Here is a 57,671-nt window from a genome sequence, read left to right as displayed (position 1 = left end):
CTTTCGCCGGACGTCCGCGGTCTTGGCGTAGGGACCGCGTTCGGCACCTCGCTTCATGGAGTGCTCCTTCGAAAACTGCAACTGATTGCGAAATTGATGTTACGCTCGTGCTCGTTCACCATAAGGACGGATCGATGATGACCACATTCCCCGACGGCTTCCTCTGGGGAGCGTCCACCGCCCCGCACCAGACCGAGGGTAACAACACGGCCAGCGACTTCTGGGCGAGCGAAGGTCGCATGCCGGGGATGGAATTCAGCGGGGACGCCTGCGACAGCTACCACCGGTACGGCGAGGATGTCCGCCTCCTCGCGGACGCGGGATACACCGCGTACCGCTTCGGGATCGAGTGGGCGCGGATCGAACCGCGACCGGGAATGATCTCGAAGGCACAGCTCGCCCACTACCGCCGCATGATCGAGACCGTGCAGCAGGCCGGTCTCACCCCGGTCGTGACGCTTCATCACTTCACGAATCCGCAGTGGCTCGCGCAGGAGGGCGGATGGCTCGCCGATTCCGCCGTCGACCGATACCGCTCGTACGTCGAGGCCGTGACCGGCATCCTCGAGGGCGTCGACTGGATCGCCACGATCAACGAGCCCAACATGCTCGCCATGATGACCGGAATGGCACGCCTCGCCGCCGACCCCGAGGCGGCCAAGGAATGGACGAGCCCCACGATCGAGGGCGACACCGAGCGCCCGCGCCCGCAGCTGCCGCCGCCCGATCCCGAGATCGGCCGGCGCTTCATCCGGGCCCACCACGCCGCGCGCGAGATCCTGCACGAGCGCACCGACGCCAAGGTCGGATGGACGGTCGCCAACCGCGCCTACGAGGTCCTCCCCGGCGGTGAGCAGGCGGCCCGCGAACTGAGCTGGGTGTGGGAGGACCTCTACCTGGAAGCCGCACGCGGTGACGACTTCATCGGCGTGCAGTCGTACTCGACGATCCCCGTCGGCCCGGACGGTCCGGTCCCGCACACGCCACAGCCGGACGACACCCTCGTCGGCACGCCCTACCGGCCCGACGCGGTCGGGATCGCCGCCCGCCACGCGTGGGAGGTCACCGGCGGCGTGCCGATCCTCATCACCGAGAACGGCATCGCCACCAAGGACGATGAACAGCGCATCTCCTACACGCGCGGCGCGCTCGAGGCCGTCTCGAGCGCGGTCGCCGACGGCGTCGACATCCGCGGCTACCTGCACTGGAGCCTGCTCGACAACTACGAGTGGGGGCACTGGGACCCGACCTTCGGGCTCATCGCCGTGGACCGTGAGACCTTCGCCCGCACCCCCAAGCCGAGCTTCACGTGGCTCGGCGACGTCGCCCGCACCGGCGGCGCGAGCCTGAACGGAGGCGCCCGATGAAGCGCGAGACCATGCGCGCCGTTCGGCGCCCGGCAGACATCCCCCTCGACGGAACCTGGGACTTCCAGCTGCTCCCGACACCCGACGCCCAGCACTCGGACGCATGGGAGACCGCCGAGGTTCCGTCGCTGTGGACGATGTCCTCGCCGCAGGACCGGCCGTTCTACACGAACGTGCCGATGCCGTTCGACGAGATGCCCCCGACCGTCCCGGCCGACAACCCCACCGGTGTCTACCGACGCCTCGTCGCTCTCCGCCCCGAGCCGGGGACGCGGATCATCCTCCATGTCGGCGCGGCCGAGGGGCAGCTGACCGTCACCGTCAACGGCCACGCCTACGCGCCGAGTACGGACTCCCATCTCGAGGCGGATTTCGACATCACCGACGTCGCCGTGGACGGCGACAACAGCATCGAGCTCGCCGTCGCCAAGTGGTCCGAGGAGAGCTATCTCGAAGACCAGGACCAGTGGTGGCAGTCCGGCATCTCGCGGTCGGTGTGGATCTCGATCGTTCCCGAGATCCGGATCGCGGATGTCGTCGTACACGCCGATTGGGATCACGAACGCGCGATCGGATCGCTCCGGCTCGACGTGGAGACCGCGGGCCTCGCGCAGCGCCGGGACGGCGGCTACAAGGTGCGAGTCGAGGCAGCCGAGCACACCGCCGAGGCCGACATCGCCGCACGCGTCGCCGCGCCGACACTCCCCAAGCCGGCCAAGGAGCGCGACAGCCGCCCCGCGCCGATGCTCCCCGACGACGTGATGGACCTTCTCAGCATCAAGGCGGCCAGCGCGCCGATCCCGACCGAGTTCCGTGCTATCCCCAATCTCGGATCCATGGCGATGCCGACCTTCGGCATCGCCGGGACCGCGAAGGCCGAACTGGTCGACATCGATGTGCAGCCGTGGTCTCCCGAGCGCCCCGCCCTGTACGACGTGCGCGTCACGCTGGTCGACCCCGACGGCGCCGACATCGACGCCGTCTCGCTGCGGGTCGGATTCCGCACCGTCCGCATCGTCGGCAGCGACCTTCTCGTGAACGGCGCACGCGTCCTCATCCGGGGGGTGAACCGGCACGACATCGACGAGCGCACCGGACGGGTGATCAGCCGCGACCGGATGCTGAAGGAGCTGAGCCTCCTCAAGCGCTTCAACGTGAACGCGATCCGCACCGCGCACTATCCCAACGACCCGGTGTTCCTCGACCTGTGCGACGAGGTCGGCTTCCTCGTCGTGGACGAGGCTGACGTCGAAGCGCACGCCTTCGCCTCCCGGATCCCGGACGATCCCGACTACCTCCTCCCCATCGTCGAGCGCGTCCAGCGCATGGTGCTGCGCGACCGCAACCACCCGTGCGTGATCGCCTGGTCGCTCGGCAACGAGTCCGGACACGGCGCCGCCCAGGACGCCGCAGCGGCCTGGGTGCGCAGCACCGACCCGTCCCGTCCCGTCCACTACGAAGGCGCCATCGCCACCGACTGGCACGGCGGACGCAGCGCGACCGACATCGTGGCGCCGATGTACCCGTCGTTCGCCGCGCTCGAGGGCTACGCGAACGACGAGCGAACGGATCGCCCGCTGATCCTGTGCGAGTACGCCTACTCGCAGGGGAACTCCACCGGCGGACTCGCCGAGTACTGGCGCCTCTTCGAAACCCTCCCCGCTCTGCAGGGCGGTTTCATCTGGGAGTTCACCGACCACGCCCTCGACATCGAGGGCGACGGGACCTTCCGCTACGGCGGCGACTTCGACGACACCGCCCACGACGGCGCCACGATGCTCAACGGCATCGCGTTCTCGGATGCCACCCCCAAGCCCGCCATGTTCGAGATGCGCGGCATCTTCAGCCCCGTGCGGATCACGTCGGATGCCGCCGACGCGCTCGCCGGGACGATCCGCGTCTGCAGCCGGCGTCACTTCGCCGATCTCAGTGATCTCGCGTTCGAGCTCCGTGTCGAAACGCGAGACGGCGCGGTCAGCAGCACGCCGATCTCGCTGAACCTGGAACCCGGTGAGGCAACCGCGCTGACCCTCCCCGAAGAGGTCGCCTCGAGCCTCGCAGGGGACGACGCGCTCGCGCTCTCGCTGAGCGTGCGGACCGCGCGCGACGCGATCTGGGCGCCCGCGGGGACCGAGCTGAGCGTGGAACAGGTCGTGCTGCCCCGGACTCCGCGACCGCTGCGCGAGGCAGGCCAGCCTGCCGACGTCACCGACGACGGCGCGATCGCCCATCCGTTGCTCGCGGCACCGCCCGAACTGTGCCTGTGGCGCGCCATGGTCGACAACGACAACTCGTTCGCACTCGACAAGCGCTTCGTCCGATCCGGCTTCTTCTCCCTGACCCCGTCGTCCGTCGTGGTCGAGAAGACCGACGACGCCACACTCGTCACCATCCGGTACGCCACCGCATGGGACGACCAGGTCGTGCATCGGCGCCGCATCTCGGAGGTCGCCGGCGGCTACCGCATCGATGAAGAGGTCTCCCTTCCCGAGGGCACGCGCGACGGGCTCCGGGTTGGGGTCCGCTTCGAACTCGAGGGACGCTTCGACGACGCCGAGTGGGTCGGACTCGGCCCGTGGGAGAACTACCCCGACCGCCACAGCTCCGCCCTGCTGGGGCGATGGGCGAGCTCCATCGACGACCTCGCGACGCCCTACCTGATCCCTCAGGAGAACGGCACGCGCGGCGGCGTCGACCATCTCGAGATCTCGGGACCGGCGGGCGTCGTCACGGTGACGTCGGCGCAGCCGCTGCACGTCAGCGCTTCGCGACACACCCTCGACGAACTCGAGGACGCGACCCACTGGTGGCAGCTCCCTGACAGCTCGCGCACGATCGTCCATCTCGACATCGCCCATCGCGGTGTGGGGACGGCGCTGCTCGGGCCCGACACCCAGCGGGTGCATCGTCTCGCGGGCGATCACTACGCCTGGAGCTGGGAGCTCACTCTCACACCTCGCACGTCATGACGCAGGATCGTGACGCCGTGCGGGGGATGGGGGGAGCATCGCCCGAGCGGACCGACGTGATCCTCGCCGAGACCGTCGCCGTGGACGCACTGTCGCCGTCAGCCCCCGGGTCTCCGCAGACGGACCCCGCCGAGCGACGGGTGCCGCGACGCACCGTGGCGCTGATCTTCGTCGGCGCGTTCGGCGCCGGTCTCGCGCTCGTGGTTCCGATGGCGTACTCGATGGCGCTGCGACTGGCGGACCTGGCGCCCGGACAGGAGAGCGTTCTCGGCTACATCCTCGGCATCGGCGCGGTCTGCTCACTGGTCGCCGCTCCTCTGACCGGTATCATCAGCGATCGCACCCGATCCCGATGGGGACGGCGGCGACCGTTCACCGTGCTCGGGGTCGCAATCGGGCTGGCCGCCGTGCCGGTGCTCGCGTTCGCCCCGAACATCCCCGTCCTCACGGCAGGCTGGCTGCTCACCTCCATCGGGTGGGGCACCGCGGGCGGATCGATCGGCAACCTGCTCGCCGACACACTCCCCGAGCGCCAGCGGGGCCAGGTCTCGGGCCTGGTGAATCTGGCGGGCCAGGTGGCACCGGTGCTCGGCATCCTGCTCGCGGGTCTCGTGACCGGAAGCTCACTGCTGCTGTTCCTCGTCCCCGCACTGCTCGGTGCGCTGATGGTGCTCGCCTTCGCGCTGTTCGTCCACGAGGGCGACTCGCGGCACCTGCGCTTCGCGGATGCGCTGACCGTCGCGAGGTTCGTGCGGAGCCTCGCCTTCGACCCCCGCCGGCACCCCGCCTTCGCATGGGCTTGGGTGGGGAGGTTCCTGTTCTTCTTCGGACTGTCGCTCACGATCGCCTACGGCACGTACTTCTACTCCCAGCGGCTCGGCGTCCCGGTCGAGGACGTCGCCACCGTCATGGCCGCGATCTCGGCGGTGGGCATCGCCGCAGCGTCCGTCGGCGCGCTGGGGGCGGGATGGATCTCCGACCGATGGGGGTCGCGCCGCATGTGGACCGCGACCGCCGCAGCCCTGTTCGCGGTCGGATGCATCGTCTCGGCCCTCTCGTGGACGCTCCCCGGGCTGATCGCCGGCGCAATGATCTCCAACGTCGGCATCGCCGCGTTCGGGTCCGTCGGCCAGGCGCTGGCCCTCGATGTGATGCCGCATCGAGAGACGCAGGCGGGACGCTTCTCGGCGATCATCGGGTTCTCGCAGAGGATCCCGAGCGCCGTAGCGCCCCTGGCCGCCCCGCTCGTGATGAGCCTGGCTCCGGTCGCAGGGGCCCGGTACACCGTCCTGTACCTCGCTTCCGGTGCCCTTGCGGTACTCGGAGGCATCGTCACGGCCACCATGGTGAGGTTCCGTGGGTGAATCTGGCAACCGATTGACAAATGTTGCCCGAGAAGGTTGGATGAGGAGTATGCAAGCGACGCAAGGACGCGATTCCGAACGACTGCTGCCTGCGGACGCGGCGACGCGGGACGTGGCGAAGGAGTTGTACGCGCGCGTCGCGGATGCCCCGATCATCTCGCCCCACGGTCATGTTCCCGCACGGATGCTGCTCGACGATGCGCCCTTCGAGAACGCGGCCGAGCTGTTCGTGACGAAGAACCACTACGTCACCCGGATGCTGCATGCCGCGGGCGTCGACCTCGCGGAGCTCTCGGGCGCCGACCCCCGCCGCACGTGGGGACTGCTCGCGGCGAACTGGCATCGGTTCGCCGGAACCGCGTCGGGCTACTGGCTCGAGACCGAACTCGCCGACGTGCTCGGCATCCGGTTGCCCATCAACGCCGGGACGGCGCATGAGATCTACGACCTCGTGGGCGAGCGCCTCGCCGATCCGGCGTTCCTGCCGCAGGCTCTGTTCCGCCGTTTCGATATTCGTGTCCTGGCGACGACGGACGATCCGCTCGACGACCTCGGGGATCACGATGCGCTGGCTCGTCTGGACCTCGGCGGCCGCGTGCTGCCCACGTTCCGCCCCGACGCATACCTCGACCCCGACGCGGTCGGATTCGGCGACTCCGTGTCCGCGCTCCTCGCCGCCACCAGCGAGCCCGCGACGTTCGCCGGCTATCTCTCGGGCCTCGAGGCGAGGCGCGAGCACTTCATCCGCCACGGCGCCGTGTCTGCCGACCACGGAGTGGAGGAGCCGTTCGCGATCGAGCTCGCGCCCCACGAGGCGGGGGCTCTGTTCCAGAAGGTCCTCGCTGGGACGGCGGACGCCGGGCAGCGGCGCGCCTTCCGCGGCCACATGCTGCTGCAGATGGCGCGCATGAGCGTCGACGACGGTCTCGTGATGACCGTGCACGCCGGTGTCCACCGCAACCACAGCAGCGCCACATACGAGCGCTTCGGGGCCGATACCGGGCACGACATTCCGCTGCCGACCACCTTCACGCGGGGGATGAGGCCGCTGCTGGAGCGGTTCGGTCTCGCGAAGGACTTCCACCTCGTGCTGTTCACCGTGGACGAGACCACGTTCTCCCGTGAGCTCGCACCGCTCGCGGGGTTCTACCCGAGTGTCTACGTCGGCGCGCCCTGGTGGTTCCTCGACGCCCCCGACGCGATCGGGCGCTTCCGCTCGGCCGTCACCGAGACGGCGGGCTTCTACCGCACGTCCGGCTTCATCGACGATACGCGCGCGTTTCTCTCGATTCCCGCGCGCCATGATGCGGCCCGGCGTGCGGATGCCGCCTATCTCGCGCGTCTGGTCACCGAAGGACGCATCGCGCTGGCGACTGCCGAACGCATCGCCGACGACCTCGTCGACGCGATCCCGCGGGAGGTGTTCAAGCTGTGACGAACCCCTACTCTCCCGTACCTCTGCACCGTGAGCCCGGAGCCGCGGTACCGCCCGTCCGCATCGTCCACCTCGGCCTCGGCGCGTTCCACCGCTCGCACCAGGCCTGGTATACCGCGCACGCCACGGATGCCGCGGAGTGGGGCATCGCCGCCTTCACCGGACGGAGCACGGAGATCGCCGCGCAGCTCACCGACCAGGACGGGCAGTACACCCTCGTGGTCCGAGGACCCGAAGGCGACTCGTTCGAGGTCGTCGACAGCGTAGTCCGCGCGATCCCCGGCACCGACGTCGCCGCGTTCGTCGAGCTGGCGGCATCCGAGCCCGTCGCCATCCTGACCCTCACGATCACCGAGGGCGGCTACCGACTCGGTGCCGATGGTCGACTCGACCTCACGGATCCGGATGTCGCAGCCGACGTCGCGCTGCTTCGCCGCCTCTTCGATGCACAGGCAGCTCTGCCCGGCGTCGAGTATCCGCGCACCGCCTTCGGGCGGGTGCTGCTTGCGCTCGAACAGCGCCGTCGCATAAGCACCCCGGCGCTCGCGATCGTGCCGTGCGACAACATCCCCGACAACGGGCACGTCGTCCGCGAGGCGCTCGGCGCGCTGGCGACCGCCACCAGCAGCACGCTGGCTGCGTGGCTCGACTCCGGCATCTCGGTGGTGTCGACGTCGGTCGATCGCATCACGCCGCGCGGGACGCCGGAGGACGCGCAACTCGTCCTCGACGCGACGGGTGTCGCGGACCGTGCACCGGTGGTGACCGAACCGTTCTCGGACTGGGTGCTCGCCGGAGACTTCCCCTCCGGCCGGCCCGCATGGGAGACCGCCGGCGCCCGCTTCGTCGACGACATCGCGCCGTGGGGGGCGCGGAAGCTGTGGATGCTGAACGGCGCTCACACTCTGCTCGCCGCCTCCGGCCCGCTGCGGGGGCATGCGCTTGTCAGCGAGGCCATCGACGATCCCGTCTGCCGCGATCTGGTCACCGCCCTCTGGGAGGAGGACGCGCGGCACCTCACAGGCGTCGAGGTCGACGACTACGCGGCCGATCTCCTCGCACGGTTCCGCAACCCACGGATCGAGCATCGCCTGGCCCAGATCGCCCTCGATGCGACCACGAAGATGCGCGTGCGCATCGTCCCGGTGGCGCGCCTCGAACGAGCGGCGGGACGCTCCGCGGCCGGCTGCGCGGCGGCCGTGGCGGCGTGGATACTCGCCGGCCACGATGCCGTCGAGACCCCCGGCGCCGCAGCGGAGAGCCGCACCGCGCGACAGGTCGCCGACCTCGACCCCGTTCTCGGGGGCGACGCGGCCTTCTGCGCGCGCGTCGATGCCGCCGTTGCCGACCTCACGACAAAGGCCCTCCTCACGGAGAGCGAAACCGCGTAGCCGCATCGCGCCGACGCGTTCGAACAGGAGACTCCATGCTCAAGCCTCAGACGACCCCGACCCGCGAGTTCGTGAACCTCGACGGTGTGTGGCGCTTCGCCACCGACCCCATGGTGGGCGATGCCCCGTGGGCGGCGACGCTGCCGGGATCGCTCGAGGTCGCGGTGCCTGCGAGCTTCAACGACCAGTTCGTCGATCCTGCCATCCGGGGCCACGTCGGCCTCGTCTGGTACCAGCGGAACGTGCGGGTCCCGCGCGGCTGGAAGGACGAGCGGATCGTTCTGCGGCTCGACGCCGCCACCCACGCCGGCGCGGTCTACGTCGACGACACCCTCGTCGCCGAGCACGTCGGCGGATACACCCCCTTCGAAGCGGACGTCACAGACGTCGTCACGGCAGGCGGGGAGTTCCGCCTCACGGTGGGCGTCGACAACTGCCTTACGAACATCACGATCCCGCCCGGAACGGTGACCACGGGTCCCGACGGTCGGCAGAAGCAGAGCTACCTCCACGACTTCTACAACTACGCCGGTCTTGCGCGGTCGGTGTGGCTCTACAGCACCCCGTCTCGCTTCATCGAGGACGTCACCGTGACGACGGGTCGCGAGGGGGCGAACGGCACGGTCGACTACCGGGTGGAGGCATCCGGAACCGTGCGCGTGATCCTCCGCGATGCAGACGGTGGACAGGTCACCGCCGGCGACGGCGCGAACGGCCGGCTCGTGGTTCCGGACGCCACCCTCTGGCAGCCCGGGGCCGCGTATCTGTACGAGCTCGAGGTGCAGATCGTCGAGGACGGCGCCGTCGCCGACACGTACACGCTGCCGGTCGGCATCCGCACCGTCGAGGTCACCGCCACCGAGTTCCTCATCAACGGCGAGCCGTTCTACTTCACCGGGTTCGGCAAGCACGAGGACACCGCCGTGCGCGGCAAGGGCCACGACAACGCGTACCTCGTGCACGACTTCGAGCTGATGAACTGGATCGGCGCGAACTCGTTCCGCACGTCGCACTACCCGTACGCGGAGGAGGTGCTCGAGTACGCCGACCGTCACGGCATCGTCGTGATCGACGAGACCGCCGCGGTCGGACTGAACCTCGGTGTGATGGGCGGTCTCACCGGAGCACCGGCGACGCCGACCTTCTCGCCCGAAGGCTGCAACGACCAGACGCGGGATGCGCACGCGCAGCACCTGCGCGAGCTCATCGCCCGCGACAAGAATCATCCGAGCGTCGTCATGTGGTGCATTGCGAATGAGCCTGCGAGCAACGAGGATGGCGCCCGCGAGTACTTCGAACCGCTCATCGAACTGACACGAGAGCTCGATCCGACCCGGCCCGTGACGATCGCCGAGGTGATGTTCGCGACATCGGAGAACGACAAGGTCGCAGACCTCCTCGACGTGATCTGTCTGAACAGGTACTACGGCTGGTACGTCGCCACCGGCGACCTCGAGACCGCCGCGCAGTACCTCGAGATGGACCTTCGGGCCTGGGCGGACACACACGGCAAGCCGATCCTGATGACCGAATACGGTGCCGACACGATGCCGGGGCAGCACTCCGTATGGGACGTCCCATGGACCGAGGAGTACCAGCGGGACTACCTGGCGATGCACCATCGCATCTTCGATCGGATCCCTTCCTTCGTAGGCGAACAGGTCTGGAACTTCGCCGACTTCGAGACGTCGCTCGGCATCCACCGCGTCGGCGGCAACAAGAAGGGCGTATTCACCCGCGACCGCAGGCCCAAGGCCGCGGCATTCGCACTGCGTGAACGCTGGCGAGGCATCGGGAACAGCAAACCCGGAGCCGAGGACTGAGAGGACATCATGATCATCGACAAGGCAGAGGTCATCGTCACCAGCCCCGACCGGAACTTCGTCACCCTCAAGCTCACGACCGACGACGGCCTGACCGGCCTCGGCGACGCGACGCTGAACGGCCGTGAACTCGCGGTCGTCTCCTACCTTCAGGACCACGTCGTCCCCCTGCTCATCGGCAGCGACGCGAGCCGGATCGAGGACACCTGGCAGTTCCTCTACCGGAGCGCCTATTGGCGCCGGGGGCCGGTCACGATGGCCTCGATCGCCGCGGTCGACATGGCCCTGTGGGACATCAAGGGCAAGGCGGCCGGGATGCCCGTCTACCAGCTCCTCGGCGGGGCGTCACGCAACGGGCTCATGGCGTACGGGCACGCGTCGGGCAAGGAACTGCCCGAGCTGTTCGACTCCATCCGCGCGCACCAGGAACAGGGGTACAAGGCGATCCGCGTGCAGACGGGCGTGCCGACGCTCAAGGCCATCTACGGCATCGCGGCCCAGGGCGCCGACGTCGGCGACGCGTCGGTGCGGTACGACCACGAGCCGGCGCGGCGCGGCGCGAAGCCCGTGGAGGAGGATTGGGACACCCGGGCGTACCTGAACCACCTGCCTGGGGTGTTCGAAGCGGTGCGGAACGAGTTCGGTCCGGACGTCCCGCTCCTGCATGACGGGCACCACCGGATGACGCCGATCCAGGCGGCTCGGCTCGGCAAGGACCTCGAGCCGTACGACCTGTTCTGGCTCGAGGACTGCACCCCTGCGGAGAACCAGGAGGCGTTGCGACTCGTGCGCCAGCACACAACGACGCCGCTCGCCATCGGCGAGATCTTCAACACGGTGTGGGACTTCAAGGACCTCATCCGCGACCAGCAGATCGACTACGTCCGCGGCGCCGTCACGCACATGGGCGGCATCTCGCCGCTGAAGAAGACCCTCGAGTACGCCGCGATGTACCAGATCAAGTCGGGCATGCACGGCCCGACCGACATCAGCCCGGTCGGCATGGCTGCCGCGATGCACCTGGGCCTGTCGATCCACAACTTCGGCATCCAGGAGTACATGAAGCACGGCGCGCGGACCGACCAGGTCTTCGAGCAGTCCTACACGTGGACCGATGGCTACCTGCACCCCGGCGAGCGGCCCGGTCTCGGCGTCGAGCTGAACCTCGACGAGGCCGGGAAGTACCCGTATGAGCAGGCGTACCTGCCGTACAACCGTCTCCTCGACGGAACGGTGCACGATTGGTGACACGATGATCCATCCCGACGGCCGCGCTTCGGCGGCCGCTCCCGCCGTTGTCGTGATGGGTGTCTCGGCAGCCGGCAAATCGACGATCGCCGAAGCCATCTCACGCCGATTGGACGTGCCATGGATCGATGCCGACGATCTCCACCCCTCGGCGAATCGACAGAAGATGATGTCCGGGGTTCCCTTGGGCGACGATGACCGCCGTCCTTGGCTGGACACGGTCGGCGAGAAGCTCGCCGCGGGGGAAGCCGCGGAGGGGATCGTCGTGGCATGTTCCGCGCTCCGGCGGAACTATCGCGATCGACTTCGAGTGGCCTGCCCTACCGCGGTGTTCGTCCACCTGCACGGATCCCGTGAGCTTCTCGCTCATCGCGCTTCGGCACGTGTCGAGCACTTCATGCCCGCATCATTGTTGGATTCGCAGCTTGCTACTCTCGAACCGCTAGATGGAGAAGAACGGGGAGTGACCCTGGACGTGTCAGACGCTCCTGCGGTCATCGCCCAGCGAGCAGCTGAGTGGGTGACTTCGAATGGTTGACGGACGAGCCGAGGAACCGAACTCGGGGTCCGACGAGATTCCGATCGAGATCGCGGACCGAATCCGCGGCCGCGGGGGAAACGCCACGATCTACGACATCGCAGAACTCGCGAAGGTCAACCCATCTACCGTGTCTCGCGCGCTGTCCAAACCCGGCCGCATCAGCGCGAAGACCGAGGCTCGTATTCGCGACGCTGCGGCGCAACTGAACTTCCGCATCAATCCCATCGCGCGTGCCTTGTACACCGGCCGCAGTCGCACGTTCGCGCTCGTCGTGGCAGATATCACCAACCCGGTCGTGTTCGGCATCGTGCGTGGCGCCGAGCAGGAGGCGGCCGCGGCCGGCTACACATTGGTGATCGCCGAATCGCAGGAGTCTGGTGAGACGGAAGCCGAGACCGTGGAGCGGCTGATGCCCACCGTCGATGGCATCGTTCTCGCGACGACGCGCCTCGGCGACGAGTCCATCCGGTCGATCGCGGCGCGACGCCCGGTTGTGCTGGTCAACCGGGCCGTAGCGGGTATCGACAGCATCCTTCCCGACGTGGATCGTGGGGTGAAGGACCTGATGGACCATCTCTACGGCCTCGGTCACCGATCCGTCGTCTACCTCGCTGGTCCCGAGACCTCTTGGGTGAGCGCACGTCGGTGGGAGAAGCTGCTCGAGACGTCGGAGTCGCTGGGAGTCGCGCTCGTCGAGATCGGCCCGAATCCGCCGACGATCCAAGGCGGCAGGGACGCGCTGCGACGTGTGCTCGCGGCTCGTCCGACTGCCGTGATCGCGTTCAACGACCTGATCGCGATCGGCCTGATGCGGGGCGCGGCCGCACGCGGCGTGGGGATTCCCGACGAACTGAGTGTCGCCGGCTTCGACGACATCTTCGGGAGCGAGCTGATCACGCCCTCTCTGACCACGGTGCGCTCCGAACTCGAGACCGCTGGCAGGCGTTCCGTCCGGAGCCTGCTTGCACGGATGGAGGGCGAGGAACCTGTCGCGGACCCAGCCCTCCTTTCGACGAAGCTGATCGTCCGCGAGTCGACCGGGCCACGTCGCGAGGCTTGACCGGATGCCGACGGTTGTATGCCGTCGCGGGCTCTGGATACGCGTTGGCCGCGCAGTACGAACGGGCGGCTGCCCGAACGAGAGTCCGCCCACGCTGGGGCCGGATACGCCGCGTCCGCCCGGCAACGATCGCTAGGGCAGCAGGAGGATCTTGCCCACCGTCGAACGGGACTCGAGTGCGTCATGGGCTCGGGCGGCATCCTCTAGGCGGTAGCGTGCGCCGACATGCAGCCGAAGCGAGCCGTCGGCTGCTGATCCCATCACCTCGGAGCCGCGCGCGACGAGGTCCGCGCGCGATCCGGCGTAGTGGGCGAGCGTCGGCCGGGTCAGGTACAGCGACTTCGCGGCGAGCCGTTGCACGTCGAGTGGGGGGACCGGGCCGCTGGTCGAGCCGTACGCGACGAGTGTTCCGCGTGGCGCCAAGGCCGCCAGGCTCTCCTCGAACGTGGCCGCGCCGATCCCGTCGTAGACCACGGAAGCGCCGCGACCCGCCGTGAGCTCGAACACCGCGCTTCCGAAGTCGCCGTACCCCGCCGTCATGTGCGCCCCCGCCTCCTGTGCGAGCTGGGCCTTCTGGCTGGTCGAGGTCGTGGCGACGACCGTCCCGCCCCGCTGGACGACCAGCTGGGTGAGCAGGCGGCCGACGCCGCCGGCCGCGGCGTGGACGACGGCCACGTCTCCCGGGGCGATCGCGAGAGCGCTCGTTGCGAGGTAGTGGGCGGTCACGCCCTGCAGCAGGATGCCCGCGGCGATGTCGAGACCGAGTGCCCGTGGCACGTGGAGGGTCCGTTCCGCGGGGACCACGGCGACCTCGGAGTAGGCGCCGATGGCCCCCATCCACGCGACGCGATCTCCCGTCGTGAATTCGGCGACATCGGGACCGACCGCCCGTACGATGCCGGCTCCCTCGTTCCCGGCGACGAACGGGGGGTGGGGGCGGAACGCCCCCACCCCCTGGCGCTGGTAGACGTCCATGTAGTTCACGCCGATCGCGACGACGTCCACGACGAGCTCGCCCGGGCCGGCGCTGGGCTCGGGGCGCTCGACGACGCGAAGCACATCGGACGCCCCGAACGCGGCCACCTCTACCGATCGCATGCGATGCCCGTCACCGCACGCCGCGGACCCGGAAGACGACCAGACCGCCGACGACGACGATGACCGCCGCGACGGGGAAGAGCGGTGCGAACGATCCGGTCACGATGACGATCACGCCGGCGAGTGCCGGTGCAAGGATCTGCGGCGCGATCGCAGCGACGTTCGTGACCCCGAGGTCCTGTGCGAACGAGTTCGACCGCGGCAGTACCTGCGTGACGAGCGCCGTGTCGACGGCCTCGAACGTGCCGAAGGCGAGCGCGACGACGACCATCATGGTCAGGTAGCCCTCCACCGTGGGCGCTGCGAGCGGGATGAGCAGGCCCAGGGCCATGACGATGCTCGCCACCGTCACGAACACCTTGCGCCGGCCGAGTCGGTCGGACAGCAGTCCGGCGGGGACGGCGGTCAGGCTGATGCACACCGCTGCGATCGCGGCGGCGATGCCGACGTAGTCGACGGCGGCATCTCCGGCACCGATGTAGTCGCTGAGGATGTAGAGCGCGTAGCCCTGGATGATGAAGAAGCCCGTGTAGACGAGCGTCCGGCTGCCGACCGCCCACCAGAAGTCGGGGTGCGTCCGCGGGTTCACGAAGAAGGTGCGCCACCAACGGGCGGAGTCCGAGGCGGGCGTCGGGGCGGACTCGCGATTGTCCGAATCCCTCGCGATGAACAGCCGGGTGGCGGTGAACGCCAACGGCAGGACGCTGAGCACCATGTAGGCGACGACGAGGTCGTCGGCGAGGACGGAGCCGAGGATGGTTCCGCCGACCGAGCCGAGCATGATCCCGAGTCCGAGCCCCGCGCTGAACCGGCCGCGTCGGTTCTCGGGAACCCGGTCGGGGAGGATCGCCGCGAGCGGGCCCTGCGAGGCGCTCAGCACGAACTCCGATGCGACGTAGAGCACGCCGAGCACTGCGAGCGACTCGATGAAGCCCATCGAGAACAGGATCGGGGCCACCACGATCGTTCCTCCGAGCACGTACGGGGTCCGGCTGCCCCAGCGGGTGCGCGTGCGGTCCGAGAGCATGCCCGCGAGCGGTTGGGCGAGGAGCGCCGCGATGGCGCCGAGGAACGTGAAGATGCTGAGGACGGCGACCTTGTCGTCACCGGCCAGGTCCTCGATCTGCAGCGCCAGCAGCACTCCGGGAACGGCGCCGTAGACGAGTGAGATGCCGAACTGCGAGCTCCAGATCGAGAACAGCAGGGAACCGGACGCGGCGACCTGCCTCGTCACGGGCATGGTCTCGGGTGTCGACACGGTCACACCTCCCGCTGGGGATCGAGGGCGCACGGCGGAGCCGGGTCGTGGGGGCGGGGGGCCTGGGATGGCATCGCAACTCCTTTGTCGCTGGGAATTCGGATATTCCGTAGCCATTACTAGCACATTGCGGATACAGTGTGGCCGTAAGCCTCATCGCGAACGGTGATCGGGGCGGAGTGACTTCAGAGGTGTGTTCCATGGTGAGAGACGACGAGGTCGAGGTGCTGATCGTCGGTGCCGGCGCGACCGGGCTGACGCTGGCGTGCGACCTGCAGCGGCGAGGCGTGAGCCATCGGCTGATCGACGCGGCGCCGCACGGGTTCGAGGGGTCGCGCGCGAAGGGTGTCCAGCCGCGCTCGGCCGAGGTCTTCGACGATCTCGGCGTGCTCGCCCGCCTCGAGTCGCGGTCGACGCTCTACCCGCCGCTCGGCATCCACCTCGGCCCGGTGACCCTCAAGCGGACGATGATCGCGCTGCACGACGCGACGCCGGACGTACCCCACGCGAACACGCTGCTCGCGCCCCAGTACGCGACCGACCAGAGCCTGCGCGAGCGCCTCGAGGAACTCGGCGGCTCGGTGGAGTACGCCACCCGCCTGGGGGCGTTCGAGCAGGACGCCGACGGGGTCGTCGCGAGCCTCGAGTCCGGCGCGGGGACCGAGACGGTCCGCGCGCGGTACCTCGTCGGCGCGGACGGCGGTGGCAGCACGGTTCGGCGGGGACTCGGTATCGCGTTCGAGGGGACGACCGACGAGAGCGACCGGATGATCGTCGCCGACGTCACCGTGTCGGGGCTCGGTCGGGATCGCTGGCATATCTGGCCCCGCTCCAAGGGGCGCTTCGTCGCGCTGTGCCCGCTGCCCGGAGACACCTTCCAGCTGATGCTGAAGCTCCGACCGAATGACCCCGCCGACCTCGACACCGCGGCCGTCGATCGCATGGTCCGCGACGTCGTCGGCGGATCGAAGGTCCGCGTCCACGACATCCACTGGTCGTCGGTCTGGCGGCCGAACATCCGGCTCGCCGAGCGCTATCGGCGCGGCCGCATGTTCCTCGCCGGAGACGCGGCACACGTGCATCCGCCGACCGGTGCACAGGGCCTCAACACCGGCGTCCAGGATGCCTACAACCTCGGCTGGAAGCTCGGCCAGGTGCTCGCGGGCGCCCCGGATGCGCTCCTCGACACGTACGAGTCGGAGCGGCAGCCCGTCGCAGCGCGAGTGCTCGGCCTCGCGTCAGGGCTGTACGCGCACCTCGGGGACCGCCCGCTGGCGGCGACCAAGCGCGGTGACGAGGAGCGGCAGCTCTCCCTGTCGTACCGCGGCGGTCCGCTCGCCCCCGGCGACCTCGACGCTCCCGGCCTGCAGCCCGGCGACCGGGCGCCCGACTCGCCCGTCGTCCTCGATGACGGTGCTCGAACGACGCTCTTCGACGAGTTCCGCGGCCCGTCGTTCTCGCTGGTCGCCATCGGGGACCGCGCGGCGGAGGCCTGCCGCGACCTCTCCTGGACGTCCGCCGGTGCGCCCGTGCGAATGATCGCCCTCGACGGCTCGTCCAACGAGCCGTTCCGCCGAATCACCGGGATCCCCGGCGACGGCGCGGTGCTCGTGCGGCCCGACGGCTACGTCGCCGCCATCGCACGCGACTCGCTCGACGACGTGCGCGACTGGCCGGCTCTCCCGGTCTTCCCGTCCTCCTGACCGATCCCGAGCCCGAACCACCCCCAACACGAAGGCGTGTCACACCATGGTCGATGTCGAATCCATGCCCGCAGCCCGCGACGACGTTCGCATCCTGACGTTCGAACCCCCCGCGGCCCGCGCCGACCCCCGCACCGAGACGCTCACGCCGGAGTCCCAGGCGGCGCTGCGCCAGTTCTCCGAAGACCGCCTGATCGGCTACGGCGTGGACCGCAGCGATGCGATCGAACTGACGGCGCGGGTCCTGGCGGGGGAGGGCTGGCTGGACGCGGCGACCCGGCTCGCCGAGCGCTGCCTCGCCACCCTCGACGCCGAGGCCGGCACGCAGACCCGGATCACCGCCCTCCGCCGGGCATCGGCGCTGCTGCGGATGAGCCAGGTGATGATGCTCGAGGACGGCCAGGCGCGGACCGCGATCTACGCCCGTGCGGGCGACCTCTACCTCCGCGCCGCCGAAATCGCCCGCGATCGCATCCGGGTCACCCTCGACACGCCGGAAGGCGCCGTCGTCGGATGGCAGGTGCCCGCGACAGGCCCGCGCGTCGGCGCCGCGATCGTCATCGGCGGGGTCGAGGGGTATGCCATGGACTTCGACTGCATCGGCGACGCCCTCGCCGCCCGCGGCATCGAGACCCTCCTGCTCGACGGGCCGGGACAGGGCGAGAGCCGGTTCACGCACGGTGTCTACCTCACCCCGACCTGGCGCGACGCGTACACCGCGGCGCTCGACCACCTCGCGACCTCGGTGCCCGGCCTCCCGATCGGACTCGTCGGCAACAGCATGGGCGGCAGCTTCGCGATGGCTGTGGCCAACGAGGACCCACGTGTCCGGGCGTGCGTCGACAACGGCGGCATCCCTGCACCCTGGATGGTGCCCCCGAGCATCGGCACGTTCTTCACGAAGATGGCCGCCTTCTGCGACGTCGACGACCCGGACCAGGCGACCGCCGTCTGGTCGACGGTGACCCCTCTGGCACCGGGCGGCAACGCCGACTACGACCTCCTCGTGATCCAGGGCGGCGCCGACCCGATGGTGTCGTCCGAGATGGCGCAGGCGGTCTTCGCCCACGCGCCCACCAAGTCGAAGCAGATGGTGCTCTTCTCCGACGGCATCCACTGCATCTACAACCACAGGACGGACCGCGACGACCTCATCGCGGACTGGGTGCACGCCCGCCTCGCGGCGGACTCGCACTCCGACTTCGATTCCGACTCCGAGTGAAGGGAACCGCGATGCAGATCACGGACGCGCAGATCCACCTCTGGACCGGAGCAGGCGCGCCGCCGTACCACCACCGCGCGCCGTACACGATCGAGCGCGCCCTGCGCGAGATGGACGGGGCCGGTATCGACCGCGCCGTGAACTGCCCGGCGATCTGGGACCCCGACGCAAACGACTACGCGGTCGAGGCGGCGCAGGCCCACCCAGACCGGTTCGCCACCATGGGATGGTTCCCCCTCGACGCCAGCGCCGGCCCGCACCGCGTCGACGAGTGGATGTCGAAGCCGGGAATGCTCGGCCTGCGCTTCGTCCTCTACGCACCGGAGGCAGGAGGCATCCTCCGATCCGGCGCGCTGGACTGGCTCTGGACCCGAGCCGACGAACTCGAGCTCCCGGTCGCGTTGATGGTCATGCCCGACCACCTCTCGCTCATCGGCGACATCGCCCCCCGCTTCCCGAGAATGCGGCTCCTGCTCGATCACCTCGCGATCGGCCCGTTCGACACGCTGCCCGGGGCGGCGTCCCACCTCGACGCGCTGGTCGCCCTGGCCGCGTACCCGAACGTCGCCGTGAAGGCGAGCGGCATCACAGGTGCCGCGACCGACGGCTACCCGTTCGCCAGCGCCCACGAGGTGCTTCGACGCACGTTCGACGCCTTCGGCCCCGACCGCATGTTCTGGGGGACCGACATCACCCGCCAAACCGCGACCTGGGGGGAGTGCGTCTCGATGTTCACCGACCACCTCCCGTGGCTCACCGGCGCGGACCTCGAGCGGGTGATGGGCGCCGGGATCTCGGACTGGATCGGCTGGCACTGACCGGTCGCACCCGGGTCATGGGGGCCGGGCGGTAGCGTAGGGACCACAGCGTCCACCCCGCGAGACACCCCTGGCACCCATGACCCTCACCGAGAAGCGCAAGCCCGGCCGGCCCCGGATCCCCCGGGAACGCATCGTCGACGCCGCCCTGCAGATCGTTGACGAACAGGGGGCCGACGCGCTCACCCTTCGTGCCGTCGCCGAGCGGATCTCGTCGAGCACCGCGACGCTGTACCGGCACGTGAGCGGCCGGTCCGAACTGATCGGCCTCGTGATCGACCGCATGCTGGGGGAGGTCGAACTTCCCGCCGTCGAGGACGACGACGAGCAGCCGTGGGAGGTCGTCTGCCACCGCACCGCGACCGCGATCTTCACCACCATCGCGCAGCACCGGAGCGTCGCGACCCTGCTGATCGAACGGTTCCCCACCGGCCCGCACGCCATCGCACTGCGCGAGCGCATCGCGCGAGCCCTGCTGCGCGGTGGCCTGCCCCCGGAGGTCGCGGCCGCCGCGGTCGCGACCCTGGGCCGCTACATCCTCGGCTTCGCGATGCAGTCCGTCGCGGACGACGGTGCGCAGCGGCCATCGTTCACCGTCGACCCGATGGCGTACCCGCACCTCGTCGAGCTCGCACCGCTCCTGCCGAAGCCGCTCGCCGAGGAGTTCGAGTTCGGCCTCACCCACCTGCTGAGCGGCCTGGCGCACGACCAGCGCGCCTGACCGCGGCGGCCGCCGGGCGAGTGGCGAATACAGGGTCCGCAGCCTGACGCACTCGGCGACGCCTTTCCTGCTCGGTCGCCACGTCCGCCACGACATTGGGCCGCTTGAACTTCATCAGCTCTGCGAGCTCGCGTGGGTTCGGAACTGGCGCCGGATGGCCGTGGTGCTCCTAACGGTGGGCCTGGGGTCCGGACGATGGGAGGTGTGTGACGGGCGGGAACGCGCGGGCGACGAGCGCGCGTAGCGACTCGAGGTCGCCGGATGCGAAGCCCTGCGCGCGCGCCTGCACGAGCACGTTGCCGATCGCGGTCGCCTCGACCGGACCCGCCAGCACCGGGATCCCGGCGCGGTCGGCCGTCCGCTGGCAGAGCAATTCATTGAGCGCGCCGCCCCCGACGACGTGGATCGTCGCGACGTCGACGCCCGACAGGACGGAGGCGGTCCGCACGGCGTCCGCGAAGGCCTCCGCGAGGCTCTCGACGATGGAGCGGGCGAACTCGGCGCGGTTCCGCGGCACGGGCACGTCGTGCTCGACGCACCACTCGGCGATGCGTCCGGGCAGGTCCCCGGGAGCGAGGAATCGCGGGTCGTTCGCGTCGAACACCGCGACCTCGCCGGTGACCGATGCCGCGGCCGCAAGCAGCCCAGGAAGCTCGACGCGCTCGCCGTCGCGCTCCCACCATCGCACCGACTCCGACAGCAGCCAGAGTCCCATGACGTTGTGCAGGAACCGCACGCGCCCGTCGACGCCGCCCTCGTTCGTGAAGTTCGCCTCGCGCGCGGCATCCGTCGTCACGGGGTGCTCGAGCTCGACGCCGACGAGCCCCCACGTGCCGCACGAGATGTAGGCCGCCGACTCGGCCCGCATCGGCACCGCGACGACCGCCGACGCGGTGTCGTGCGATCCCACGGCGACCACCTCGATGCCCGCAGGCGCACCCAGGTCCGCCGCGACGTCGGCGCGGAGCGCTCCGAGCGGGGTCCCCGGGTCGACGAGGGGTGCGAAGACGGATGCCGGGAGCCCGAGCTGCGCGATGAGCTCGTCGTCCCACTCACCCGTCGCGACCTCCACGAGCCCGGTCGTGGAGGCGTTCGTGCGCTCGGCGACGCGGGTGCCCGTGAGCTGCAACCCGATGAGGTCGGGCACGAGCAGGAGCGAGTCGGCGAGGTCGAGCCATCCGCCCGCCCGTTCTGCGGCGAGCTGGTACACGGTGTTGAACGGCAGGAACTGCAGGCCGTTCCTCCGGTACAGCTCGGCGAACGGCACGGTCGCGTGCACGGACTCGACCGCGGCGTCGTTCCGGGCGTCGCGGTAGTGGAACGGCTCGCCGAGCAGGCGCCCGCCGCGGAGCAGGCCGTAGTCGACCGCCCACGAGTCGACCCCGATCGAGGCGACCGAGGGCTCGCGACGGAACGCGTCTGCGAGGCCGAGCGTGAGGTCGCGGAACAGGCCGGTGAGGTCCCAGTGCAGGCCCGACGCCATGCGCACCGGGCCGTTCGGGAACCGGGCGACATGGTCGAGCTCGAGCCGCCCGGCGGACTGGTCGACGTGCCCGACGATGACCCTGCCGCTCGTCGCGCCGAGGTCGACCGCGGCGACCGCGCCCCCACGCTCGCTCATCGGAGGAAGGCCGCGGCGACGCCGGAGTCGACCGGGATGTGCAGGCCCGTGGTGCGGCTGAGCTCCGGGCCGGTCAGGACGTAGACGGCGTCCGCGACGTTCTCGGGGACGACCTCGCGCTTGAGGATCGTGCGCTGCGCGTAGAACTTCCCGAGGTCCTTCTCCTCCACGCCGTAGGTCGCGGCGCGGTTCGCGCCCCAGCCCGCGGCGAAGATCCCCGAGCCCCGCACGACGCCGTCGGGGTTGATGCCGTTGACGCGCACGCCGTGCTCGCCGAGCTCGACCGCGAGCAGTCGCACCTGGTGGGCCTGGTCGGCCTTGGTCGCCGAGTACGCGATGTTGTTCGGGCCGGCGAACACCGAGTTCTTCGAGGAGATGTAGATGACGTCGCCGCCCATCTGCTGTTCGACGAGCGCCTTCGCGGCGGCCTTCGACACGAGGAAGGAGCCCTTGGCCATGACGTCGTGCTGCAGGTCCCAGTCCTGCTCGGTGGTCTCGAGCAGCGGCTTGGAGAGCGACAGGCCCGCGTTGTTGACGACGAGGTCGATGCCGCCGAACGCGAGCACGGTCGCATCGATCGCGGCCTGCACGCCCTCGGCGTCGGCGACGTTCGCGGCGACGCCGATCGCGACGTCGGTGCCGCCGAGCTCGGCCGCGGCGGCCTGCGCCTTCTCGAGGTCGAGGTCGGCGACGACGACGCACGCGCCCTCTGCCGCGAGCCGGGTCGCGATGGCCTTGCCGATGCCCGAGGCGGCGCCGGTCACGAAGGCGATGCGGCCCTGGTGGGTCTTGGGCTTCGGCATCCGCTGGAGCTTCGCCTCCTCCAGCGCCCAGTACTCGATGCGGAACTTCTCGGCGTCGGAGATCGGGGTGTAGGTCGAGAGCGCCTCGGCGCCGCGCATGACGTTGATCGCGTTGACGTAGAACTCGCCGGCGACCCGAGCGGTCTGCTTGTTCGCGCCGTAGCTGAACATGCCGACGCCGGGAACGAGCACGATGAGCGGGTCGGCGCCGCGGATGGCGGGGGAGTCCTCGGTCGCGTGCGCGTCGTAGTACGCCCGGTAGTCGTCGCGGTACTGAGCGTGCAGCTCCCGCAGGCGGGCGAGCTGCTCGTCGACGCTCGCCGTGGCGGGCAGGTCGAGGATCATCGGCTTGACCTTGGTGCGCAGGAAGTGGTCGGGGCAGCTCGTGCCGAGCGCCGCGAGCTCGGGCGCGCGCTCGGAGGCGAGGAAGTCGAGCACGACGTCGGAGTCGGTGTAGTGGCCGACCATCGGCTTGTCCGTCGAGGCGAGGCCGCGGATGGTGGGCGCGAGCGCCGCAGCGCGGGCGTGCCGCTCGGCCTCGGGCAGCGCCTCGAATCCGGCCCGCACGCCGCCGAACGGCGCTTCCGCACCGTGCTCGGAGATGTAGGCCGCGGCGGTGTCGATGATCCACAGCGAGTTCCGCTCGGACTCCTCCGACGTGTCGCCCCACGCCGTGATGCCGTGGCCTCCGAGGATGCAGCCGACCGCCTGCGGGTTCTGCGCCTTGATCTCGGCGATGTCGAGGCCCAGCTGGAAGCCGGGGCGACGCCACGGCACCCAGACGACCTTGTCGCCGAAGATCTTCGCCGTGAGCGCCTCGCCGTCGGCCGCGGTCGCGATCGCGATGCCCGAGTCGGGGTGCAGGTGGTCGACGTGCGCGGCGTCGACGAGGCCGTGCATGGCGGTGTCGATCGACGGCGCGGCGCCGCCCTTGCCGTGCAGGCAGTAGTCGAACGCGGCGACCATCTCGTCCTCGCGGTCGACGCCCGGGTAGGTGTCCACGAGCGCACGCATCCGGTCCAGGCGCAGGACCGCGAGCCCCCGCTCCTTCAGCGTGCCGAGGTCGCCGCCCGAGCCCTTCACCCAGAGCAGCTCGACGGGCTCGCCCGTGACCGGGTCGGTCTCGGTGCCCTTGGCGGACGTGTTGCCGCCGGCGTAGTTCGTGTTCTTGGGGTCGGCGCCGAGGCGGTTCGACCGCGCGATGAGGTCGGCAGCAGCCGGGTTCGTCATGAGGGGATTCCTTCGATGGGATGCGGTGGTCGGGGGTGGTCGGGGGCGACGGTCGCGGCCGCCGTTCGCGCGCGCGTCGTGGCCAGGTCGTCGATCCAGCCCACGGCACGGTCGACGGTGGCGGATGCCGCGGGCTCGTCGGGCCGGTTCAGGTGCCCGTGCTCGGTGCCGGGCTCCGTGACGAGCATGACGGGCACGCCCGCCGCGACGAGCGTGGCCGCGAAGGCCTCGCCCGAGACGCGGAGCTCGTCCGCCTCGCCGTTGACCATCAGCACGGGCGGGAAGCCCGCGACGTCGTCCGGCGCGGCTCGCCCCGGCACGGCGGGGAGCGGCGCGTCGTCGGCGGGCCCGCCGAGGTAGTCCTCGTACATGGCGCGCACGCGTGCGGGCCCGAAGCGGTCGGCGGCGGGGTTCTCGTCGAGCATCGCCCGCAGCGCGGCATCCGGTGCCGGCTGCACGGCGAGGAGCGTCGGGTAGGCGAGGAAGACGCCGGCCGGGACCGGTGCGGCGCCGTCGAGCGCCCGGAGCACGGCGCCCGCCGTGAGGTTGCCACCGGCGCTCGCGCCGCCGGCCACGATGCGCGCGGCGTCGATGCCGAGGTGCGCGGCGTGGGCGGAGGTCCAGCGCCACGCGGCGAGCACGTCGTCGGACGGGTCGGGGTAGCGGCATCCGCCGCCCGCGAGCCGGTAGTCGATCGAGACGACCGTGACACCGCGTGCGGCGAACGCGCGCGCGACCCAGTCGGCCTCGGGCATGTCGAGGTCGCCGGCGACGAATCCACCGCCGTGCGCCCAGACGAGGGCGGGCGTCGTGCCGGCGCCCGCGGCGTCTGCGGGGTAGACGCGAACGAGTCCGTCCGCGGAATCGTACGGCGTGGTCATGATCGCGTCGTCCTCTCGGGTGCGCTGGTGGTCGGGGGTAATTCGCGGATGCAGGGGGGGCCGGGGGCATCACCCGGCATCCGCGACCGTCTCGGGGGCGGGGTCAGGCGCCCCAGCCGGCCTGGACGCCGCCGACGCGCTCCTCGGCGATCTTCGCGAGGTAGCCGGACTCGGCGAACGCGGCCATCGGGTCGGCCGCCAGGCCGCGCGACTCGCGCCACTCCGCGAGGGCGGGCCGCACGTCGGTGTAGAACGCGTCCATGAAGATGCGGTTCGCCTCGAGCACGTCGCCGGAGACCTGCGCGGCGCGCAGCGCGTCGGTGTCGACGAGCAGTGCGCGGGCGGTCATCTCCTGGACGTTCAGCACCGAGCGGATCTGGCCGGGGATCTTGTCCTCGACGTTGTGGCACTGGTCGAGCATGAAGGCCACATCCGGGTGGTTGAGGCCGCCGCCGCGGGCGACCTCGTAGACGATGCGGAACAGCTGGAACGGGTCGGCCGCGCCGACGATGAGGTCGTCGTCGGCGTAGAAGCGGCTGTTGAAGTCGAACGATCCGAGCTTCCCGAGGCGCAGCAGTTGCATGACGATGAACTCGATGTTCGTGCCGGGGGCGTGGTGGCCGGTGTCGAGGCAGACCATGGCCTTGTCGCCGAGCGCGGCGACCTGGGCGTAGCTGGTGCCCCAGTCCGGGACATCCGTGTGGTAGAACGCGGGCTCGAAGAACTTGTACTCGAGGACGAGGCGGTGTTCGTCGCCGAGCCGCTCGTAGATGGTCGCGAGCGACTCGTGCAGACGGTCCTGGCGGCCGCGCAGGTCTGCCTGGCCCGGGTAGTTCGAGCCCTCGGCGAGCCAGACCTTGAGGTCGCGGCTGCCGGTCGCGTGCATGATGTCGATGCACTCGAAGTGGTGGTCGATCGCCTTCCGCCGGACGGCGGGGTCCTCGTGGGTGAGGGCACCGAACTTGTAGTCGTCGTCCTGGAAGGTGTTCGAGTTGATCGTGCCGAGCGAGACGCCGAGGCCCTCGGCGTGCGCGCGGAGGTCGTCGTAGTCGTCGACCTTGTCCCACGGGATGTGCAGGGCCACGGTCGGCGCGAGCTTCGTGTACGCGTTGACCTGCGCGGCATCCGCGATCTTCTCGTAGGGGTCGCGGGGCGTGCCCGGCGTGCCGAACACCTTGAAGCGGGTGCCCGAGTTGCCGAATGCCCAGCTCGGCAGCTCGATCGCCTGGAGCTCCAGCTGGTCGAGGACGGTCTGCGGAATGGTGCTCACGATTCGCTGCTTTCTGTGCGGGTGGTGACGGATGCCGCGTCGCGGTCGAGCGCGGCGAGCTGGTCTTCGAGGTGGAACACCTCGGGAAGTCGGGGGGCGCCCTGGTGGGGGCGGCCGCCGTCGAGCGCGACGAAGAACTCGGCCATCTCGGCCTCCCACGGCGCGGTGCGCGGGTCGTCCGCGAGGGCCGCCTGGGCCGCGTCGTGGTCATCGACCTCGTAGTAGCCGACGAGGAGGCCGTCCTCGCGGAGGACGAGCGAGTAGTTGCGTCGGCCGGATGCCTCGATGACCCGGAGCATGTCGGGCCAGACCGCGGCGTGGCGTTCTCGGTACCCGTCGAGGCGAGCGGGGTCGACCTGCAGCTGGAAGCAGGCCCCCTGCGTGGTGCCAGTGCTCATCGTCGAGCTCCCCTCCTCCTGAATCGTTTCAACGATAGGACTTCGGCTCCGTTCGTGCAAGTGGCCCGGCCATGCATCCATGACCGGCTGCGGGGCTCGTAGACTCCGAGGCGGAGAGGAGTCCGATGGCAGTCAGTGTGCGCGAGGTTGCCTCCGCGGCGTCCGTGTCGGTCGGCACGGTCTCGAACGTACTGAACCGTCCCGACGTGGTCGCGCCGGATACACTGGCGCGCGTGCTCGCTGCGATTGACGAGCTCGGGTTTGTCCGCAACGACGCCGCCCGTCAGCTTCGAGCGGGACGCAGCCGGTCGATCGGGCTCATCCTCCTCGATGTCCGAAACCCGTTCTTCACCGAAGTCGCACGCGGTGCCGAGGACCGAGCGGCCGAGGACGGCATGACGGTGCTTCTCGGGAACAGCGACGACAACCCCGACCGGGAACGGGCTTACCTCGATCTGTTCCTTGAGCAGCGCGTACACGGCGTGCTCATCTCGCCGCGCGGCGACGATCTGCGCTGGCTCCAGCGCCTCCGCGTGCGAGGGATGCCCGTTGTGCTCGTCGACCGCGAGGCGCGCGACCAGAGCCTTGCTTCAGTCGCCGTCGACGATGTCATGGGCGGGGAGGCGGCGGTTCGCCACCTGCTCGGGGTCGGGCGGCGTCGAATCGCGTTCGTCGGCGGACCCTTGACTCGTCGGCAGGTTGTCGATCGACTGGACGGCGCGCGTCGCGCGATCGCGGAGGCGCCAGACGCGATACTCGAGGTGATCGAAACGAACGGCACGACCGTGCTGGAGGGTCGTGCGGCCGGCGAGGTCATCCGTGAGAGGACTCCGCGGCACCGGCCCGACGCAGTATTCTGCGCGAATGACCTGCTGGCTCTCGGGATATTGCAGGCGCTCGTCATGACGGGCCAAGTGCGAGTGCCCGACGACATCGCCGTCATCGGCTACGACGACATTGACTTCGCCCGCAGCGCCGTCGTCCCGCTGAGCTCGGTCAGGCAACCGGCGCGTCTCATGGGCTACACAGCGGTGGATCTGCTCATGAACGCCGGTCTGGGTGGGAACGAGTCCGGTCCCGACCGTGTGAGATTCGAGCCCGAACTTGTCGTCCGGGATTCGACCGCACCGTGACGGACAGCTCGGCCGGCGAGATGAGTATCGCCCGCTATCCGAGCCATGGATGCTGGGGAGGGCCCTGCTCTCTCCGGCGCGACCCGCGGACTCCTCGACCGGGACTTCCGCACCGACCCGAGTACCGTACGCACCGACCCCGGGATCCACGCGCCCAAGCTCACCGCCCGCGGACCTCGCGGAACGCCCTCGCAGGGACCAGAAACCTGCCGGCAACTCGGTGCGGAGACCAGATTCAGCCCGTATGACTCCGTAGCAGCACGTACACTGGAGCCCATGAGATCCGCGGGAATCCGCGGAATTCCGCCCCTTGCGGGCTGGCCTCGAAGCGCCGAGATCGACTTCAGTTGATCTTGGTTCGAGTCCAGGTACCCCAGCAGACTTCCGATCGTCCGGGCGATCGCCGTCGCGCACGGTGGCACGGCGTACATCCAGACCGGACGGGCCTCGGGGACGAGCGCGGTCATGCGGCTTCCGGCCGGGGAGCAGCCGCGCGCGCGAACCGCCCGATGAAACCGGCGGCGGCGCTCGGGTGCGCCGTCGGCGTGGGCGGAGTCCGCCACGTGCTCGGCGCATGCACGACGACCCGCCGCGGCATCCAACGGTTCTGCAACAGGTCGCCACGCCCCGGGCGAGGCCGCTTTACATCGTGCGTCGGCTGAGGTTCGATGGAATGCGACGTCGTCGCGGATCGGTACCCTGACCCGATCCGGTGCGGGGGGCGGCGCAGGAAGGGTGTTCGATGCGGTACGGCGATACGCACGAGCGCGCGGTGACCCGACCGCGGTCGTTCGGCGGCGCACTCGGAGCTCTCCTCGGCATCGTGGCGGTGAGCTCGGCGGCGGCGGTCCTCGTCGCGGCCGCCGTGACTCCGGCGCTCGCGACGGCCGGGGTGGCGGCGACGGGGACGATCTCCCTCTTCGAGAACCTGCCCAGCTACCTCAAGATCGGCGAGCTGTCGCTGAAGAGCAACATCTACGCGACGGGCAAGGACGGCAAGCCGTTCCTGCTGGCCTCGTTCTACGACCAGAACCGCGTCGAGGTCGGCTGGGACTCCGTGGGGCAGTACGTGAAGGACGCGGCGATCGCGGGGGAGGACCCGCGGTACTACGACCATAACGGCGTCGACCTGCAGGGCACCGTCCGCGCGGCCGTGACGACCGCGACCGGCCGCGAGACGCAGGGCGGCTCGTCGATCGCGCAGCAGTACGTCAAGAACGTGCGCGTGCAGGAATGCGAGCGGATGGCGGTCGACGAGACCGAGCGCGAGGGCTGCTACGACGCGGTCACCGAGACCACGATCGACCGGAAGCTCAAGGAGATGCGGCTCGCGATCGGCGTCGAGAAGCGGTACTCCAAGAGCGAGATCCTGCTCGGCTACCTCAACATCGCCGGCTTCGGCGGCACCGTCTACGGCATCGAGGCCGCGGCGAACTACTACTACGGCACGAGCGCGAAGAACCTGACCCTCGCGCAGGCCGCGTCGCTCATCGCGATCGTGAACAACCCCGCCAAGTTCCGTCTCGACCAGCCGGAGAGCGAGTCGAACGGCAAGGCCAACGGCTATGCAGCCAACCACTCCCGGCGCGACTACATCCTGCGCAGCATGCGCGACGAGGGCAAGATCACCTGGGACGAGTACGTCGAGGCGATCACCAAGCCGGTCAAGCCCAAGATCACCGAGCCGAGCACCGGCTGCCAGACCGCGGGCGGCAGCGCCTGGTTCTGCGACTACGTCAAGCACATCCTGCAGAACGACCCCGCCTTCGGCGAGGAGGAGGAGTCGCGCCTGCTGAACTTCCGCCGCGGCGGCTACGAGGTCTACACGACGCTCGATCCCGATCTCCAGGCGGCCGCCGAGCAGGCGGTCACGAGCCAGGTGCCGGCGACCTACCCGGGATGGGACCTCGGCGGCGTGATCAGCTCGGTCGAGGTCGGCACGGGGCGCGTGCTCGCGATGGCGCAGAGCCGCCAGTACAGCCAGGATCCGGAGGTCCTGAAGCGCGGCGCGCAGTACACGAGCATCAACTACAACACCGACTTCGAGTACGGCGGCTCGCGCGGATTCCAGCCGGGATCGTCGTACAAGGTCTTCACGCTGGCCGAGTGGCTGAAGGAGGGCCACGGCCTCGGCGACCGGGTCGACTCGCGGCCCAAGAGCAACTGGGGCGTGTTCCAGGACAGCTGCCTCGGTCCGCACTTCGCCGGGGACTGGAACCCGCGCAACGACGCGAACGAGTCGGGCGCGAACTACAGCGCGCTCGAGTCGACGATCGGGTCGATCAACACGGGCTTCATCGGCATGGCCAAGGAACTCGACCTGTGCGAGATCCGCAAGACCGCCGAGGCCTTCGACGTGCACCGCGCCGACGGCAACCCCCTCGTGCAGGGCCCGTCGTCCGTGATCGGCACGAACGAGGTCGCGCCGCTGTCGATGGCCGTCGCCTTCGCGGGGATCGCCAACAACGGGAAGACCTGCACCCCGGTCGCCATCGACCGCATCCTCGACCGCGACGGCACGGAGATCGACCCTCCGGAGTCGACGTGCACGCAGTCCGTGCCCGAACCCGTCGCGGCGGCGATGCACACGGCCATGGGCCAGGTCATGTCGAGCGGAACCGGCCAGCAGTCCAACAACAACACGGTCCCCAAGGTGCCGCTCATCGGCAAGACGGGAACCACGGACGGCTCGAAGGACACGTGGATGGTGGGCGCGAGCTCGAAGGTCGCCACGGCGGCCGCCGTGGTGAGCGTGAACGGCGATGCGAACCAGCGCGGCATCTACTTCGAGAGCGGCCGTGCGGCCGAGGCGCGGCACCGGATGTGGCCGGTGGTGATGTCGGTGGCGGCCGCGAAGTTCGGCGGCGATCCGTTCACCACCACGGGCCTCGGCCCGGTGGCCGGCCCGGGCTCGTTCCCCGACGGACGCGTCGTGCGCCCGCCCGACCCGCCGAAGGACGAGAAGGACTCCTCCGGCCCGGGCGGCGGCGATACGACGCCGGGCGGTGACGGCGGTGGTCCGGGCAACAGCGGCAACGGCGGCGGAAACGGCAACGGCAACGGCGGCGGGAACGGCGGCGACGCCGCGACCGACTGACCCCCGTCCGCCCGGCCGAGCGGCCGACCGCTCGCGGCGCGCGGCTACACGTCGAGTGAGTCGCCCGGCTCGAGCGGCAGGTAGGTTCCGCCGACCTGCTCCGTCGCCCAGGCGAGTCGGACGTTCGAGAGGTCCTTCCCGGCGCGGGAGAGCACCATCTCGTGGGTCGGGAACGCGCGTCGTGGCCGGACGGCCATGAGGTAGTCCATCGACTCGGCGATCTTCATCCACGGCGCACCCGCCGGCGCCGCGAGGACGTCCACCTCGACGCCCTCGGGCACCGCGAACGAGTCGCCCGCGTAGTACAGCGCGTCGTTCACGAGCACGCCGACGTTGTCGATGACCGGGATCGACGGGTGGATGACGGCGTGCGTGCCGCCGAAGAAGCGGAGGCGGAACGGGCCGATCTCCTCGGTGTCGCCGGCTCCGACCTCCTGGACCTCGATGCCGGCCTCGGCGGCCGCGGCGACGACGCCGGCCGGCCCGAGGACGCGGACGCCGGGGCTGCGGTCCGCGATGCGTCCGAGCTGCTCGGGGGTCCAGTGGTCGTCGTGGAGGTGCGTGATCACGACTCCGACGGCGCCCGAAGCCTCGGTGATGGGCGTGGTGAACTTGCCGGGATCGATGAACAGGCGGTTCCCGGAGTGCTCCACGACCAGGGCGGCGTGCTCGAGCTTGGTGATGCGCATGGTCCGAGCCAACACGGCCGGCGCGGTGCGCGCAACGGGCTTGCCCTGCCATGATCGCTGCATGCCGCCTCCCCGTCGCCTCCTGCTCGCGGTGAACCCCAACGCGGCCTTCGGCCGCAATCCCGGCGTCGGCGCCGCTGCCGCTCGGCGACTCGAGGCCGAGGGCTACGAGGTCACGGCGATCCGCGCCGAGAACTACGAACTGCTGCGCCGGGACGTGCAGCACGCCGTCGAGCGCGGCACGGATGGGCTCGTCGTCGTCGGCGGGGACGGCATGGTCTCGCTCGGCGTGAACCTGCTGGCCGGGACCGAGATCCCCATGGGCCTGGTGGCTGCCGGCACCGGCAACGACCTCGCCCGTGCCCTCGGCCTCCCGCATGACGACCCCGAGGCCGGCGTCGAGGCGCTGATCGAAGCGCTGCGGCGTCCGCCCCAGGTCATCGACCTCGGGCTCGTGCACCACGGAGGGCTCCGGACCTGGTTCGCCTGCGTCCTCTCCGCAGGGTTCGATGCGGTCGTCAACGAGCGGGCGAACCGGATGACGCGACCGCGCGGGCCGAGTCGCTACACGCTCGCGCTGCTGCGGGAACTGGCGACCTTCCGTCCGAGGCGGTACACGATCACGATCGACGGTGTGCGTCGCGAGCAGCCGGCGATGCTGGTGTCGGTCGCGAACACCGCGTCGCTCGGTGGGGGCATGCGGATCGTCCCGCATGCCGACCTGGCCGACGGCGTCCTGGACGTGTTCATCGTGCACCCGCTCTCGCGCCTGGGACTCCTCGGCGTGTTCCCTCGAGTGTTCGCGGGCGAGCACGTCGACCACCCTGCGGTCGAGTTCGTGCGCGCCCGGCGCGTGCGGCTCGAGGCCGACGGCATCGTCGCGTACGCCGACGGGGAGCGCGTCGGCCCGCTCCCGATCGACGTCGAGATCACGCCCGGGGCCGTCTCCGTCTTCGCGTGACGCGACCGGGAACCGGGGCCGGGGGCCTCGATTTGGAAAGCGCCGAAGTCGTATGCCATACTCGAACACGTCGCAGCGAGGCCCCATCGTTTAGCGGCCTAGGACGCCGCCCTCTCACGGCGGTAGCGCGGGTTCAAATCCCGCTGGGGTCACCAATGACAGGCGAACGCCCCCGCATCACGCGGGGGCGTTCGTCGTTTCCCGACCCAGTCGCTAGACTCGTCCGAGCGAAGGGGAGTATCCCGGCGGGGCCGAGCGGTCCCGTTGCCACGATCGTCAGTACGAGCGCCGTCGATGCCGCTCCGGGCGTGGCGGCGCATCCGATGCGCGGGAGAGACTTTCGGTCCTGACCGCACCCCCTCGAAAGGCCCTGGCGTGACCGCACTGCCCCTCTGGTTCGAGGTCGGCTCACTCGTCGTCCTCACCCTCATCCTCGTCGCGGACCTGCTCCTGGTCATCAAGCGGCCGCACGTCCCGTCGTTCCGGGAGTCGACGCTGTGGGTGGTGTTCTACGTCGCGCTCGCGCTCGTGTTCGCGGGGCTGATGTTCGTGATCGGCGATGCCGAGCACGGCGCCCAGTTCCTCGCGGGCTGGCTCACCGAGTACAGCCTCTCGATCGACAACCTGTTCGTGTTCGTCATCATCATGGCCAGGTTCGCAGTGCCCCGGCAGTACCAGCAGGAGGTGCTGATGGTGGGCATCATCCTCGCCCTCATCCTCCGAGGCGTCTTCATCCTGCTCGGCGCGCAGCTCATCGCGAACTTCAGCTGGATCTTCTACATCTTCGGCGCGTTCCTTCTCTACACGGCCGCCCAGCAGGCCTTCGGGAACCACGAGGAGGAGGGCGGCGACTCGGCGCTCATCCGGGGGCTCCGCCGGCGGCTCCCGATCACGAACGACTACGACGGGATCCGGCTGCGCACGATGATCGATGGGCGGCGCTTCTTCACGCCGATGCTCATCGTCTTCGTCGCGATCGGCACGACCGACCTCATCTTCGCGCTCGACTCGATCCCCGCGATCTTCGGCATCACGCAGAGTCCGTTCATCGTGTTCACCGCGAACGTGTTCGCACTCATGGGCCTGCGGCAGCTCTACTTCCTGCTCGGCGGCCTGCTGGAACGGCTCGAGTACCTCAAGTACGGGATCGCGTTCATCCTCGCCTTCATCGGCGTGAAGCTCGTCCTGCACGCCATGCACGAGAACGAGCTGCCGTTCGTCAACGGCGGCGAGCACATCGAGTGGGCGCCGGACATCTCGACCTGGACCTCCCTCGCCGTCATCGTCGGGGCGATGGTCGTGGCGACCGTCGCGAGCCTGGTCAAGGCCAACGTCGACGCACGCCGACGCGGCCACACGCTGGGCGAGGAGATCCCGCACTTCACGGAGGACGCCGACCGCGAGGCCGACGAGTCGCGCAGCCGGGGCTGAGATCGTCCACAGATGCCCGATGGCGGGGCCCGGAGGTCTCGGCGCTTGGTAGCGTGGATCTCCGCGCCCTCCGGTGCGCGATCCTGCCCTGCCCAGAGAGGACCCGAAGACCGTGACGACTGACGGCAGCGAGGTCGTGCCCACCGAGGCCGGTTCGGCGCGGATCGAGCACAGCGCGCGCACCCACGTCGGAAACGTCCGCACGGTCAACGAGGATTCGCTGCTCGCGCAGCCCCCGGTCTACCTCGTGGCCGACGGCATGGGCGGGCATGCGCGCGGCGATGCCGCGAGTCGGGCCGTCGTCGAAACGTTCCGCCGGCACCTCGACCCGGACGTCCCGTCCACCCCCGAGCGCGTCCTCGACGCGATCCACACGTCGAACGATGCGGTGCGCGGCCTGTCCGACGAGGGCGACGAGGGCACGGCCGTGGCCGGCACCACGATCGCCGGACTTGCGCTGGTCGATGCGGGCGACGGTCGCGGGGTGCACTGGATGGTCTTCAACGTCGGCGACTCCCGGGTCTACGCCTGGGACGGCAGCCGGCTCCATCAGGTGACGACGGACCATTCCGCCGTGCAGGAACTGGTCGACGCCGGCGTCATCGGTGCGGACGAGGCCGAACGGCACCCGGATCGGAACGTGATCACCCGTGCGATGGGCGCCGATGCGCACGTCGAGCCCGACGTCTGGCTCATCCCGGCCTCCGGCCGGCAGGTCTTCCTCGTCTGCTCCGACGGGCTGTCGAAGGAACTCGACGACGCCGAGATCGCCGGGATCCTCGCCGCGCATCCGGCGCACGACGCCGGGCTCGCGGGCGACCTGGTCGACGCGGCCCTCGCCGGCGAGGCGCGCGACAACGTCACCGCCATCGTCGTCGAGTCCGAGCTCCCCGGCGCCGACGGCGATGCGGGTGGGTCCGCGAACGGTGCGGCGGGGAGCGGCGGTGCGGGTGCCGTCGACTGATCCGGGCCGGCGACGTCGTCGACGGGCGGTGCGATGATGCAGCCGGGCGACGCGGAGCCGCCGATCCTGCCAGGCAGCACCCACCTCGGCCTCCTCGGCTCCGGTGGGTCGTCCGACGTGCACCTGTACCAGCAGGAGCTGCCGTCGCGTCTGATCGCGGTCAAGGTGCTCCGCCGCGGCGTCGGATCCGATCGCGGCGACGACGCCCCGGCCGGCGCCGACCAGGCGGCGCGGGCCCGGTTCGCCGCCGAGGCGAACCACATGGCACGGCTCTCGGCGCACCCGTTCGTGGTGACCGTGCTGCAGGCCGGCGAGACCGCCGACGGCCGACCGTACCTCGCCATGGAGCACTGCCCGGGTCCGAGCCTGTCCGAGCGGTGCCGGGATCGCCCGTTCGGCATCGAGGAGGCGCTGCGCACCGGCGTCCGGCTCGCCGACGCCCTCGCGACCGCTCACGCGGCCGGCATCCTGCACCGCGACCTCAAGCCGGCCAACGTGCTCACGAACGTGTACGGCTGGCCCGTGCTGACCGACTTCGGCCTCTCGACCGGTCCCGATGCGGCGGCCGGCGGCGCGCCCAGGACCCTCCGGTTCGGGCGTCTCGACGACGAGCCGGACGCCGCGACCGGATGGGACGACGACGACGTGGGCGTGAGCGTGCCCTGGTCGCCCCCGGAGGCGTTCCGGTCGGAGCCGAGCGCCATGGATGCGCGCAGCGACGTCTTCTCGCTCGCGGCGACGCTGCACACGCTGCTCGCCGGACGGAGCCCGTTCGAGGTGCCCGGCGAACCGAACGGCCCGAGTGACCTGGTCGGCCGCATCCGGGCGGGCCTGATCACTCCCATCGACCGCGACGACCTCCCTGCGGGCCTTCCGGACGTGCTCGCCAGGGCCATGGCGATCCGCCCGGACGACCGGTACCGGAGCGCGGAGGACTTCGGGCGCGCCCTGCAGCGCGTGCAGGCCGAGTGCGGGTTCGAGGTCACGACGCTCGACGTGGCCGCGCCGGAGAGGAACGCCGTGTCGGCGGGGCCGGACGCGACGGACGTCTCCGGAGCGGTGGCGGCGGCGCAACCCGCCGGACCCGCCGCCGAGGACGACGAGACCCCCGATCCCACCACGAACGCGCCGCACGACACCGCGGCTCCGCCACCCGCCTCGCCGGACGACGGCACGAGGCCGCCGGCCGCGGTGCCGCCGGCCGACGCCAGGCCGGCGGTGCCCCGGCGGACGGGCGTCGAGGGTGTCGAGCGCGTCGTGCCGGTGCGCCCTCCTCGGGCGCGTGCGGGCCTGGTCGCCGCGCTCTCGATCGGCGCGGCGGTCCTGCTCATCGTCGCGGCCGCGGCTGCGGCGATCCTCCACAGCGGCGCCCTCGCCGCCCCGGTGCTCGCCTGGTCCTCGCCCGGTGCGAGCTCGGGTGACATCGTCTCGGTCGTGCCCGCCCCGCGGGTGCAGCCCGGCACGATCTCCAACGGCCGGGTCGTGTTCGAGGTCGACCACGACGACGCCCGGGTCGGTGACCGCTACCGATGGCACCTGGTCGACGATCCGGGTCCCAGCACCTTCGCCGACGGGCCGGACATCCTCGTCGATCGCATCCCGGCCGGGCGGAGCGTCTGCATCGAGGTGCGCGTCGATCGGGACGGCCGCACGTCCGATCCGGTCACGGCGTGCGCCACGGAGGTGCGCTGATCTGCGCCGCACCGATCGGTGCGGCGCTGGGCGCGCGCTAGGGTGTCGGCATGACCGACCCGGACGACGCCGACCGTTCGCGGAACCCGTCGTCGGGTTCCGACTCGCCCGCGGCCGGGTGGCGGTTGCGCACGGCCGACGGGGTCGCCTTCACGGTCGCCGGACGCGTCGTCGCGGGCCGCGACCCCAGGCCGCCGACCTGGCTCCCCGACGTCGTCCCCGTCCCGGTCGCCGACCCGTCGCGGTCGATGTCGAAGACCCACGCCCTGCTCGACGCGTCGGAGGGGCGCCTGCTCGCCACCGACCTCGATTCGACGAACGGCGTCCGCGTGTGGCCCGACGGGGCCGATCCGCTCGACCTCGAGCCCGGCGTGCCGACCGAGGTCCCGCCCGACGCGGTCGTCCTCCTCGGCGACGTCGCATTCCTCGCCGAGCGCCTCGGCGACCCGGCCTGAGGCGGGCCCGAGGGCACGCGTCATCCGCGCTGGGGGTCCGGAGCGGGATGGTAGCCTTGCCACGTGCTCAGCGGCCGGCGCCTTCTTCTCCGCCGCGACGGGGCCTCGTTCTGACGGCCTTCCCCGTCGCGGAGTCCGTCGTCGGCCGCCATACCCGTCTCGAGGAAGAAACGCATCAATGACCGCGGAAGCGACCGAGCAGCACCCGAACCCGCCCGCCCACCCGCGCACCCTGGCCGAGAAGGTCTGGGAGGCGCACCTGGTCAAGCAGGGTGACGGGGGAACCCCCGACCTCATCTACATCGACCTGCACCTCGTGCACGAGGTCACGAGCCCGCAGGCCTTCGACGGCCTCCGGTTGGCGGGTCGCCCGGTCCGGCGTCCCGACCTGACGATCGCGACCGAGGACCACAACACCCCGACCCTCGACATCGACAAGCCGATCGCCGACCCGACCAGTCGCACCCAGATCGAGACGCTGCGTCGCAACGCCGAGGAGTTCGGCATCCGCATCCACTCGCTGGGCGACAAGGAACAGGGCATCGTCCACGTCGTGGGCCCGCAGCTCGGGCTCACCCAGCCCGGCATCACCGTGGTCTGCGGCGACAGCCACACCTCCACGCACGGCGCCTTCGGCGCGATGGCCTTCGGCATCGGCACGAGCGAGGTCGAGCACGTGCTGGCCACGCAGACGCTTCCGCTGAAGCCGTTCAAGACCATGGCGATCACCGTCGAGGGCGAACTGCGCCCCGGCGTCACCGCCAAGGACATCATCCTCGCCGTGATCGCGAAGATCGGCACGGGCGGCGGCCAGGGCTACGTGCTCGAGTACCGCGGCAGCGCCATCCGCTCGCTCTCCATGGACGGCCGCATGACGATCTGCAACATGTCGATCGAGGCGGGCGCCCGTGCGGGCATGGTCGCGCCCGACGAGACGACGTTCGCCTACCTCCGGGGTCGCGCGCACGCACCCGTGGGCGAGGACTGGGATGCGGCCGTCGAGTACTGGAAGACGCTCCCGACCGACGAGGGCGCCGCGTTCGACGCCGAGGTCGTCATCGACGCCGACGAGCTCGAGCCGTTCGTCACCTGGGGGACCAACCCGGGCCAGGGTGTCTCGCTCAGCGAGTCGGTGCCCGACCCGGCGTCGATCGAGGACCAGCACGAGCGCGCCGCCGCCGAGCGGGCGCTCGAGTACATGGACCTCGAGCCGGGAACGCCGATGAAGGAGATCCCGGTCGACGCGGTCTTCATGGGCTCGTGCACGAACAGCCGCATCGAGGACCTCCGGGCGTTCGCCTCGATCATCGAGGGCCGCACCAAGGCCGACCACGTCCGCGTCATGGTCGTCCCGGGCTCGGCCCGCGTCCGCCTCGAGGCCGAGGCCGAGGGACTCGACAAGGTGTTCGAGGCGTTCGGTGCCGAGTGGCGCTTCGCGGGCTGCTCGATGTGCCTCGGCATGAACCCCGACCAGCTGGCTCCGGGGGAGCGCTGCGCGTCGACCTCGAACCGCAACTTCGAGGGCCGGCAGGGGAAGGGCGGACGCACGCACCTCGTCTCGCCGCTCGTGGCGGCGGCGACCGCGGTGCGCGGGACCCTCTCGAGCCCGTGGGACCTCGATCGGGACGATGCGACCGAACCGGTCGGCGCGGGCGCGAAGGGCGGCGAGTGAGCATGGAGAAGTTCAGCACCCACGAGGGCGTCGCGGTCCCGCTGCGACGCTCCAACGTCGACACCGACCAGATCATCCCCGCGGTCTTCCTCAAGCGCGTGACCAAGACCGGCTTCCACGACGCGCTCTTCCACGCCTGGCGCCAGGACCCGGAGTTCGTCCTCAACCACCCCGCGCACGAGGGGGCGTCGGTGCTCATCGCCGGTCCCGACTTCGGCACGGGCTCGAGCCGCGAGCACGCCGTGTGGGCGCTGCGCGACTACGGGTTCAAGGTCGTGATCTCGAGCCGGTTCGGCGACATCTTCCGCGGGAACGCGGGCAAGCAGGGCCTTCTCACCGCGCTCGTCGCCTACGAGGACATCGAGCGGCTGTGGGAGGCGATCGAGGCGACGCCGGGAATAGCGGCGAGCGTCGATCTGGTTGAGCGTACGGTGAGCGTCGGCTCGCTCACAGTCGCCTTCGATATCGATGACTACACTCGGTGGAGGCTGCTCGAAGGGCTCGACGACATCGGCCTCACCCTCCGGGACGAGCAGGCCATCTCCGAGTTCGAGACGACTCGGGCCGCATGGCGGCCGACGACGCTTCCGATCCGGGAGCAGGCAGAGACAGGGAACTGAGTGAACACACTCGTGGATGACGCGAAGCAGCACGGCACGGCGGTCGGCCTCGAGGTCGACCGGATCACGATCGACGGCGGCAAGCCGTTGCGTGGTCGCATCGAGCTCAAGGGCGCCAAGAACCTCGTCACGAAGGCGATGGTCGCGGCGATCCTCGGCGACACGCCCAGCGTGCTGAAGGACGTGCCCAACATCAGCGACGTGCGCATCGTGCGCGGCCTGCTCGAGGTACACGGCGTCAGCGTCACCGCGGGCGAGCAGCCCGACGAGCTGGTGCTCGACCCGTCTGCGGTCGAGTCCGCCCATATGGCCGACATCGACGCCCACGCGGGCTCCAGCCGCATCCCGATCCTGTTCTGCGGGCCGCTGCTGCACCGCTTGGGCGAGGCGTTCATCCCCGACCTCGGCGGATGCCGGATCGGCGACCGTCCGATCGACTACCACCTCGAGGTGCTGCGCAACTTCGGCGCCATCATCGAGAAGCTCCCGAGCGGCATCCGGATGTCGGCGCCGACGGGCCTGAAGGGCGCGAAGGTCTCGCTGCCCTACCCGAGCGTCGGCGCGACCGAGCAGGTGCTGCTCACCGCCGTGCTGGCCGAGGGGATCACCGAGCTCTCGGGCGCGGCGATCGAGCCCGAGATCATGGACCTCATCAACATCCTGCAGAAGATGGGTGCCATCATCTCGGTCGACACCGACCGCGTGATCCGCATCGAGGGCGTCGACCAGCTCCACGGCTACTCGCACCGGGCCCTCTTCGACCGCAACGAGGCCGCGAGCTGGGCTGCGGCCGCACTGGCGACGAACGGCGACATCTTCGTCGGCGGAGCCCGGCAGCCCGAGATGCTCACGTTCCTCAACGTCTTCCGCAAGGTCGGCGGCGCGTTCGAGATCCAGGACGACGGCATCCGGTTCTACCACCCGGGTGGAGACCTGAAGCCCGTCATCATCGAGACCGACGTGCACCCGGGCTTCATGACGGACTGGCAGCAGCCGCTGGTGGTCGCGCTGACCAAGGCCAAGGGCGTCTCGATCGTGCACGAGACCGTGTACGAGCAGCGGTTCGGCTTCGTCGACGCGCTGGTCGAGATGGGCGCGTCCATCGAGGTGCACAAGGAGTGCCTCGGCGGTCGCCCGTGCCGATTCGGCCAGCGCAACTTCAAGCACTCCGCGGTCATCTCCGGCCCCACGCAGCTGCGCGGCGCCGACATCGAGGTGCCCGACCTGCGCGGCGGGTTCAGCCACCTGATCGCGGCCCTGACCGCGGAGGGTCGCTCGACCGTCTCCAACGTCGGCATCATCGCGCGAGGCTACGAGAACTTCATCACCAAGCTGGAGCTGCTCGGAGCGGACTTCACGCTCGAAGGATAATGGGTCAGTGCCCCGACGTGACCCATCCACCGTGCCCGACGTGAAGCCCGGTGCCGAGAAGCGCCGCCCGTCCTTCTTCTGGCTGCTCGCCGTCCTGATCCTCCCGCTGTGGAGCCTGGGCGTGAAGTACCGCTTCCACCACCCGGAGCGGATGCCGCAGGCCGGCGCCTTCGTGATGTCCCCGAACCACTACAGCGAGATCGACCCCCTGGTCATGGGCGTCGCCTCATGGCACCTGGGCCGGCTCCCGCGGTTCATGGCGAAGGCGTCGCTGTTCAAGAACCCCGTGCTCGGGTGGTTCCTGCGCACGTCCGGCCAGATCCCGGTCGAACGTGCCGGCAGCCGCAGCCACGCGGCGATGCGGGCGGCCGAGGAGCTGGTCGAGAAGGGCCGGATGGTGATCGTCTACCCCGAGGGTTCGCTGACCCGCGACCCCGACCTGTGGCCCATGCGCGGCAAGACCGGCGCCGTGCGCCTCGCGCTCGAGCACGACATCCCGCTCATCCCCGCCGCGCATTGGGGCACCCAGGCGATCATGCCGCGGTACGGCAAGAAGGTCAGCTTCTTCCCGCGGAAGACCGTCGACGTCGTCATCGGCGAGCCGCTCGACCTGTCCGCGTACCACGGTCGGCCGCTCGACCCCGCGACGCTGAGCGCCGCGACGAACGACCTCATGAACGCCATCGCCGGGCTGGTCGGCGAGCTCCGGGGCGAGCAGCCTCCCGCCGAGCGGTGGGACCCGACCGCGCACGGCCAGAAGGAGACGGGGCGCCTCGATGGCTAGGGCGTCGGCACGACGCGCGCCTGGAAAGCGCGTCGCCGTGCTCGGTGCCGGCAGCTGGGGCACGACGTTCGCGAAGATCCTCGCGGATGGCGGGGCCGACGTGGTGCTGTGGGCGCGTCGCCCGGAGCTCGCGAGGGAGATCCAGGAGGGCAAGCGCAACAGCGACTACCTCCCGGGCGTCAACCTGCCGCTCGCCCTTCGCGCGACGAGCCGCCTCGACCTCGCCCTCGCGGGCGCCGAGCAGGTGTTCGTGTGCGTGCCGAGCCAGACGCTCCGCGACAACCTGATCGCCGCCGAGCCCCACCTGCACGCGCAGGCCACGATCGTGTCGCTCATGAAGGGCGTCGAGAAGTCCACCGGGCACCGCATGAGCGAGGTCATCGCCGAGGTGCTGCCGGTCGCCGAGTCGAACATCGCGGTGATCTCGGGCCCGAACCTCGCGCTCGAGATCGCCCGGGAGCAGCCGACCGCGGCCGTCGTGTCGTCGACGAGCCTCGAGACGGCCCAGGCCGTCGCCTCCGTCTCGCGCAACCGGTACTTCCACTCGTTCGTCAACACCGACGTGATCGGCACCGAGTTCGGCGGCGTGCTGAAGAACCTCATCGCCGTCGCGATCGGCATCGTCGACGGCGCGGGCTACGGCGAGAACACCAAGGCGTCGATCATCACCCGCGGCCTCGTCGAGATGACGGACTTCGCCGTCGCCTACGGGGCGCACCGCGACACGCTCTCCGGTCTCGCGGGGCTCGGCGACCTCATCGCGACGTGCCAGTCGCCGCTCTCGCGCAACAACACCGCGGGGCGCCTGCTCGGCCAGGGCTACAAGCTCCCCGAGGTGGTCGACCAGATGCAGCAGACCACCGAGGGCCTCGCGTCCGTCGGGCCGATCCTCGAGCTCGCGCGCGCCAAGGGCGTCGACATGCCCATCGTCGAGCAGGTCCGCCAGGTGCTGGCCGGCACGCTCGCCCCGAAGGACATCGCGCCACACCTCACGACCGATGACGAGCCCCAGGGCGAAAGGACGATGGATGGACAAGCTCAGGGTGGTTCTGCTCTTCGGCGGGCGTTCAAGCGAGCATTCGATCAGCTGCGCAACAGCGGGGGGAGTGCTGCGGGCGATCGACCGTGACCGGTTCGACGTGGTCCCGGTCGGGATCACCCGGGAGGGCGCGTTCGTCCTCGAGGCCGACGACCCGCAGCGCTTCGCGCTCGACCCGGAGCACCTCCCCGAGGTCCACGACAACGGCACCCGCGTGCAGTGGCCGGACTCGTCGGCGTCGCGCGAGCTGAAGGTGGTCACGGCGAGCGGCGAGACGTCCTCGCTGGGCGACGTCGACGTCGTCTTCCCGATCCTGCACGGCCGGTTCGGCGAGGACGGCACCGTCCAGGGGCTCTTCGAGCTCATCGGCCTGCCGTACGTCGGCAACGGCGTGCTGGCCTCGGCCATGGGCATGGACAAGCACGTCACGAAGACCGTCCTCGAGGGTGCCGGGATCGCCGTCGCGCCGTGGGTGACGCTCACGCGGGCGGAGTGGGATCGTGACCGCGAGCTGTGGGATCGGCGGGTTCGCAGCCTCGGACTGCCGGCCTTCGTCAAGCCGGCCCGCGGCGGTTCGTCGGTGGGCGTGAGCCGCGTCGCCGACTGGAGCGAGCTCGGCGAGGCCCTCGAGGTCGCGTTCGCCGAGGACCGCACGGTGCTCGTCGAGTCGGCGGTCGCCGGACGCGAGATCGAGTGCGGCGTGCTCGAGTCGCGCGACGGCGGACCGGCGCGCGTGAGTGTCGCCGGCGAGATCGTGCTGCACGACCGCGACTTCTACGACTTCGACGGCAAGTACCTCGATGCCCCCGGGGTCGAGCTCGTGTGCCCCGCCGAGCTCGGCGACGGCGAGAGCGCGGAGCTCGAGCGCGTGGCCCAGCGCGCGTTCGCGGCGCTCGGGGGCGAGGGCCTCGCCCGCGTTGACGTCTTCTTCGACGGCGGCGGATTCGTCGTCAACGAGGTGAACACCCTCCCCGGCTTCACGCCGATCTCGATGTTCCCCACGTGCTGGATGAACTCCGGCCTCAGCTACCCCGACCTGATCTCGGAGCTGATCGACCTCGGGGTCGCGCGCGGCGCCCGCTGAGCGCGTGCGTCGGCGCCCGGCCCTCGGCGACAGGGCCGGCGCCGACGCTCAGCCGTCCTCGGTGAGCCCGCCCGGGTCCTCCAGGTCGGTGCACCCGCCGTCGGCGGGGATCGCGGCGACCGCGCCGGAGAGGTCGGCGACGGCCGTGCTGCCCGCGACGGCGTCGTTGTCGACGAGGACCTCGACCGCCGGGGTGCGCCCGTACGTGATGAACCGGTAGCGAGGCGCATCGGACTCGTCGATGATCCAGTCGACGTCGTCCACGCTCACGCAGCGCAACGTCGTCGGCCCGGGCGGCTCGACGCCGCAGCGCAGGAGCACGGCGGCGGGTGAGCCCCAGGCCCCGGTCCCCTGAGCGGTCGTCTCGCGGCGCTCGAGCCCCGCGACCTCGTCGGGCAGCCGCACCACCACGGAGGCGCAGTCGGCATCGGCCGCGTCGGGCGCCGGGTCGAACGGGACGGCCTGGCTGCAGGCGGTGAGCAGCGACGAAGAGGCGGCGACGGCGAGGGTCGCGGCGGCGAGGCGGATGCGGGGGACCGGCGCGCGACCGGGGCGGGAAGCGGACATCGCCGATCAGGCTACCGTGGGAGCCATGGAGCAGCCTGCCCGGGACGGGTCCCCGACGATCTCCGAGCTCGGCGAGGCGGCGGTGCTCGGGCGCATCCTGCCGAGGCTCGATCCGGGCGAGGCGGCGCTCCTCGGTGCGGGCGACGACGCCGCGGTGGTCGCGGCGCCGGACGGCCGATACGTCGTGACCACCGACCTCATGGTGCACGGTCCCGACTTCCGGCTCGCGTGGTCGCGACCGCACGACCTCGGCTGGAAGGCCGCGGCGACCAACCTGACCGACGTGGCGGCGATGGGGGCCCGGCCGACCGCGCTCGTCGTGTCGATCGCCGCGCCGCCCGCGAGCCCGGTCTCCCTCCTGGAGGGCATCGCCGACGGCCTGCGTGACGCGCTCTCGGTACTCGCACCCGGTGCCGGCGTCGTCGGCGGGGACCTCTCGGCGTCTCCCGTGCTCACGATCGCGGTGACCGCGTTCGGCGACCTCGAGGGACGCACGCCGGTGCTGCGCTCGGGTGCGCGCCCGGGCGACGTGCTCGCGCACGCGGGCGCCAGGGGCGACGCCGCCCGCGGCCTCGCCCTGCTCTTCGCACGCGCGCGCGACGCGGAGGGCGCGCCCGATGCGGCGCTGGCGGAGCACGTGCGTTCACGGCATCCCGACCTCGTCGGCGCGCAGCTCGCACCCCGGCCGCCGGTGTCGGCGGGCGTCCTCGCGGCCGACGCCGGCGCGACGGCGATGCTCGACGTGAGCGACGGGCTCGCGCGCGATGCGCGCCGGCTCGCCGACGCGAGCGCGGTCGGGCTCGACTTCGCGGCCGCGGCGCTCGGCACGGACCCGATCACGGCCCTGGCCGGCGCCGAGGACCACGGGCTGCTCGCGACCTTCCCACCGGGAACGGTCCCGCCCGCGCCGTTCGAGGTGATCGGCACCGTCGGCGGTGCCGCGGGCCGGCTCACGCTCGACGGCGCGCCCGTCGACACCAGCGGATGGGACCCCTACTCGGGCTGGGACGGCGGGGCGGGCTGATCGGACGGCTCGTCGGCGGACGCCCACCACAGCGTGGTCTCGCCGTAGTCGCGGCGACGGTCGGGCCCGATGCCGTCGGGCCATCCCGGCTCCGGTGAGCGGCTGCTGCGCTCGACGACGACGATCGCTCCCGGAGCCAGGAGCGGCGCGAGCGCGGCGAGGTCGCGGGCGAGCTCGGGCTCGCCCAGGTCGTACGGGGGATCGACGAACGCGAGGTCCACGCCCGGCGACGCCGTCTCGAGGTAGGACGCGACGCTCCGCGCCTCCACGCGCACCCGCGGAGCGGCCCCGCCGCGCGCCGCGCGCGCGAGCGCGGCGGCGTTCCGCCGGCACACCTCGGCCGCGGGGCGCGCCTTCTCGACGAGCACGACCTCGCCGGCCCCCCGGCTGGCGGCCTCGAGCCCGAGCGCGCCCGAGCCGGCGTAGAGGTCGACCACCGAAGCCCCGTCGACCGCGTCGCGGGCTTCCAGCGAGGAGAAGATCGCCTCGCGCACCCGGTCGCTCGTCGGGCGCGTCCCGGAGCGCGGGACGGCGAGCGTGAGCGAGCCGGCGAAGCCGGCGATGATGCGCGTCATGTCTCGGGAGCATAACGGCCACCCCGCGCACGCTGCCATGATGGGAGGGTGGATGACTCGACCGACGCCCTGCACGCCGATCCGTCCCGCCACGGGGGGCACGAGCAGCAGGCCATCGACCGTATGTGGGACTTCGCCGACCCGGCCGTGAGCGAGGAGCGCTTCCGCGCCGCCGCGGCCGACGAGACGCTGAGCGTGCACGGGCGGGCCGTGATGGCCACCCAGCTCGCCCGCGCGATCGGCCTGCAGGGCCGCGAGGAGGACGCGGTCGCGGTGCTCGACGATCTCGAGGGCGAGGCGCGCGAGGAGAGCGAGGAGTCCGAGGAGGAGGCGGCCGAGCTGCGCGCGCGCATCGCGCTCGAGCGCGGGCGCATCGCCGCCGCGGCGGAGCGACGCGACGAGGCGGTGCCCGAGTTCACGCGCGCGGTCCGCGAGGCCGCGGTCGCCGGTTCGACCTTCCTCGTCCTCGACGCGCTGCACATGCTCGCGCTGAACGACACGGGCCACGAGGAGGAGTGGGCGGCCGAGGGCTTCGACATCCTCGACGGCGTGCGAGACGCGCGACTGAAACGCTGGGGCGTCGCGCTGCACAACAACCTGGGCTGGACCAAGCACGACGGCGGCGACGCGCAGGCGGCGCTCCACCACTTCCGGAAGGCCGTCGACGCCGCCGACCAGTACGGCACGCCGGGCCAGCAGCACGTCGCGCGGTGGTCCGTCGGACGGGCCCTGCGGACCCTGGGGCGCACGGACGAGGCCCTCGAGATCCAGCGCGAGCTCGCCCTCGCCCGTCCGGACGACCCGTACGTGCGCGCGGAGATCGACGCGCTCGCACCGCCGGCGACGGAGGCGGAGCCTACGATCGAGGGATGACCGCCGAACGCGCCGTCGAGGGCGCGGTGACCCTCGACAGCCGGCTCTCCGGCGTGCTCGGGGGCCGGACGGCGCAGGCGCTGCAGCGGGCGTTCGGCTACGCCACGGTCGGCGACCTGCTCGCCCACTACCCGCGCCGCTACGCGGCCCGGGGCGAGCTGACCGCGCTGGCCTCGCTGCCCCTCGAGGAGAACGTCACGATCGTCGCCGAGGTGCTCGAGGTGCGCGAACGCAGCATGCGCTCGCGCCGCGGGTCCATCCTCGAGGCGAAGATCTCCGACGGCACGGGCGTGCTGACCCTGACCTTCTTCAACCAGGCCTGGCGTTCGCGCGAGCTGAAGCCCGGGGCGCGCGGGATGTTCGCGGGCAAGGTCTCCGACTACCGCGGCGCCCGCCAGCTCGCGCACCCCGACTACCAGCTCTTCGACGACGACGCCCAGGTCGCTGGCGCCGATGCGGAGGCGGTTCGATGGGCGACCGCGCCGATCCCCATCTACCCGGCCACGGGAAGCCTGTCGAGCTGGCAGTTGCAGACCGCGATCGGCGTCGTGCTCGACGGCCTCGGGCCGGTCGACGACCCGCTGCCGGATCCGCTCCGGCGAGACCGAGGACTGCTCGCGCACCGCGACGCGCTCGAGCGCGTGCATCGGCCCGAGCACGAGGAGGACTGGCGAGGCGCGCGCCGCACGCTGCGGTTCACCGAGGCGCTCGTGCTGCAGACCGCGCTGCTGGAGCGCCGCGCGGCAGCCCGGTCGCATGAGGCGGTGCGTCGCGAGCCGCAGCCCGGCGGTCTGCTCGAGCGCTTCGAGGCGTCCCTGCCGTTCACGCTCACCGATGACCAGCGCGAGGTGGGCGGCGAGATCCTCGCCGACCTCGCCGCACCCGTTCCCATGAACCGGCTCGTGCAGGGCGAGGTCGGGTCGGGCAAGACCGTGGTCGCGCTGCGCGCGATGCTCGCCGTCGCCGAGTCCGGCGGCCAGGCGGCACTGCTGGCGCCGACCGAGGTGCTCGCCGCCCAGCACCTGCGCTCGATCGCCAGGATGCTCGGCCCCGAGCTCGCGGCGGAGCTCGTGCCCACCCTCGTCACCGGCCAGCTCGGCGCGGCGGAACGCCGCAGGGCGGCGCTGCGCGTGGCGGCCGGCCAGTCGCGGATCGTCGTCGGCACCCACGCGCTCCTCGGCGACGCCACCATGTTCGCCGACCTCGGGCTCGTGGTCGTCGACGAGCAGCACCGGTTCGGCGTGGAGCAGCGCGAGGCGCTGCGGCTCAAGGGCCGGCACCCGCACGTCCTCGTGCTCACCGCGACGCCGATCCCGAGGACGGTCGCGATGACCGTGTTCGGCGACCTCGACGTCAGCACCATCCGAGCGCTCCCCGCCGGCCGCGCCGGCATCGAGACCCACCTCGTGCCGCTCGCCGAGCGGCCGGGGTGGCGGCCTCGCGTCTGGGAGCGGCTCGCCGAGGAGCTCGCACAGGGCCGGCAGGGCTTCGTGGTCTGCCCGGCGATCGATCCGAAGGCCGCGGAGGAGGACGCCGATCCGGTCGACGGCGACGCGCCGCCGGGCGCGCCGCCCACGGCATCCGTCGCGTCGGTGCTCGCCGAGCTCCGGGCGCTCTCGGCGCTGGCGGGTGCCCGGATCGCGCCCCTGCACGGGCGCATGGGGTCGGACGAGAAAGACGACGCGATGCGCCGTTTCGCGGCTGGCGACCTCGACGTCCTCGTCGCGACCACTGTCATCGAGGTGGGCGTCGACGTGCCGAACGCGAGCACGATGGTCGTGGTCGACGCCGACCGATTCGGGGTGTCGCAGCTGCACCAGCTGCGGGGCCGAGTGGGTCGGGGGAGCGTGCCCGGCCTGTGCCTGCTCGTCACGCACGCCGAGGCCGGGAGCGTGGCGCGGGAGCGGCTCGAGGCCGTCGCCGCCACCGTCGACGGGTTCGAGCTGGCCAGGGTCGACCTCGAGCTGCGACGCGAGGGCGACGTGCTGGGCGCGTCGCAGTCCGGCGGTCGGTCCTCGTTGAAGCTGCTGCGGGTCGCACGCGACGGCGACCTGATCGCCGAGGCGCGCGAGACGGCATCCGAGCTCCTGGCGGAGGATCCCGACCTCGGAGGGCATCCCGCCCTCGCCGCGGAGGTGCGTCGTCGTCTGGACGACGAGGCGAGCGAGTTCCTGAGCAGGGGCTGAGACTCCCCAGGCGCCCCGCCGGAGCGCTCCCGGCGCATTACGCTGGGCCGTATGCAGCGGATCGCCGTCGTCCCCGGATCGTTCGACCCCGTCACGCGCGGCCACCTCGACGTGATCGAGCGGGCGGCGGGGCTCTACGACCAGCTGCACGTGGTCGTGGTCCACAATCCCGACAAGTCCGCGCTGCTGCCCATCGCGCAGCGCGTGGCGCTGATCGAGCAGTCCATCCTCGACGCGGGCATCTCCGGCGACATCGTCGTCGCGTCGTGGAGCATGGGCCTGCTCGTCGACTACTGCACGGACGTCGGCGCCTCGGTGCTCGTCAAGGGCATCCGCTCGCAGGTCGACGTCGGCTACGAGACGCCGATGGCGATCGTGAACCGCCACCTCGCCGGCGTCGAGACGGTCTTCCTGCTGCCCGACCCGGCCAACGCGCACGTCTCCAGCTCGCTCGTGCGCCAGGTCTCCGCCCTTGGCGGGGACGTGGCGCCGTACGTGCCCAGGGCCGTCGCCGAGTACCTGCAGGGGGCGATGCGGCCATGAGCGACGACGCCGCGACGACCACGGCCGAGGCCATGGGGATCGAGGAGGTCGGCGCGCGCGCCGCCGACATCGTCCGCAACGTCGAGGCCGTCATCAGCGGGAAGCGCGAGGCCGTGACCGCGTCGCTGACCGTGCTCCTCGCCGAGGGCCACCTGCTCATCGAGGACGTCCCCGGCGTCGGCAAGACCATGCTGGCCAAGGCGCTGGCGCGGTCGGTCGACGGCACCGTCAGCCGCATCCAGTTCACGCCCGACCTCCTGCCGAGCGACGTCACCGGGGTGTCGGTGTTCGACCAGGTCTCGCGCCGTTTCGAGTTCAAGCCCGGTCCGGTGTTCGCCAACCTCGTGATCGGCGACGAGATCAACCGGGCGAGCCCCAAGACCCAGTCGGCGCTGCTGGAGTGCATGGAGGAGCGCCAGGTCACCGCCGACGGGACGACCTACCGGCTCGAGCAGCCCTTCACCGTCGTCGCGACGCAGAACCCGGTCGAGATGGAGGGCACCTACCCGCTGCCCGAGGCCCAGCGCGACCGCTTCATGGCACGCATCTCGATGGGCTACCCGGCGACCGCGGACGAGCTCGCGATGCTGGCCCACCGCGAGACGGCGAGCCCGATGGACTCCCTCGAGCCCGTCGTGTCGCTCGCCGAGCTCCGCGCGATGATCGTCGCCGTCCAGCACGTGTACACCTCCGAACCGGTCAAGCAGTACGCCGTCGAGCTGGCCCGGGCGACCCGCGAGGACCGCCAGCTGCGGCTCGGCGCGAGCCCTCGGGCGACGCTGCAGCTCACGCGTGCGGCCAAGGCGCACGCGGCGATGCACGGACGCGACTTCGTCCTCCCGGACGACGTCGACGCGCTCGCCGTGCCGGTGCTCGCGCACCGGCTCGTCCCGACCAGCCGGGCCGTCGGCGGCCACGACCACGACGGCGGTCCCCTCATCGACCAGATCGTCCGGCGCATCGTCGCCGAGACCCCGGTTCCGGTCGGGAGCTCGAGGCGGGAGTGACCCGGATGTCGCGGAGCCGTCGACCGCGCCGTGCGGCGCGTCCGCGTCTGACCACGCGCGGCATCGCGCTCCTGGCGATGGGCGGCGTCCTGTTCGCCGTCGCGCTCTGGTTCGAGCTCCGCGACATCCTGCTGCTGGCCGCGGTGGGCCTCGCGATGCCGCTCGTGGCGCTCGGCTACCTCGCCGTCCGGCCGCCGGTCCTCGTCGTGCGCCGCACGTTCGAGCCCCCGGTCATCGGCGCGGGCCACTCGGCGACCGTGCGGCTCCGGGTCCGCAACCGCAGCCGTCGTCCGTTCGACGGCGCGCACTGGCGCGACCTCGCCGAGGCGCCGCTGCGCACGCCGCCCGAGGCGATCCTTCCGGACATCGGTCGCAACGAGGTCCTGATGCGCGAGGGCGACGACGAGGTCGGCCTGGAGTACCGAATCCGGACGCCGCGCCGAGGGGTGTTCGAGGTGGGGCCGCTGCGGGTCTCGGTCATCGACCCCTTCGGCCTGACCCGGATGGACCGGGTGGCCGGCACCGCGCGCGAGCTCGTCGTGACCCCGCGGGTCACGCCGCTCGAGCCCGCGGTGGGCCTGGTCGCCAGTGTCGACGGCGCGGTCCGGGCGCTGCAGCGGCGGACCCACCCGAACAGCGACGAGCTGATCGCGCGGGAGTACCGGTACGGCGATCCGCTCCGTCGCATCCACTGGGCGGCGACCGCGCGTCGTGGTGAGCTGATGGTGCGCGAGGAGGAGCAGCGCGGCGACCCCGAGGTGCGCGTCCTGCTCGACACGGTGCTCGGGGGCCGGGCGCACGTTCCCGGCGCCGGTCACGGCCGCGACGCGGGCGAGGCGGTCGATCCGGCGTTCGAATTCGGCGTCGAGATGGCGGCCTCCATCGGGGTGCACCTGCTCGCCCGCGGGTTCCGCGTGCGCATCGACCCGATCGAGGACCCGGGAGCCGAGGTCCGGCCCGTCAGCCCGGAAGCCGGTGGCTACCGGTCGGCCGGCGGCGACGTGGCGCTCCTGGAGGACCTCGCGCGCCTCGACTCGCCGGGCCGCGTGCGCGGCGGCGACGCCGGCGCACCGTGGATGCCGGCCACGACGGCGGCCGCCGCCCGCCGCGACGCGCGGATGCCGGCGGTGGCCGTGATCGTCGACCCGTCGGGGCCGGCGACCGAGGGGCTCGTGGCCCTGCGCACCTCGGTCGAGCCCGCGATCGCGTTCGCCGCGGAGACGGTCTCGCCGGCCGTCGTCCACCGGCTCGAGGAGGCCGACTGGCGCGTCGTCCGCGTCCGCCGGCCCGCGGACCTGCCCGCCGCGTGGCAGGATGCGTGGCGGTCCGCTCGCGAGTCGGCGAGGGCGGGAGGCGACGGTGGGGCCTGACCGCTATCCGCTCTCGCGGCCGCAGTCCATCGCGCTGTCCGCGACGAGCCTGCTGCTGGTGCTCGTCGCGACCACCGCGCTCGGGCCGCTCATCGCGGGAAGCGGCTGGTGGTGGGCGGGTGCCATCGTCGCCACGGCCGTGATCGGAAGCGGCGCGGCCCTGCGCGCCGTCCGCACGCCGCCCTCGCTCGTGCCGCCGCTCGAGCTCGTCGCCCTGCTGCTCGCGCTCACGCTGCTGTTCGGCGGCGCGACGCGCATCGCGCTGGTCATCCCGAGCCTCGACACCTTCGCCGTCTTCGGCGAGCTCGCCGCCGGCGCGCAGCGCACGATCGAGCAGCAGTCGGTGCCCGCCATCCCGGTGCCGGCGCTCGTCTTCGCCATCGCCGTCGGAGTGGGGCTGGTGGCGGCCGTGCTCGACTTCCTCGTGCAGACGGCACGCGTGCCCGCGCTCGCCGCGGTCCCCGTGCTGGTGCCCGTGCTCGTGCCCGGCCTGTTCATCGAGGAGGGCGCGGACGCCCCGGTCATCGTCTTCACGGCCCTGACGTACCTGCTGCTGCTGCGCGTCGACGTCCGCGTCCGGCGCGCCGCGGAGCTGCTCCAGGAGGACGACCGCGACGAGGCGCCGATCGTGACGGCTCCCAAGCGAGCGCCGTTCGTGTCCACCATGGGCGCGTCGATCGGGCTCGCCGCCGTGGGCGTCGTCGCGGCGTCGGTCATCACGGTGGCGACCCCGAGCATCTCCACCAGCTTCCTCGTCGGGACCGGCGGGCCCGGGATGCTCTTCGCCCGAGGCGTGAGCCCGTACGTCGACCTCGGACGCGACCTCCGCCGCCCCGATCCGACCCCCGCCTTCAGCTACGTGTCGCCCGACGGGGCGCGCCCCTACTTCACGCTCCTGACCGTCGAGCGGCTCGAGGGCCAGGTCTGGGCGGGGACCGACCGGGCGGTCGACGGCGAGAACGTGCTCGAGTCGCTGCCGGCACCCGACGGGCTGGCCGACTCGGTCCTCGTCGAGCCGAAGCCGATCGCGGTGCAGGTCGACCAGGTGCGCACCGCGTGGCTGCCCCTGCCCTACCCGTCGCAGGAGGTCGACGGCGTGAGCGGATCGTGGTTCTGGGACGAGGGCACGCTGAACGTGCGCAGCGTCGACTCGACGACGCTCGGCCAGCGATACCGCCTGGTCCACCTCGACATCCGCCCGGACGTCTCGAGCCTGCGAGCGGCGCCGGGACCTCGTCCCGGCTCGGTCGCCGACGTCACGCGGGAGCTCCCGGAGGACCTGCCCGCGATCATCGGCGAGACGACCGCGGAGGTGACGGGCGCCGCCCCCAGCGCCTACGACGCCGCGGTCGCCATCCAGCAGTTCCTGCGCTCCTCGGAGTTCGAGTACTCCGAGAGCGCTCCCGTGGTGGACGGATACGACGGCGCCGGCTTCGACACCATCGCGGCGTTCCTCGAGCAGCGGCAGGGCTACTGCGTGCACTTCGCGTCGACGATGGCCGTGATGGCCCGCGAGGCGGGGATCCCGTCGCGTATCTCGATCGGCTACACCGCCGGAACGGCCGGCGACGGCCGGATCGACGGCGAGGTCGTCGTCGAGGTCGACTCGCACGACCTGCACGCGTGGCCGGAACTCTACTTCGAGGGCGTCGGCTGGGTGCCGTTCGAACCGACCCCGGGACGGGGCACCGTGCCGGGGTACTCGCGGCCGAACGCGGGCGACGCCACGCCCGGCTTCATCCCGACGGGACCCGCCGCGACGCCCGGCGCGACCGGGCGTCCCGACGGCGATCCGGATGCCGCACTCGGCCCGGGCGGCGGCGGCCGCGCGACGGCCGCGCAGCAGTGGCTGCAGGTCTCGCTCGTGGGCTTCGCCGTGGCCGGGATCCTGCTGCTGCCCGCGGGGATGCGTGCGGCAGCGCGGGCGGGGCGCGGCAGCCGTGTCCGGGCCGGCGACCATCCGGCCGAGGCCGCGTGGCGCGAGGTGCTCGCGACGGCGCTCGACCTCGGGATCCCGGTCGACGGCCGCCGGACCGTCCGCGCGACGGCGGCGGCGCTCGGCGAGCGACCCGCGTTCGCCCGGGACGACGGGGGAGCGCCGCCCGGGCACGCCCCGACCGCGGCCGATGGGATGCCGGGCGCCCGGGCGTCCCTCGAACGCGTGCGCGACGCCGTGGAGCGCGAGCGGTACGGGCGGCTGCGCGGCGCTGCCGCGCCGGGCCCCGCCGACGCAGCCGGACGCGAGGCGGAGTCCGCGCGTCGCACCGCGCTCGGCGCGGACCTCGCGCGCGTCGCGGACGCACTCCGAGCCGATGCCCCGCCCGTCCGCCGTGCCGCCGCCGTGCTCCTTCCGTCGTCGCTGCGCCCGTCGATGCGCGCGACGCTCGGGCGCAGCACGGCTTCCGGCGCGTAGACTGCTCGACCGTGGCCGATCACCAGTCCCCGTTCCGCGTCAGCGTGCGCGACCTCGTCAACCGCCCCGGCGAGATGCGCGAGCAGCGAATCGACGCCCCGTCCGGCGAGCCGCTCGGCGAGGGCCTCGTCACCGTCGGGGCCGGTTCGGAGCTCGCCGTCGACCTCCGTCTGGAGTCGGTGCACGAGGGCGTCCTCGTCACCGCCGACGTCGACGCGACGGCGGAGGGCGAGTGCGGTCGATGCCTGATCGAGATCGCCCTGCCGGTCCGAGTCGAGTTCCAAGAGCTTTTCGCGTATCATTCTGGGGAAGCTTTCGAGTATGAGGTTCAAGACGACCACGTGGATCTTGAACCGCTCATCAGAGATGCGGTAGTGCTGGCACTGCCCTTCCAGCCGGTGTGCCGGCCGGACTGCCCTGGTCTCGACCCAGAGACCGGGCTGCGTCTGGCCGATCATCCGGAGCTCGCCAACTCCGAGCCGCAGACCGACACGCGTTGGGCTGCGCTCGCCGGGTTCCAGGCTTCCGATGACGACGGTCCGGGTGACGCACCCGAGGCCGACCACCAGAGAGATTGAGAGAGAGTCATGGCTGTTCCCAAGCGGAAGAAGTCACGCGCCAACACCCACGCGCGCCGTTCGCAGTGGAAGGCCGAGGCCCCCACGCTCGTCAAGACCGTCGAGAACGGCAAGGTCACCTACAGCCTCCCGCACCGCGCGCGCGTGGTCGAGGACTCGGCGGGCACCCCGCTGTTCCTCGAGTACAAGGGCCGCAAGGTCGCCGACGTCTAAGTCGGCCCGTGACGACGAACGACCGGTCGTGAGGCGCATCGCGCAGACGGACACCGGGGCCGACGAGCTCGCCGCGCTCCAGCGCACGCTGGGCGTCGAGCTCGACCCCGAGCTCCTGCTGCTGGCCCTCACGCACCGGTCGTTCGCGTATGAGAACGGCGGCATCCCGACCAACGAGCGCCTCGAGTTCCTCGGCGACTCCATCCTCGGCCAGGCCGTCACGGTGAAGCTCTTCACCGACCATCCCGAGCTCGACGAGGGCGAGCTGGCGAAGCGACGTGCGAGCCTCGTCTCGAGTGCCGCGCTCGCCGAGGTGGCGCGCGCGATCGCGCTCGGGCCCTACATCCGCCTCGGCCGGGGCGAGACCATGACCGGTGGCGCCGAGAAGCCGTCGATCCTCGCGGACACCGTCGAGGCGATCATCGGCGCCGTCTACCTCTCGCGGGGCGGCGAGGTCGCGACCGACCTGGTCCTCCGACTCGTGACCCCGCTCATGAAGGACCCCGACCGGTTCGGGGCCGCGATGGACCCGAAGACGAGCCTCCAGGAGGTCGCGGCCCGTCGGGGAGCACCCGCCCCCGCCTACTCGGTGAGCGAGAGCGGTCCGGACCACAACAAGCACTTCGTCGCGACGGTCGTCGTCGGCGACCTCGTCGAGGCCTCCGGAGAGGGATCGAGCAAGAAGCAGGCCGAGATGGCGGCCGCGCTCGAGGCCTGGACCGTCCTGAGCGACCGCTGACGTGCCCGAGCTGCCCGAGGTCGAGGTCGTCCGCGCGGGACTCGCACCCGCGGTCACCGGCGCCCGCGTGTCGGGCGTCGAGGTGCTCGACGGGCGTTCGCTGAAGCGCCACGAGGCGGCATCCGGCGACTTCGCGGCGCTGCTCGCGGGCGAGCGCATCGAGGCCGCGGTCCGCCGGGGCAAGTTCCTCTGGATGCCGCTGGCCGGTGGGGCCGCCCTGGTCGGCCACCTCGGCATGAGCGGCCAGCTCCTGCTGCGCACGCCCGACCATCCCGGCGACGACCGCCATGCGCGCATCCGCCTGCACCTCGACCACCCCGAGCACGGCGAGCTGCGCGTCGACTTCGTCGACCAGCGCATCTTCGGCTCCATGGCGGTCGACCGCATGGTCCCGACGCCCGACGGCGAGCCGGCCGGGTTCTCGGCCGGCGTCACCGGGCCCTGGCAGCGCTCCATCCCGTCGCAGGTCGCCCACATCGCGCGCGACCCGCTCGACCCGGCGTTCTCCGACGACGCGTTCGTCGCCGCGCTCGCGCGTCGCGACGCCGCCATCAAGCGGGTGCTGCTCGACCAGGGCGTCGTGTCCGGCATCGGCAACATCTACGCGGACGAGGCCCTGTGGGCGGTGCGCATGCACGGCGAGCAGCCGGCCTCGAGCCTCAGCCGCCGACGCGCTCGCGACCTGCTGCAGGCCGTGCGCGACGTGCTCGGGAAGGCGCTCGCCGAGGGCGGGACGAGCTTCGACGCCCAGTACGTGAACGTGAACGGGGCGTCGGGCTACTTCGCGCACTCCCTGAACGCGTACGGGCGCACGGGCCGCCCGTGCCCGCGGTGCGGCACGCCGATCGTGCGCGAGGCGTTCATGAACCGCTCGTCGCACCGCTGCCCGCGCTGTCAGCGCCTGCGGGCGGCCCGCGGGGCGGTCGCGCGCGACGGCGCGCCACCGTTCGTTCCGATCAGTCGCGCTGCCACGTCGCCTGGATCGAGTGCGGACGGAACCCGAGGTCGCGGTTGATCGCGAGCATCGGCCCGTTCTCGTCGGCGTTCCAGGTGTAGACCTCGCGGCGTTCCGGGGCGGCGTCGGCCAGCGCGACGAGGTTGGCCAGCTTCATGCGCATGCCGAGCCCGTGCCCCCGATGCGGCCCGAGGACGAGCGTGTCGTCCTGGTAGGCCGCGCGCTTGCCGGGCGCGAGCGTGAGGATCGTGAAGCCGGCCACGTCGCCGTCGGCGGTGATCGCGGCGACCGTGAGGTGGGTGCGCCCGGCGTCGACGGCGAGCGCCTCCTCCTCGACGATGCGCGCGGCGTCCCAGTGCTCGTCCGGGAAGTCGACGGCGCCGCTCGGTGCCTCCGCCACCATCCGGGAGCGGGCCGCCGCGAACGCGTCGAGGTGCTCGACCGGCGTATGGTCGCGCCACCGCTCGAGCCGGTAGCCGTCGGTGCGCGCGGCCCGCTCGGCCATCCCCCGGAAGCGGGCGCCGGCATCCGCGACCGGCAGGACGCTCGCCACGAGCAGTTGCCCGAGGCGGTAGCCGCGCGACTGCGCGAAGCGGACCGACGGCGCGTCCGCGGGGAGGGAGGCGGCGCCCTGCGGCGCATGCAGGCGTTCGCCCGTCCGGTCGTCCGTGCGGTGCTCCGAGATCAGGATCGTCGACGTCCGGCCGGCGTCCCGGGCGGAGGCCTCGATGGCGTCGAGCACGCGCCCGCCGAGTCCCTGCCGGCGGGCGGCGGGCTCGACGCCGACCATCGTGATCATCGGGGCCCCGTCGTCGTCCTCGCGCTCCCACCACGCCGAGGTCGCGGCGACGAGGCGCTCGCCGTCGAAGATCCCGAATCGTCGCCGCTCGAGGTAGGGGTTGCCGCCGAGCACCGCGAGCTCCGCCGCCGAGTAGCTGAACTCCTCGGTGCCGATCGTCTCCAGCTGGATGCGGCGGGCGAAGTCGGCGTACGCCTCCAGGTCCGCCGGTTCGGAGATGCCGGTGCGCTCGGGGGCGTGGATCGGGCGGAGCGTGCGCGGTCCGTTCCCGGGGGTGCCGCTCACGGCCGCTGCCAGACCGACTCGTAGGCGAAGGGCCGGAAGCCGAGGTCGACGTTGATGGCGAGCATGTGCTCATTCTCGTCGGCGTTCCACGTGTAGACGCGTTCGCGCGAACCGTCCACCCCCACGAGCTGGACGAGGTTCTCGAGCTTCATCCGCATCCCGAGTCGGTGGCCGCGGTGCGGGGCGAGCACGATGGTGTCCCACTGCTCCACCGCCGTGGAGCCGGGCAGCAGCGAGAGCTCGGTGAATCCCGCGACCTCGCCGTCGGCGGCCACCGCGGCGACCGAGAGGCCGACGCGGCCGACCTCCTCCGAACGGCGTTCGCCGTCCC

Annotated in this window: 50 protein-coding genes and 1 tRNA gene (2 of these 51 only partly in view); 38 read left to right on the top strand and 13 right to left on the bottom strand. The window is 71.4% G+C overall.

Annotated elements, in window-relative coordinates; all coding sequences use genetic code 11:
* Positions 1-57, bottom strand: the 5' portion of a protein-coding gene (locus ABME01_RS10150; RefSeq protein ID WP_353828286.1) for a TetR/AcrR family transcriptional regulator. It extends 567 nt beyond the left edge of the window; 57 of the gene's 624 nt are visible here — the first part of the coding sequence; its start codon is at positions 55-57; its stop codon lies off the left edge, out of view.
* A gap of 77 nt (positions 58-134) precedes the next feature.
* Between ABME01_RS10150 and ABME01_RS10145 the strand changes: the two genes are divergently transcribed.
* From ABME01_RS10145 to ABME01_RS10105, 9 genes are read left to right on the top strand one after another with little or no spacing between them, the layout of a single operon-like run.
* Positions 135-1,367 carry a glycoside hydrolase family 1 protein gene (locus ABME01_RS10145; protein WP_353828285.1) on the top strand — a complete coding sequence of 411 codons (1,233 nt, stop codon included), beginning with the start codon at positions 135-137 and terminating at the stop codon, positions 1,365-1,367.
* On the top strand, positions 1,364-4,336 hold the full coding sequence (locus ABME01_RS10140; RefSeq protein WP_353828284.1) for a glycoside hydrolase family 2 TIM barrel-domain containing protein: 2,973 nt from the start codon (positions 1,364-1,366) through the stop codon (positions 4,334-4,336). Before ABME01_RS10145 ends, ABME01_RS10140 begins: the two co-directional genes overlap by 4 nt.
* Complete coding sequence (locus ABME01_RS10135) at positions 4,333-5,700, top strand: MFS transporter (RefSeq protein WP_353828283.1); 1,368 nt, start codon at positions 4,333-4,335, stop codon at positions 5,698-5,700. The genes ABME01_RS10140 and ABME01_RS10135 overlap by 4 nt, the downstream gene beginning before the upstream one ends.
* 49 nt (positions 5,701-5,749) lie before the next feature.
* Positions 5,750-7,135, top strand: coding sequence for a glucuronate isomerase (gene uxaC / locus ABME01_RS10130; protein ID WP_353828282.1), 1,386 nt, complete (start codon positions 5,750-5,752; stop codon positions 7,133-7,135).
* Positions 7,132-8,526 carry a mannitol dehydrogenase family protein gene (locus ABME01_RS10125; RefSeq protein ID WP_353828281.1) on the top strand — a complete coding sequence of 465 codons (1,395 nt, stop codon included), beginning with the start codon at positions 7,132-7,134 and terminating at the stop codon, positions 8,524-8,526. The genes uxaC and ABME01_RS10125 overlap by 4 nt, the downstream gene beginning before the upstream one ends.
* A 35-nt stretch (positions 8,527-8,561) precedes the next feature.
* Positions 8,562-10,349: a beta-glucuronidase gene (gene uidA / locus ABME01_RS10120; RefSeq protein WP_353828280.1), complete on the top strand. Its 1,788-nt coding sequence runs from the start codon at positions 8,562-8,564 to the stop codon at positions 10,347-10,349.
* Positions 10,350-10,358: 9 nt separating this feature from the next.
* On the top strand, positions 10,359-11,597 hold the full coding sequence (gene manD / locus ABME01_RS10115; RefSeq protein WP_353828279.1) for a D-mannonate dehydratase ManD: 1,239 nt from the start codon (positions 10,359-10,361) through the stop codon (positions 11,595-11,597).
* Between the two features lie 4 nt (positions 11,598-11,601).
* Positions 11,602-12,135, top strand: a complete 534-nt coding sequence (locus ABME01_RS10110) for a gluconokinase (protein ID WP_353828278.1) — start codon at positions 11,602-11,604, stop codon at positions 12,133-12,135.
* Entirely contained in the window at positions 12,128-13,198 is a 1,071-nt protein-coding gene (locus tag ABME01_RS10105; protein ID WP_353828277.1) for a LacI family DNA-binding transcriptional regulator, read from the top strand. Before ABME01_RS10110 ends, ABME01_RS10105 begins: the two co-directional genes overlap by 8 nt.
* Positions 13,199-13,330: 132 nt before the next feature.
* Here the strand turns inward: ABME01_RS10105 and ABME01_RS10100 are convergent, their stop codons facing one another.
* Both ABME01_RS10100 and ABME01_RS10095 read right to left on the bottom strand, forming a co-directional pair.
* On the bottom strand, positions 13,331-14,296 hold the full coding sequence (locus ABME01_RS10100; protein ID WP_353828276.1) for a quinone oxidoreductase family protein: 966 nt from the start codon (positions 14,294-14,296) through the stop codon (positions 13,331-13,333).
* 10 nt (positions 14,297-14,306) lie between these two features.
* A complete protein-coding gene (locus ABME01_RS10095) occupies positions 14,307-15,554 on the bottom strand; it encodes an MFS transporter (RefSeq protein WP_353828275.1) in 1,248 nt (415 codons plus the stop codon).
* A gap of 200 nt (positions 15,555-15,754) precedes the next feature.
* On the opposite strand from ABME01_RS10095, the gene ABME01_RS10090 reads away from it, so the two are divergent.
* From ABME01_RS10090 to ABME01_RS10075, 4 genes are all read left to right on the top strand, one after another.
* Positions 15,755-17,257: an FAD-dependent monooxygenase gene (locus ABME01_RS10090; RefSeq protein ID WP_353828274.1), complete on the top strand. Its 1,503-nt coding sequence runs from the start codon at positions 15,755-15,757 to the stop codon at positions 17,255-17,257.
* A gap of 46 nt (positions 17,258-17,303) precedes the next feature.
* A complete protein-coding gene (locus ABME01_RS10085) occupies positions 17,304-18,479 on the top strand; it encodes an alpha/beta hydrolase (protein ID WP_353828273.1) in 1,176 nt (391 codons plus the stop codon).
* A gap of 11 nt (positions 18,480-18,490) precedes the next feature.
* The gene (locus tag ABME01_RS10080) at positions 18,491-19,297 is read left to right on the top strand and encodes an amidohydrolase family protein (protein ID WP_353828272.1); all 807 of its coding nucleotides are present in this window, start codon (positions 18,491-18,493) and stop codon (positions 19,295-19,297) included.
* A gap of 79 nt (positions 19,298-19,376) precedes the next feature.
* Positions 19,377-20,018 carry a TetR/AcrR family transcriptional regulator gene (locus ABME01_RS10075; protein WP_353828271.1) on the top strand — a complete coding sequence of 214 codons (642 nt, stop codon included), beginning with the start codon at positions 19,377-19,379 and terminating at the stop codon, positions 20,016-20,018.
* Between the two features lie 169 nt (positions 20,019-20,187).
* Here ABME01_RS10075 and ABME01_RS10070 read toward each other — a convergent pair whose 3' ends face one another.
* From ABME01_RS10070 to ABME01_RS10050, 5 genes are all read right to left on the bottom strand, one after another.
* Positions 20,188-21,639 (bottom strand): rhamnulokinase, encoded by a 1,452-nt coding sequence (locus tag ABME01_RS10070; protein ID WP_353828270.1) that lies wholly within the window; start codon positions 21,637-21,639, stop codon positions 20,188-20,190.
* Positions 21,636-23,672 carry a bifunctional aldolase/short-chain dehydrogenase gene (locus ABME01_RS10065; protein WP_353828269.1) on the bottom strand — a complete coding sequence of 679 codons (2,037 nt, stop codon included), beginning with the start codon at positions 23,670-23,672 and terminating at the stop codon, positions 21,636-21,638. The genes ABME01_RS10070 and ABME01_RS10065 overlap by 4 nt, the downstream gene beginning before the upstream one ends.
* Positions 23,669-24,553 (bottom strand): alpha/beta hydrolase, encoded by an 885-nt coding sequence (locus ABME01_RS10060; protein WP_353828268.1) that lies wholly within the window; start codon positions 24,551-24,553, stop codon positions 23,669-23,671. The genes ABME01_RS10065 and ABME01_RS10060 overlap by 4 nt, the downstream gene beginning before the upstream one ends.
* Positions 24,554-24,656: 103 nt before the next feature.
* Positions 24,657-25,823, bottom strand: coding sequence for an L-rhamnose isomerase (gene rhaI, locus ABME01_RS10055; RefSeq protein ID WP_353828267.1), 1,167 nt, complete (start codon positions 25,821-25,823; stop codon positions 24,657-24,659).
* A complete protein-coding gene (locus ABME01_RS10050; RefSeq protein ID WP_353828266.1) occupies positions 25,820-26,221 on the bottom strand; it encodes an L-rhamnose mutarotase in 402 nt (133 codons plus the stop codon). Before ABME01_RS10050 ends, rhaI begins: the two co-directional genes overlap by 4 nt.
* Before the next feature lie 125 nt (positions 26,222-26,346).
* Between ABME01_RS10050 and ABME01_RS10045 the strand changes: the two genes are divergently transcribed.
* Both ABME01_RS10045 and ABME01_RS10040 read left to right on the top strand, forming a co-directional pair.
* Positions 26,347-27,354: a LacI family DNA-binding transcriptional regulator gene (locus tag ABME01_RS10045; protein ID WP_353828265.1), complete on the top strand. Its 1,008-nt coding sequence runs from the start codon at positions 26,347-26,349 to the stop codon at positions 27,352-27,354.
* A 742-nt stretch (positions 27,355-28,096) separates the two neighbouring features.
* Positions 28,097-30,451, top strand: coding sequence for a transglycosylase domain-containing protein (locus ABME01_RS10040; RefSeq protein WP_353828264.1), 2,355 nt, complete (start codon positions 28,097-28,099; stop codon positions 30,449-30,451).
* A gap of 44 nt (positions 30,452-30,495) precedes the next feature.
* On the opposite strand, the gene ABME01_RS10035 is transcribed toward ABME01_RS10040, so the two are convergent.
* Complete coding sequence (locus ABME01_RS10035; protein WP_353828263.1) at positions 30,496-31,140, bottom strand: MBL fold metallo-hydrolase; 645 nt, start codon at positions 31,138-31,140, stop codon at positions 30,496-30,498.
* 61 nt (positions 31,141-31,201) lie between these two features.
* Here ABME01_RS10035 and ABME01_RS10030 point away from each other — a divergent pair, with 61 nt between their 5' ends.
* The 12 genes from ABME01_RS10030 to ABME01_RS09975 all read left to right on the top strand — a co-directional run bounded on the left by ABME01_RS10030 (position 31,202) and on the right by ABME01_RS09975 (position 43,213).
* Complete coding sequence (locus ABME01_RS10030) at positions 31,202-32,101, top strand: diacylglycerol/lipid kinase family protein (protein ID WP_353828262.1); 900 nt, start codon at positions 31,202-31,204, stop codon at positions 32,099-32,101.
* Positions 32,102-32,180: 79 nt separating this feature from the next.
* A tRNA-Glu gene (locus tag ABME01_RS10025) sits at positions 32,181-32,256 on the top strand.
* A gap of 220 nt (positions 32,257-32,476) precedes the next feature.
* Positions 32,477-33,532, top strand: coding sequence for a TerC family protein (locus tag ABME01_RS10020; RefSeq protein WP_353828261.1), 1,056 nt, complete (start codon positions 32,477-32,479; stop codon positions 33,530-33,532).
* 112 nt (positions 33,533-33,644) lie between these two features.
* Positions 33,645-34,496 carry a PP2C family protein-serine/threonine phosphatase gene (locus tag ABME01_RS10015; RefSeq protein ID WP_353828260.1) on the top strand — a complete coding sequence of 284 codons (852 nt, stop codon included), beginning with the start codon at positions 33,645-33,647 and terminating at the stop codon, positions 34,494-34,496.
* A gap of 33 nt (positions 34,497-34,529) precedes the next feature.
* The gene (locus ABME01_RS10010) at positions 34,530-36,188 is read left to right on the top strand and encodes a serine/threonine-protein kinase (RefSeq protein WP_353828259.1); all 1,659 of its coding nucleotides are present in this window, start codon (positions 34,530-34,532) and stop codon (positions 36,186-36,188) included.
* A 50-nt stretch (positions 36,189-36,238) separates the two neighbouring features.
* Positions 36,239-36,643: an FHA domain-containing protein gene (locus tag ABME01_RS10005; protein WP_353828258.1), complete on the top strand. Its 405-nt coding sequence runs from the start codon at positions 36,239-36,241 to the stop codon at positions 36,641-36,643.
* 178 nt (positions 36,644-36,821) lie between these two features.
* Positions 36,822-38,315, top strand: a complete 1,494-nt coding sequence (gene leuC / locus ABME01_RS10000; RefSeq protein WP_353828257.1) for a 3-isopropylmalate dehydratase large subunit — start codon at positions 36,822-36,824, stop codon at positions 38,313-38,315.
* A 2-nt stretch (positions 38,316-38,317) separates the two neighbouring features.
* A complete protein-coding gene (leuD, locus tag ABME01_RS09995) occupies positions 38,318-38,935 on the top strand; it encodes a 3-isopropylmalate dehydratase small subunit (protein WP_353828300.1) in 618 nt (205 codons plus the stop codon).
* Entirely contained in the window at positions 38,936-40,306 is a 1,371-nt protein-coding gene (gene murA / locus ABME01_RS09990; protein ID WP_353828256.1) for a UDP-N-acetylglucosamine 1-carboxyvinyltransferase, read from the top strand.
* A gap of 7 nt (positions 40,307-40,313) precedes the next feature.
* Entirely contained in the window at positions 40,314-41,090 is a 777-nt protein-coding gene (locus tag ABME01_RS09985) for a lysophospholipid acyltransferase family protein (protein WP_353828255.1), read from the top strand.
* Positions 41,083-42,219 (top strand): NAD(P)H-dependent glycerol-3-phosphate dehydrogenase, encoded by a 1,137-nt coding sequence (locus tag ABME01_RS09980; protein WP_353828254.1) that lies wholly within the window; start codon positions 41,083-41,085, stop codon positions 42,217-42,219. The genes ABME01_RS09985 and ABME01_RS09980 overlap by 8 nt, the downstream gene beginning before the upstream one ends.
* The gene (locus tag ABME01_RS09975) at positions 42,119-43,213 is read left to right on the top strand and encodes a D-alanine--D-alanine ligase family protein (RefSeq protein ID WP_353828253.1); all 1,095 of its coding nucleotides are present in this window, start codon (positions 42,119-42,121) and stop codon (positions 43,211-43,213) included. Before ABME01_RS09980 ends, ABME01_RS09975 begins: the two co-directional genes overlap by 101 nt.
* 48 nt (positions 43,214-43,261) lie before the next feature.
* Here ABME01_RS09975 and ABME01_RS09970 read toward each other — a convergent pair whose 3' ends face one another.
* A complete protein-coding gene (locus ABME01_RS09970; protein WP_353828252.1) occupies positions 43,262-43,780 on the bottom strand; it encodes a DUF3515 domain-containing protein in 519 nt (172 codons plus the stop codon).
* A gap of 25 nt (positions 43,781-43,805) precedes the next feature.
* On the opposite strand from ABME01_RS09970, the gene thiL reads away from it, so the two are divergent.
* Complete coding sequence (gene thiL, locus ABME01_RS09965) at positions 43,806-44,804, top strand: thiamine-phosphate kinase (protein ID WP_353828251.1); 999 nt, start codon at positions 43,806-43,808, stop codon at positions 44,802-44,804.
* On the opposite strand, the gene ABME01_RS09960 is transcribed toward thiL, so the two are convergent.
* Positions 44,774-45,379: an RsmD family RNA methyltransferase gene (locus ABME01_RS09960; RefSeq protein ID WP_353828250.1), complete on the bottom strand. Its 606-nt coding sequence runs from the start codon at positions 45,377-45,379 to the stop codon at positions 44,774-44,776. The two genes, thiL and ABME01_RS09960, sit on opposite strands and share 31 nt — an antisense overlap.
* 48 nt (positions 45,380-45,427) lie before the next feature.
* On the opposite strand from ABME01_RS09960, the gene ABME01_RS09955 reads away from it, so the two are divergent.
* Genes ABME01_RS09955 through mutM form a run of 10 tightly spaced genes read left to right on the top strand, consistent with a single transcriptional unit; the run spans position 45,428 to position 56,316 of the window.
* Positions 45,428-46,252, top strand: a complete 825-nt coding sequence (locus ABME01_RS09955; protein WP_353828249.1) for a hypothetical protein — start codon at positions 45,428-45,430, stop codon at positions 46,250-46,252.
* Positions 46,249-48,438: an ATP-dependent DNA helicase RecG gene (locus tag ABME01_RS09950; protein WP_353828248.1), complete on the top strand. Its 2,190-nt coding sequence runs from the start codon at positions 46,249-46,251 to the stop codon at positions 48,436-48,438. The genes ABME01_RS09955 and ABME01_RS09950 overlap by 4 nt, the downstream gene beginning before the upstream one ends.
* A gap of 51 nt (positions 48,439-48,489) precedes the next feature.
* Positions 48,490-48,981 carry a pantetheine-phosphate adenylyltransferase gene (coaD, locus tag ABME01_RS09945; RefSeq protein ID WP_353828247.1) on the top strand — a complete coding sequence of 164 codons (492 nt, stop codon included), beginning with the start codon at positions 48,490-48,492 and terminating at the stop codon, positions 48,979-48,981.
* A 32-nt stretch (positions 48,982-49,013) separates the two neighbouring features.
* Positions 49,014-49,988 (top strand): AAA family ATPase, encoded by a 975-nt coding sequence (locus ABME01_RS09940; RefSeq protein ID WP_353828299.1) that lies wholly within the window; start codon positions 49,014-49,016, stop codon positions 49,986-49,988.
* A 5-nt stretch (positions 49,989-49,993) separates the two neighbouring features.
* Positions 49,994-51,358, top strand: a complete 1,365-nt coding sequence (locus tag ABME01_RS09935) for a DUF58 domain-containing protein (protein ID WP_353828246.1) — start codon at positions 49,994-49,996, stop codon at positions 51,356-51,358.
* Positions 51,348-53,771 carry a transglutaminase TgpA family protein gene (locus tag ABME01_RS09930; protein WP_353828245.1) on the top strand — a complete coding sequence of 808 codons (2,424 nt, stop codon included), beginning with the start codon at positions 51,348-51,350 and terminating at the stop codon, positions 53,769-53,771. Before ABME01_RS09935 ends, ABME01_RS09930 begins: the two co-directional genes overlap by 11 nt.
* 11 nt (positions 53,772-53,782) lie before the next feature.
* Complete coding sequence (locus ABME01_RS09925; RefSeq protein ID WP_353828244.1) at positions 53,783-54,349, top strand: YceD family protein; 567 nt, start codon at positions 53,783-53,785, stop codon at positions 54,347-54,349.
* Between the two features lie 9 nt (positions 54,350-54,358).
* Complete coding sequence (gene rpmF, locus ABME01_RS09920) at positions 54,359-54,562, top strand: 50S ribosomal protein L32 (protein ID WP_092669520.1); 204 nt, start codon at positions 54,359-54,361, stop codon at positions 54,560-54,562.
* A 37-nt stretch (positions 54,563-54,599) separates the two neighbouring features.
* The gene (gene rnc, locus ABME01_RS09915) at positions 54,600-55,301 is read left to right on the top strand and encodes a ribonuclease III (RefSeq protein ID WP_353828298.1); all 702 of its coding nucleotides are present in this window, start codon (positions 54,600-54,602) and stop codon (positions 55,299-55,301) included.
* A gap of 1 nt (position 55,302) precedes the next feature.
* Entirely contained in the window at positions 55,303-56,316 is a 1,014-nt protein-coding gene (gene mutM, locus ABME01_RS09910) for a bifunctional DNA-formamidopyrimidine glycosylase/DNA-(apurinic or apyrimidinic site) lyase (RefSeq protein WP_353828243.1), read from the top strand.
* On the opposite strand, the gene ABME01_RS09905 is transcribed toward mutM, so the two are convergent.
* Positions 56,258-57,340, bottom strand: a complete 1,083-nt coding sequence (locus tag ABME01_RS09905; protein ID WP_353828242.1) for a GNAT family N-acetyltransferase — start codon at positions 57,338-57,340, stop codon at positions 56,258-56,260. The two genes, mutM and ABME01_RS09905, sit on opposite strands and share 59 nt — an antisense overlap.
* Positions 57,337-57,671, bottom strand: partial view of a GNAT family N-acetyltransferase gene (locus ABME01_RS09900; protein WP_353828241.1) — the end only. 742 nt of this gene lie beyond the right edge of the window; only the last 335 of its 1,077 coding nucleotides appear in the window; its start codon lies off the right edge, out of view; the stop codon is at positions 57,337-57,339. Before ABME01_RS09900 ends, ABME01_RS09905 begins: the two co-directional genes overlap by 4 nt.

Origin of the sequence: Agromyces litoreus (assembly GCF_040496015.1) — a bacterium.
Taxonomy (GTDB): Bacteria; Actinomycetota; Actinomycetes; order Actinomycetales; family Microbacteriaceae; genus Agromyces; species Agromyces litoreus.
The sequence above is the reverse complement of the archived record's forward strand: the minus strand, read 5'-3'. Positions and strand labels throughout refer to the sequence as shown.

Coding starts and splice junctions, on each gene's coding strand:
- ABME01_RS09970 (WP_353828252.1), bottom strand. CDS start 43,780: ATGTCCGCTTCCCGCCCCGGTCGCGCGCCGGTCCCCCGCATCCGCCTC.
- leuD (WP_353828300.1), top strand. CDS start 38,318: ATGGAGAAGTTCAGCACCCACGAGGGCGTCGCGGTCCCGCTGCGACGC.
- ABME01_RS10045 (WP_353828265.1), top strand. CDS start 26,347: ATGGCAGTCAGTGTGCGCGAGGTTGCCTCCGCGGCGTCCGTGTCGGTC.
- ABME01_RS10035 (WP_353828263.1), bottom strand. CDS start 31,140: ATGCGCATCACCAAGCTCGAGCACGCCGCCCTGGTCGTGGAGCACTCC.
- leuC (WP_353828257.1), top strand. CDS start 36,822: ATGACCGCGGAAGCGACCGAGCAGCACCCGAACCCGCCCGCCCACCCG.
- ABME01_RS10060 (WP_353828268.1), bottom strand. CDS start 24,553: ATGACCACGCCGTACGATTCCGCGGACGGACTCGTTCGCGTCTACCCC.
- manD (WP_353828279.1), top strand. CDS start 10,359: ATGATCATCGACAAGGCAGAGGTCATCGTCACCAGCCCCGACCGGAAC.
- ABME01_RS10135 (WP_353828283.1), top strand. CDS start 4,333: ATGACGCAGGATCGTGACGCCGTGCGGGGGATGGGGGGAGCATCGCCC.
- ABME01_RS10110 (WP_353828278.1), top strand. CDS start 11,602: ATGATCCATCCCGACGGCCGCGCTTCGGCGGCCGCTCCCGCCGTTGTC.
- uxaC (WP_353828282.1), top strand. CDS start 5,750: ATGCAAGCGACGCAAGGACGCGATTCCGAACGACTGCTGCCTGCGGAC.
- ABME01_RS10070 (WP_353828270.1), bottom strand. CDS start 21,639: ATGAGCGAGCGTGGGGGCGCGGTCGCCGCGGTCGACCTCGGCGCGACG.
- ABME01_RS10065 (WP_353828269.1), bottom strand. CDS start 23,672: ATGACGAACCCGGCTGCTGCCGACCTCATCGCGCGGTCGAACCGCCTC.
- ABME01_RS09950 (WP_353828248.1), top strand. CDS start 46,249: ATGACCGCCGAACGCGCCGTCGAGGGCGCGGTGACCCTCGACAGCCGG.
- coaD (WP_353828247.1), top strand. CDS start 48,490: ATGCAGCGGATCGCCGTCGTCCCCGGATCGTTCGACCCCGTCACGCGC.
- ABME01_RS10085 (WP_353828273.1), top strand. CDS start 17,304: ATGGTCGATGTCGAATCCATGCCCGCAGCCCGCGACGACGTTCGCATC.
- ABME01_RS10010 (WP_353828259.1), top strand. CDS start 34,530: ATGATGCAGCCGGGCGACGCGGAGCCGCCGATCCTGCCAGGCAGCACC.
- ABME01_RS09940 (WP_353828299.1), top strand. CDS start 49,014: ATGGGGATCGAGGAGGTCGGCGCGCGCGCCGCCGACATCGTCCGCAAC.
- ABME01_RS10005 (WP_353828258.1), top strand. CDS start 36,239: ATGACCGACCCGGACGACGCCGACCGTTCGCGGAACCCGTCGTCGGGT.
- ABME01_RS10090 (WP_353828274.1), top strand. CDS start 15,755: ATGGTGAGAGACGACGAGGTCGAGGTGCTGATCGTCGGTGCCGGCGCG.
- ABME01_RS09935 (WP_353828246.1), top strand. CDS start 49,994: ATGTCGCGGAGCCGTCGACCGCGCCGTGCGGCGCGTCCGCGTCTGACC.
- ABME01_RS10080 (WP_353828272.1), top strand. CDS start 18,491: ATGCAGATCACGGACGCGCAGATCCACCTCTGGACCGGAGCAGGCGCG.
- rpmF (WP_092669520.1), top strand. CDS start 54,359: ATGGCTGTTCCCAAGCGGAAGAAGTCACGCGCCAACACCCACGCGCGC.
- ABME01_RS09975 (WP_353828253.1), top strand. CDS start 42,119: ATGGACAAGCTCAGGGTGGTTCTGCTCTTCGGCGGGCGTTCAAGCGAG.
- ABME01_RS10030 (WP_353828262.1), top strand. CDS start 31,202: ATGCCGCCTCCCCGTCGCCTCCTGCTCGCGGTGAACCCCAACGCGGCC.
- ABME01_RS10145 (WP_353828285.1), top strand. CDS start 135: ATGATGACCACATTCCCCGACGGCTTCCTCTGGGGAGCGTCCACCGCC.
- ABME01_RS10140 (WP_353828284.1), top strand. CDS start 1,364: ATGAAGCGCGAGACCATGCGCGCCGTTCGGCGCCCGGCAGACATCCCC.
- ABME01_RS10050 (WP_353828266.1), bottom strand. CDS start 26,221: ATGAGCACTGGCACCACGCAGGGGGCCTGCTTCCAGCTGCAGGTCGAC.
- thiL (WP_353828251.1), top strand. CDS start 43,806: ATGGAGCAGCCTGCCCGGGACGGGTCCCCGACGATCTCCGAGCTCGGC.
- uidA (WP_353828280.1), top strand. CDS start 8,562: ATGCTCAAGCCTCAGACGACCCCGACCCGCGAGTTCGTGAACCTCGAC.
- ABME01_RS10040 (WP_353828264.1), top strand. CDS start 28,097: ATGCGGTACGGCGATACGCACGAGCGCGCGGTGACCCGACCGCGGTCG.
- ABME01_RS10105 (WP_353828277.1), top strand. CDS start 12,128: ATGGTTGACGGACGAGCCGAGGAACCGAACTCGGGGTCCGACGAGATT.
- ABME01_RS09980 (WP_353828254.1), top strand. CDS start 41,083: ATGGCTAGGGCGTCGGCACGACGCGCGCCTGGAAAGCGCGTCGCCGTG.
- ABME01_RS10075 (WP_353828271.1), top strand. CDS start 19,377: ATGACCCTCACCGAGAAGCGCAAGCCCGGCCGGCCCCGGATCCCCCGG.
- ABME01_RS09960 (WP_353828250.1), bottom strand. CDS start 45,379: ATGACGCGCATCATCGCCGGCTTCGCCGGCTCGCTCACGCTCGCCGTC.
- ABME01_RS10100 (WP_353828276.1), bottom strand. CDS start 14,296: ATGCGATCGGTAGAGGTGGCCGCGTTCGGGGCGTCCGATGTGCTTCGC.